Annotated in this window: 57 protein-coding genes (2 of these 57 only partly in view); 34 read left to right on the forward strand and 23 right to left on the reverse strand. The window is 57.7% G+C overall.

Going from position 1 to position 56,785, the window contains the following annotated elements; genetic code table 11:
• Both ML541_RS00600 and ML541_RS00605 read left to right on the forward strand, forming a co-directional pair.
• Positions 1-647: the 3' portion of a hypothetical protein gene (locus ML541_RS00600; RefSeq protein ID WP_243369757.1), read on the forward strand. 148 nt of this gene lie to the left of the window's left edge; the window shows 647 of its 795 coding nt (coding positions 149-795); its start codon lies off the left edge, out of view; the stop codon is at positions 645-647.
• Between the two features lie 71 nt (positions 648-718).
• Positions 719-1,654 carry an NADP-dependent oxidoreductase gene (locus tag ML541_RS00605; RefSeq protein ID WP_243369759.1) on the forward strand — a complete coding sequence of 312 codons (936 nt, stop codon included), beginning with the start codon at positions 719-721 and terminating at the stop codon, positions 1,652-1,654.
• A 3-nt stretch (positions 1,655-1,657) separates the two neighbouring features.
• Here the strand turns inward: ML541_RS00605 and ML541_RS00610 are convergent, their stop codons facing one another.
• A complete protein-coding gene (locus tag ML541_RS00610) occupies positions 1,658-2,389 on the reverse strand; it encodes a phosphatase PAP2 family protein (protein WP_243369761.1) in 732 nt (243 codons plus the stop codon).
• Positions 2,390-2,751: 362 nt separating this feature from the next.
• Here ML541_RS00610 and ubiG point away from each other — a divergent pair, with 362 nt between their 5' ends.
• From ubiG to ML541_RS00685, 15 genes are all read left to right on the forward strand, one after another.
• Positions 2,752-3,528 carry a bifunctional 2-polyprenyl-6-hydroxyphenol methylase/3-demethylubiquinol 3-O-methyltransferase UbiG gene (gene ubiG / locus ML541_RS00615; protein WP_243369763.1) on the forward strand — a complete coding sequence of 259 codons (777 nt, stop codon included), beginning with the start codon at positions 2,752-2,754 and terminating at the stop codon, positions 3,526-3,528.
• Positions 3,528-5,372 carry an FAD-binding protein gene (locus ML541_RS00620; protein WP_243369765.1) on the forward strand — a complete coding sequence of 615 codons (1,845 nt, stop codon included), beginning with the start codon at positions 3,528-3,530 and terminating at the stop codon, positions 5,370-5,372. The genes ubiG and ML541_RS00620 overlap by 1 nt, the downstream gene beginning before the upstream one ends.
• Positions 5,369-6,538 carry an SDR family oxidoreductase gene (locus ML541_RS00625; RefSeq protein ID WP_243369767.1) on the forward strand — a complete coding sequence of 390 codons (1,170 nt, stop codon included), beginning with the start codon at positions 5,369-5,371 and terminating at the stop codon, positions 6,536-6,538. Before ML541_RS00620 ends, ML541_RS00625 begins: the two co-directional genes overlap by 4 nt.
• Positions 6,539-6,557: 19 nt before the next feature.
• Positions 6,558-7,580: an RNA 3'-terminal phosphate cyclase gene (gene rtcA, locus ML541_RS00630; RefSeq protein WP_243369770.1), complete on the forward strand. Its 1,023-nt coding sequence runs from the start codon at positions 6,558-6,560 to the stop codon at positions 7,578-7,580.
• A gap of 318 nt (positions 7,581-7,898) precedes the next feature.
• Positions 7,899-8,108 (forward strand): Flp family type IVb pilin, encoded by a 210-nt coding sequence (locus ML541_RS00635; protein WP_243369774.1) that lies wholly within the window; start codon positions 7,899-7,901, stop codon positions 8,106-8,108.
• 385 nt (positions 8,109-8,493) lie between these two features.
• Positions 8,494-8,919: a TadE family protein gene (locus tag ML541_RS00640; RefSeq protein ID WP_243369776.1), complete on the forward strand. Its 426-nt coding sequence runs from the start codon at positions 8,494-8,496 to the stop codon at positions 8,917-8,919.
• A gap of 23 nt (positions 8,920-8,942) precedes the next feature.
• Positions 8,943-9,809: a Flp pilus assembly protein CpaB gene (gene cpaB / locus ML541_RS00645; protein ID WP_243369778.1), complete on the forward strand. Its 867-nt coding sequence runs from the start codon at positions 8,943-8,945 to the stop codon at positions 9,807-9,809.
• Positions 9,810-9,838: 29 nt separating this feature from the next.
• Positions 9,839-11,278 carry a pilus assembly protein N-terminal domain-containing protein gene (locus ML541_RS00650; RefSeq protein WP_243369780.1) on the forward strand — a complete coding sequence of 480 codons (1,440 nt, stop codon included), beginning with the start codon at positions 9,839-9,841 and terminating at the stop codon, positions 11,276-11,278.
• On the forward strand, positions 11,275-12,369 hold the full coding sequence (locus ML541_RS00655; protein ID WP_243369782.1) for a pilus assembly protein TadG-related protein: 1,095 nt from the start codon (positions 11,275-11,277) through the stop codon (positions 12,367-12,369). Before ML541_RS00650 ends, ML541_RS00655 begins: the two co-directional genes overlap by 4 nt.
• Before the next feature lie 27 nt (positions 12,370-12,396).
• On the forward strand, positions 12,397-13,566 hold the full coding sequence (locus tag ML541_RS00660) for an AAA family ATPase (protein WP_279342290.1): 1,170 nt from the start codon (positions 12,397-12,399) through the stop codon (positions 13,564-13,566).
• 53 nt (positions 13,567-13,619) lie between these two features.
• Complete coding sequence (locus tag ML541_RS00665) at positions 13,620-14,879, forward strand: CpaF family protein (protein ID WP_347710774.1); 1,260 nt, start codon at positions 13,620-13,622, stop codon at positions 14,877-14,879.
• A gap of 2 nt (positions 14,880-14,881) precedes the next feature.
• Complete coding sequence (locus tag ML541_RS00670; protein WP_243369786.1) at positions 14,882-15,841, forward strand: type II secretion system F family protein; 960 nt, start codon at positions 14,882-14,884, stop codon at positions 15,839-15,841.
• A gap of 11 nt (positions 15,842-15,852) precedes the next feature.
• Positions 15,853-16,770 carry a type II secretion system F family protein gene (locus tag ML541_RS00675; RefSeq protein WP_243369788.1) on the forward strand — a complete coding sequence of 306 codons (918 nt, stop codon included), beginning with the start codon at positions 15,853-15,855 and terminating at the stop codon, positions 16,768-16,770.
• Positions 16,771-16,794: 24 nt separating this feature from the next.
• Positions 16,795-17,136 (forward strand): DUF192 domain-containing protein, encoded by a 342-nt coding sequence (locus tag ML541_RS00680; RefSeq protein ID WP_243369791.1) that lies wholly within the window; start codon positions 16,795-16,797, stop codon positions 17,134-17,136.
• Positions 17,137-17,154: 18 nt separating this feature from the next.
• On the forward strand, positions 17,155-18,600 hold the full coding sequence (locus tag ML541_RS00685; protein ID WP_243369793.1) for a hypothetical protein: 1,446 nt from the start codon (positions 17,155-17,157) through the stop codon (positions 18,598-18,600).
• 28 nt (positions 18,601-18,628) lie between these two features.
• Here ML541_RS00685 and ML541_RS00690 read toward each other — a convergent pair whose 3' ends face one another.
• The 3 genes from ML541_RS00690 to ML541_RS00700 form a co-directional block, all read right to left on the reverse strand.
• Complete coding sequence (locus ML541_RS00690; RefSeq protein WP_243369794.1) at positions 18,629-19,660, reverse strand: cytochrome d ubiquinol oxidase subunit II; 1,032 nt, start codon at positions 19,658-19,660, stop codon at positions 18,629-18,631.
• Positions 19,647-20,975: a cytochrome ubiquinol oxidase subunit I gene (locus ML541_RS00695; protein WP_243369796.1), complete on the reverse strand. Its 1,329-nt coding sequence runs from the start codon at positions 20,973-20,975 to the stop codon at positions 19,647-19,649. Before ML541_RS00695 ends, ML541_RS00690 begins: the two co-directional genes overlap by 14 nt.
• A 256-nt stretch (positions 20,976-21,231) precedes the next feature.
• Positions 21,232-22,011 carry an FRG domain-containing protein gene (locus tag ML541_RS00700; protein WP_243369798.1) on the reverse strand — a complete coding sequence of 260 codons (780 nt, stop codon included), beginning with the start codon at positions 22,009-22,011 and terminating at the stop codon, positions 21,232-21,234.
• Between the two features lie 93 nt (positions 22,012-22,104).
• Here ML541_RS00700 and ML541_RS00705 point away from each other — a divergent pair, with 93 nt between their 5' ends.
• Positions 22,105-22,665, forward strand: a complete 561-nt coding sequence (locus ML541_RS00705; RefSeq protein ID WP_243369800.1) for a nitroreductase family protein — start codon at positions 22,105-22,107, stop codon at positions 22,663-22,665.
• Between the two features lie 22 nt (positions 22,666-22,687).
• Here ML541_RS00705 and ML541_RS00710 read toward each other — a convergent pair whose 3' ends face one another.
• The 9 genes from ML541_RS00710 to def form a co-directional block, all read right to left on the reverse strand.
• Positions 22,688-24,214 carry a phospholipase D-like domain-containing protein gene (locus ML541_RS00710; protein WP_243369802.1) on the reverse strand — a complete coding sequence of 509 codons (1,527 nt, stop codon included), beginning with the start codon at positions 24,212-24,214 and terminating at the stop codon, positions 22,688-22,690.
• Complete coding sequence (locus tag ML541_RS00715; protein WP_243369804.1) at positions 24,211-24,951, reverse strand: endonuclease/exonuclease/phosphatase family protein; 741 nt, start codon at positions 24,949-24,951, stop codon at positions 24,211-24,213. Before ML541_RS00715 ends, ML541_RS00710 begins: the two co-directional genes overlap by 4 nt.
• A 136-nt stretch (positions 24,952-25,087) precedes the next feature.
• Positions 25,088-25,975 (reverse strand): peptidoglycan endopeptidase, encoded by an 888-nt coding sequence (locus ML541_RS00720; protein WP_243369806.1) that lies wholly within the window; start codon positions 25,973-25,975, stop codon positions 25,088-25,090.
• 9 nt (positions 25,976-25,984) lie between these two features.
• Positions 25,985-26,317 (reverse strand): DUF3147 family protein, encoded by a 333-nt coding sequence (locus tag ML541_RS00725; RefSeq protein ID WP_243369809.1) that lies wholly within the window; start codon positions 26,315-26,317, stop codon positions 25,985-25,987.
• A gap of 19 nt (positions 26,318-26,336) precedes the next feature.
• Positions 26,337-27,260, reverse strand: coding sequence for a cysteine synthase family protein (locus ML541_RS00730; protein ID WP_243370384.1), 924 nt, complete (start codon positions 27,258-27,260; stop codon positions 26,337-26,339).
• Between the two features lie 14 nt (positions 27,261-27,274).
• Complete coding sequence (locus ML541_RS00735; RefSeq protein WP_243369811.1) at positions 27,275-28,255, reverse strand: polysaccharide deacetylase family protein; 981 nt, start codon at positions 28,253-28,255, stop codon at positions 27,275-27,277.
• A gap of 6 nt (positions 28,256-28,261) precedes the next feature.
• Complete coding sequence (locus tag ML541_RS00740) at positions 28,262-28,975, reverse strand: DUF116 domain-containing protein (RefSeq protein ID WP_243370385.1); 714 nt, start codon at positions 28,973-28,975, stop codon at positions 28,262-28,264.
• A 53-nt stretch (positions 28,976-29,028) separates the two neighbouring features.
• Entirely contained in the window at positions 29,029-29,967 is a 939-nt protein-coding gene (gene fmt, locus ML541_RS00745; protein WP_243369812.1) for a methionyl-tRNA formyltransferase, read from the reverse strand.
• Positions 29,968-30,483 (reverse strand): peptide deformylase, encoded by a 516-nt coding sequence (gene def / locus ML541_RS00750; RefSeq protein ID WP_243369813.1) that lies wholly within the window; start codon positions 30,481-30,483, stop codon positions 29,968-29,970.
• A 227-nt stretch (positions 30,484-30,710) separates the two neighbouring features.
• Here def and ML541_RS00755 point away from each other — a divergent pair, with 227 nt between their 5' ends.
• The 3 genes from ML541_RS00755 to ML541_RS00765 are packed head-to-tail and all read left to right on the forward strand — an operon-like array spanning position 30,711 to position 36,987.
• Positions 30,711-31,346, forward strand: coding sequence for a TetR/AcrR family transcriptional regulator (locus ML541_RS00755; protein ID WP_243369814.1), 636 nt, complete (start codon positions 30,711-30,713; stop codon positions 31,344-31,346).
• A complete protein-coding gene (locus ML541_RS00760) occupies positions 31,343-32,497 on the forward strand; it encodes an efflux RND transporter periplasmic adaptor subunit (protein ID WP_243369815.1) in 1,155 nt (384 codons plus the stop codon). Before ML541_RS00755 ends, ML541_RS00760 begins: the two co-directional genes overlap by 4 nt.
• A complete protein-coding gene (locus ML541_RS00765) occupies positions 32,494-36,987 on the forward strand; it encodes an efflux RND transporter permease subunit (RefSeq protein ID WP_243369816.1) in 4,494 nt (1,497 codons plus the stop codon). Before ML541_RS00760 ends, ML541_RS00765 begins: the two co-directional genes overlap by 4 nt.
• A 46-nt stretch (positions 36,988-37,033) precedes the next feature.
• Here ML541_RS00765 and ML541_RS00770 read toward each other — a convergent pair whose 3' ends face one another.
• From ML541_RS00770 to ML541_RS00785, 4 genes are all read right to left on the reverse strand, one after another.
• Entirely contained in the window at positions 37,034-38,218 is a 1,185-nt protein-coding gene (locus ML541_RS00770; RefSeq protein ID WP_243369818.1) for an SEL1-like repeat protein, read from the reverse strand.
• A 318-nt stretch (positions 38,219-38,536) separates the two neighbouring features.
• Entirely contained in the window at positions 38,537-39,103 is a 567-nt protein-coding gene (locus ML541_RS00775; protein ID WP_243369820.1) for a hemerythrin domain-containing protein, read from the reverse strand.
• Between the two features lie 2 nt (positions 39,104-39,105).
• A complete protein-coding gene (locus ML541_RS00780) occupies positions 39,106-39,561 on the reverse strand; it encodes an iron-sulfur cluster-binding oxidoreductase (protein WP_243369821.1) in 456 nt (151 codons plus the stop codon).
• A gap of 28 nt (positions 39,562-39,589) precedes the next feature.
• The gene (locus ML541_RS00785; RefSeq protein WP_243369823.1) at positions 39,590-39,811 is read right to left on the reverse strand and encodes a hypothetical protein; all 222 of its coding nucleotides are present in this window, start codon (positions 39,809-39,811) and stop codon (positions 39,590-39,592) included.
• A gap of 106 nt (positions 39,812-39,917) precedes the next feature.
• Between ML541_RS00785 and ML541_RS00790 the strand changes: the two genes are divergently transcribed.
• Entirely contained in the window at positions 39,918-40,466 is a 549-nt protein-coding gene (locus tag ML541_RS00790) for an endonuclease V (RefSeq protein WP_243369825.1), read from the forward strand.
• Between the two features lie 42 nt (positions 40,467-40,508).
• Here the strand turns inward: ML541_RS00790 and ML541_RS00795 are convergent, their stop codons facing one another.
• Complete coding sequence (locus ML541_RS00795; protein ID WP_243369827.1) at positions 40,509-41,828, reverse strand: outer membrane protein transport protein; 1,320 nt, start codon at positions 41,826-41,828, stop codon at positions 40,509-40,511.
• A 192-nt stretch (positions 41,829-42,020) separates the two neighbouring features.
• On the opposite strand from ML541_RS00795, the gene ML541_RS00800 reads away from it, so the two are divergent.
• Positions 42,021-43,505, forward strand: a complete 1,485-nt coding sequence (locus tag ML541_RS00800) for an ATP-binding protein (RefSeq protein ID WP_243369829.1) — start codon at positions 42,021-42,023, stop codon at positions 43,503-43,505.
• Positions 43,506-43,733: 228 nt separating this feature from the next.
• On the opposite strand, the gene ML541_RS00805 is transcribed toward ML541_RS00800, so the two are convergent.
• The gene (locus ML541_RS00805; RefSeq protein WP_243369831.1) at positions 43,734-44,900 is read right to left on the reverse strand and encodes a PQQ-dependent sugar dehydrogenase; all 1,167 of its coding nucleotides are present in this window, start codon (positions 44,898-44,900) and stop codon (positions 43,734-43,736) included.
• Between the two features lie 153 nt (positions 44,901-45,053).
• Here ML541_RS00805 and ML541_RS00810 point away from each other — a divergent pair, with 153 nt between their 5' ends.
• Together ML541_RS00810 and ML541_RS00815 are read left to right on the forward strand one after the other, a co-directional pair.
• Positions 45,054-45,548, forward strand: a complete 495-nt coding sequence (locus ML541_RS00810; protein ID WP_243369833.1) for a DUF1440 domain-containing protein — start codon at positions 45,054-45,056, stop codon at positions 45,546-45,548.
• 44 nt (positions 45,549-45,592) lie between these two features.
• A complete protein-coding gene (locus ML541_RS00815; protein ID WP_243369835.1) occupies positions 45,593-45,769 on the forward strand; it encodes a hypothetical protein in 177 nt (58 codons plus the stop codon).
• Between the two features lie 32 nt (positions 45,770-45,801).
• On the opposite strand, the gene ML541_RS00820 is transcribed toward ML541_RS00815, so the two are convergent.
• From ML541_RS00820 to ML541_RS00835, 4 genes are all read right to left on the reverse strand, one after another.
• Positions 45,802-47,040 carry a diguanylate cyclase gene (locus tag ML541_RS00820; RefSeq protein WP_243370386.1) on the reverse strand — a complete coding sequence of 413 codons (1,239 nt, stop codon included), beginning with the start codon at positions 47,038-47,040 and terminating at the stop codon, positions 45,802-45,804.
• Between the two features lie 77 nt (positions 47,041-47,117).
• Positions 47,118-47,408, reverse strand: a complete 291-nt coding sequence (locus ML541_RS00825) for a transcriptional regulator (protein WP_243369837.1) — start codon at positions 47,406-47,408, stop codon at positions 47,118-47,120.
• Between the two features lie 4 nt (positions 47,409-47,412).
• On the reverse strand, positions 47,413-49,077 hold the full coding sequence (locus ML541_RS00830) for a thiolase family protein (protein ID WP_243369839.1): 1,665 nt from the start codon (positions 49,075-49,077) through the stop codon (positions 47,413-47,415).
• Positions 49,078-49,275: 198 nt separating this feature from the next.
• Positions 49,276-50,217 carry an Ig-like domain-containing protein gene (locus ML541_RS00835; protein WP_243369841.1) on the reverse strand — a complete coding sequence of 314 codons (942 nt, stop codon included), beginning with the start codon at positions 50,215-50,217 and terminating at the stop codon, positions 49,276-49,278.
• Between the two features lie 301 nt (positions 50,218-50,518).
• Here ML541_RS00835 and ML541_RS00840 point away from each other — a divergent pair, with 301 nt between their 5' ends.
• The 9 genes from ML541_RS00840 to ML541_RS00880 form a co-directional block, all read left to right on the forward strand.
• Positions 50,519-50,872 (forward strand): VOC family protein, encoded by a 354-nt coding sequence (locus ML541_RS00840; protein WP_243369843.1) that lies wholly within the window; start codon positions 50,519-50,521, stop codon positions 50,870-50,872.
• Between the two features lie 6 nt (positions 50,873-50,878).
• Positions 50,879-51,349 (forward strand): WbuC family cupin fold metalloprotein, encoded by a 471-nt coding sequence (locus tag ML541_RS00845; RefSeq protein WP_243369845.1) that lies wholly within the window; start codon positions 50,879-50,881, stop codon positions 51,347-51,349.
• Positions 51,346-51,972, forward strand: coding sequence for a hypothetical protein (locus ML541_RS00850; RefSeq protein ID WP_243369847.1), 627 nt, complete (start codon positions 51,346-51,348; stop codon positions 51,970-51,972). Before ML541_RS00845 ends, ML541_RS00850 begins: the two co-directional genes overlap by 4 nt.
• Before the next feature lie 229 nt (positions 51,973-52,201).
• Positions 52,202-53,506, forward strand: coding sequence for a pyridoxal phosphate-dependent aminotransferase (locus tag ML541_RS00855; RefSeq protein WP_243369849.1), 1,305 nt, complete (start codon positions 52,202-52,204; stop codon positions 53,504-53,506).
• 252 nt (positions 53,507-53,758) lie between these two features.
• Positions 53,759-54,196: a GSU0071 family protein gene (locus ML541_RS00860; protein WP_243369851.1), complete on the forward strand. Its 438-nt coding sequence runs from the start codon at positions 53,759-53,761 to the stop codon at positions 54,194-54,196.
• Positions 54,197-54,552: 356 nt separating this feature from the next.
• A complete protein-coding gene (locus ML541_RS00865; RefSeq protein ID WP_243369853.1) occupies positions 54,553-55,272 on the forward strand; it encodes a BON domain-containing protein in 720 nt (239 codons plus the stop codon).
• 214 nt (positions 55,273-55,486) lie between these two features.
• Entirely contained in the window at positions 55,487-55,825 is a 339-nt protein-coding gene (locus ML541_RS00870) for a PilZ domain-containing protein (protein WP_243369855.1), read from the forward strand.
• A gap of 47 nt (positions 55,826-55,872) precedes the next feature.
• A complete protein-coding gene (locus ML541_RS00875; RefSeq protein WP_243369857.1) occupies positions 55,873-56,712 on the forward strand; it encodes a protein-glutamate O-methyltransferase CheR in 840 nt (279 codons plus the stop codon).
• A gap of 39 nt (positions 56,713-56,751) precedes the next feature.
• A protein-coding gene (locus ML541_RS00880; RefSeq protein ID WP_243369858.1) for a methyl-accepting chemotaxis protein crosses the window boundary here: on the forward strand, positions 56,752-56,785 show its start. The gene runs 1,247 nt beyond the window's last position; the window shows 34 of its 1,281 coding nt (coding positions 1-34); its start codon is at positions 56,752-56,754; its stop codon lies beyond the right edge, outside the window.

Below are 56,785 nucleotides of genomic sequence, written 5' to 3' on the forward strand. Positions count from 1 at the left end.
TGGATGAAGACCACCTGCTGGCCCTTTTGAAGCGTCGGGATCTGTCCGAGGACCTGCTCAAGGCCATTTACAAGCTGCCACTCACCGCCGAGAGCCATAACCTGAAGCTGGCACTGGTCAAAAACCCCAATACCCCCGGCACCATCATCACGACACTCTTGCCCCACCTCTACCTCTTCGAACTTGTTACCCTCTGCTACCTTCCCGGCGTCACCCCCGACCAGAAATTGGCTGCAGAGCGCGCCATCATCCAGCGCATCCCAACCACCCCCTTGGGCAACAAGCTGACCCTGGCCCGCCGCGGCACGACACCGGTCCTGGAGGCGCTTTTAAAGGAGGGAGAGCCCCAGATCGTAGAGATTTGCCTGGCAAATCCCCACATCAAGGAAGCAGCCATCTTCCAGTTTTTGGGGAGCGCTAAGGCCACTGCCGACAATATCTCCATCATTGCCCGCCATCCCCGCTGGAAAACCCGCCCCAACATCATCGGCGCCATCCTCAAGAACCCCAGGACGCCGCTCATCTGGTTCGACCTCTTTCTTCCCGGCCTCCACCCAGCCGAATTGAAAAAGCTGCTCGTTTCCGGCCGCCTCGACACCCCCCGTAAAAATGCTGTCCAAGAGGCGCTCCGCCGTCGCGGCCACTGAAGACTTTCAATCCTCACCCCACTTGCTACACTTTTTTAAGATGTTCATCCTCACGATCGGGAGGAACGACCATGAAAGCCATTGCCATCGAACGATACGGCGGGCCGGAGGTGCTGCGGCTCATGGAGCTGCCGAAACCGGCTGTAATGGAAAAGGATGTGCTGATCGAGATCCACGCCGCTTCCGTCAATCCGGTCGATTGGAAAGTGCGGGAAGGTTACCTCCAGGACATGCTGCACCATCGCTTTCCACTGATTCTCGGCTGGGATGCCGCGGGGGTTGTGGAGGACACCGGTCCGGGAGTGACTCGGTTCAACAGGGGGGACAAGGTCTTCAGCCGGACGGACATTGCCAGAAACGGCACCTATGCCGAATACGTGGCGGTGGACGAGAAATACGTGGCCGGGAAACCGACCAATATCTCTTTCGAAGGGGCGGCAGCCATGCCCCTGGTGGGGCTCACGGCGTGGCAGGCACTGGTGGATTACGCCGGGATGAAAAAGGGGGACAAGGTCCTGATCCATGCCGGATCGGGGGGGGTTGGATCATTTGCCATCCAGCTGGCGAAAAGCAGGGGCTGCTTTGTTGCCACAACCTGCAGCACCGCCCATGTGGATTTCGTCAAAGCCCTGGGAGCGGACCAGGTGGTCGATTACACCAAGGGGGATTTTTCCCTCCAGCTACACGACTACGACATCGTCTTCGACACCATCGGCGGCGATACCTACCGGAATAGTTTCAAAGTGTTGAGACAACAGCGGGGGGTGATCGTCTCCATCCTGGAGCAGCCGGATCACGAGCTGGCCGAGAAAAACGGCGTCAGGGCCGGCTACCTCTTCATGCACCCGGACGGCAACCAGCTTGCTAAAATCGCCGAGCTCCTGGAATCGGGGGAGATAAAGCCGGTCGTCGGCAAGATTCTTCCCCTTGAAGAAGCTCGTAACGCCCAGATGATGAGCCAGTCCCACCACGCCCGCGGGAAGATCGTCCTGCAGGTCAAGGGATAGGGGCTATTTCGCCCAGGCTACAAGTATGGCCTCCTTGATGAGATGTTTGACCATGAGCAGGGACTCGCTTCCCAGCATGCGCAACGGGTCGAACATGCAGATCATCTGATAGCTGACGACAAGAAAGCAGGCATAAAAAAGCCCTGGACAGGCGCTCTCCCATCTCAGCAGGTGGGAAGCAGCCAGCTTCCTCAGACGGCTCAGGTGCACCAGGTATCCCATGGCAATGCCGATCACTGCGCCGCCGAGGATGTCGGTGGCGTAGTGCAGCCCCAGGTAGATCCTTGGGAAGGAAATGATCAGGGCCGCATGGAGAAAGGCACAGATACCCGCCTTGCGGGAGAGCAGGTAGATTCCGGTGGCAAGAGTGAAGAAGAGGACGGCATGATCGCTGGGAAAGGCGCTCCATCCCTCCATGGAGCTTGACCTCGTGCCGAAAGGAAGGATGAAGTCAAGCTGGGGGTTGTGCAGCGGCCTCAACCGGAAGGGGAGCGCCAGCGCCAGCAGCCGTGCCACCATCAACGACAGGAATGAGACCACCAGGGTCGCCAGCAGGTATTCCCGGTCATGTCCGCTCCTGTCCCGGCGGAACCAGAGCCACCAGAACAGGGGAATGATCAGCCCCCCCTTGAAGATGATGTTGCCGGCAAAGATATTCATGGTCTTGTCGAAAAGCCACGAATGCTGGGCGAAACCATTGAGAAAGGTAACAATCTGCAAGTCCAGCCAGGTCATGATCATTCCTCCACCAGTGTCGTCAATAGCTGCAATTGCCCAGCCCTGTAAATTCCACCGACAGCAGCGTCGGGATAATTTACAAAATCATCACGGTAAAAATCTCCCCCCAAAGCCTGCCGCAACGGCACCACAGGCGGCTGCGCCCTTGGCGGCCGGCGGCGGGACCGCTCCTCCGATTGTCGAGCATGTCTTACTATTTCATATCCCATGCCATTCATCACGCTTGATTTTGCGAGTTTTTCCTCCGATCAGCGACATTTTTCCGTAAGAATAACCGACATATAATAAAAAATTTCACATGATATACTTTGATAATGGCGCACACCTATCACCGTCAGTCCAGGACAGAAGCACCCGACATGGCAATTTTCGACCGGGATCCATGGTGGCAGCCCCACTCTGCCATCTACTTGCTGCAAACCACCATCAACCCGGTGAGAATCGCCTATTTCCGTGAGCGGCTCCGTGGCTTCCCGGGAGGAACAGCCCTAGAGGTTGGCTGCGGCGGCGGCTTTCTCTGCGAAGAAATCGCTGCCATGGGCTTCGTAACGACCGGCATCGATCCTTCGGCAGCGGCCCTGCAGATTGCCGCCGATCACGCCAGGGCCGGCGGCCTCCCCATCCGTTATCTGCAGGGGGTCGGCGAGGAGCTTCCGTTCCCGGATGAATCCTTCGATGCCGCGTTCTGTTGCGACGTGCTGGAACATGTGCAAGATCAGGCGAAAACGGTCGCAGAGATAGCCAGGATTCTCAGACCGGGCGGCATCTTCTGCTACGACACCCTCAATCGAACGCTGCTCAGCCGGCTGGTGGTCATCGGCATCCTGCAGAAATGGAAGCGGTGGGCCGTCATGCCCCCCGAACTGCATGACTGGCATAAATTCATCACACCGGAGGAATTGAAAATGCTCCTGGGAAACAATCACCTGTGTTGGAGGGAACATCGGGGCGTCATGCCCGCCACGTCACCGATCAAGACCCTCAGTTACCTGCGCCGTCGTGCCAGGGGAGAGTGGAACTACAAGGACCTGGCCCTGCGCCTGCAGCTCGTGGAAGGACGAAGCACGCAGGTAATGTACATGGGCTATGCCGTGAAAGAGATGATGCCGCTGAAATCGTGCCGGAAGGGGGACTGATGGATGACACCAGAGACATAGCAAGCAATTGCCGGCAGTACGCCATGTGCAAGATCGACTTTCTCGGGACCGGGGTCTGCGCCTCCGGTCTCGAACGGCAATACGTTACCTTTTACCCCCAGGGGAGGATGCTCCTCTATGCGGCCATTGCCGATGGGAAGGTACCGGTCACGGAAAAAGCGGTGGAAGCCGCCGCAAGCTGCAACCTCTGTGGAAAATGCGATTACCAGTGCTACTTCGTCACGGAGATGCGCCCGACCAAGGTCATGAAAGCTTTGAAGGTCTGGGTGGAAGAGCATCTTGCCGCAGGGAAGCCGGTCGTAAGGGAAAAGGAGACAGTCCTACTACGAGAGATGCAGGAGATAGTCGGTCATGAATGGGCTACCGGTGACCGGGGCGTTGCCGTCACCTATGCTACCGACCCCTGTCCTTTGGCCGAGCCCACCATGCCCGATTACGTGGTGATGCCGAAAACACGGGAAGAGATTGCCCAGCTCCTGGCACTTTTCCAGAGTAACGGCATCCCTTGGGTGGCACGGGGCAACGGCACCAATATCCTCGGTCTGGCCCTCGGCAAAGGGGCGATCATTGACCTCTCCCGGATGAAGGGAATCCAGTTCGATGAGAAACGGTGGCTTGCCAGGATCGAACCGGGGGTGACCGCCTTCGAGCTGCAACGGGAGGCAGTCGCGCGCGGCTACCGGGTTCATACGGCCGAACCCGCCGCCGCCCTCTGCGGCAGTGCCAGCTGTTCCGGCCTCTTCTCGCTCTTTTCAACCACCTACGGCACTGCAGCCGACAATTATACGGATGCGGAATTCGTCGGCAACGACGGATCGATGTTTTCCCTGAACGATAAAAACGCCCCCAACCTCTTTGCCTTTGCCCGTAAGGAACAAAAGCCACCCGGCATCTGCACATCACTTTCGGTGAAACTGCACGAAAAAACCGATGACGAAAGCGGCGTGCTCGTCCCGTTTCGCTCTCTGCGGGAGGCCGTGACTTTCAGCCGTGAGTGTGCCGTGCGACGCATAGGGCTGGCCATCGGCATCCTCGACATGGAATATGTCTCCGCATTCATCTCCCCCATCCGCACGCTGGCTGCACAGGTCAAGGAAATCCTCGCCGGCAGGCTGGGTATGGCCTGCATGGTCCTGGTAATCGGCGACAAGCACGCCATGGCCGCCCTCAGGGAGATGGGGCACCCATTTTTCGACCAACGCATGGTCACGGCGTTGACCCTCGGCCTTCCCTCCCTCGCCTCTGCCCGCTGGCTCGACCTGATCAGTGAATTTACCGAGGATGAACCCTTTTCCTACCTGAAGATCAGGGGGTTCGCCGAGCTTGCCGAAGCGGCCCTGGCCCCATCCCCCCAAAAGCTGGTGCAAGACCTGGATGCGGAATTAAGGCCTCTCTTTGAACAGCTTTACGCCCGTCCGGAGCTGACCGACCTGGTCTGGCTCAACATGTTCAGGATTACCAGCTCCCGGATCGGCAGAGATCGTCACTTTTTCCCCATCGTCATCTATCTCCCCCTGGAGCCGGGGCTCATCGGGGAAGTGACGGCGGCCCTGGGGGACAATGCGGCGCGGCAGGGAATTGCCAACAGCCTCGGGTTCATCACCCCCGTGGACGACGGCAAGCGGTGCGTCATGGAATATGACTACTATGCCGACCAGACCAGTACCGATGAAGTCCGGCGGGCACGGCAGGCCATAGCGGCGGCCGGAGGAATCATCGACGACTTCGCCGCGCGGACCGGGACCATCACCCCGCTCCGCTACATCCTCTACCAGGGCTACTGCAGGAAAGAAGCCCTGCTCTATTCCCGGGAAACACCATGACCGCCAAGCCGCAGACGATTGTCCTGACCGGCGCGACCGGCTTTCTCGGCAGCCACCTCATGGCAGCTCTCCTTGAACGGGGAAACCGGCTTATCGTTCTCGGCAGGCCTGCCGGCAGCTTATCGCTGGCGGAGCGCATCGACGCCACCCTCTCCTGGTTCGGCTTGCACCCCAACGGCCTTCTCCTGGAGCCGGTGGAGGCTGACCTGCTCAAGCCCCGGTGCGGGCTGGGGTACAAGCATTATGAGGAGCTCTGCAGCAAGGCCGGACTGATCATCCACTGCGCCTCGGACACCACCTTTTCCGATCGCAACCGCAGTCGCTCTCTGGCCGCCAACGTGACGAGCCTGAACAGCATCATCCTCCTGGCCGCCGACTGCAGGGCTTCGGGCTTCCACTACATCAGCACCGCATACAGCGCCGGCATTGCAGCCGGAATCTGCCGGGAAACGCCGGTTGCCGCCCGGCACTTCTGCAACGTCTACGAAGAAACCAAGGCCATGGCGGAAAGAAGAGTCGCAGAGGGCTGCAACGCCTATGGAATACCCTTTACCATAATCCGCCCATCCATCGTCTACGGCGATTCCCGGAGCGGCCGGGCCAACCGCTTCACCGCCATCTACCACCACGTACGGGCTTTGGCCACCATCCGGGACATCTACCGCAGTGACATACTGAATAATGGGGGGAAAAAGTCCACCCCCCATGGCATCAGTCTCAATGTTAAGGGTATCCTTCACCTGCCCCTGCGACTGACGCTGGAAAAACCGGGAACTATCAACCTCGTCCCGGTGGAGTATTTCGTTGCGGCGGCACTGGCTATCATGGAAAACTGCACCGGCGACGCCATCTATCACCTGACGAACCCTGCTCCCGGCACCGTGGAGGAGCTGGCCGGGTTTTGCAGCAGGTTTCTGCAGATCGATGGTCTGCAGATCGACTACGGCAGCGAATCATCCCGGGAGTACAGCCCCGCGGAGGAGCTTTTCAACCGTTTCATCGAGCCTTACCGCCCCTATCTCTCCGATGGGAGGCTGTTCGAGCGGGAAAATACCGATCGCGCCACTGCAGGGCTGCAGCCGCCGATCTTCAGCTACGATATCTTCAGGCGGTGCATGGACTACGCCGTCGGTGTCGATTGGGGAAGAAACCTGACCGGCGCATGACGGATCGGAGGGAGGCCCCATGCTCACCATCGACGGCAGTCACGGCGAAGGGGGGGGACAGATGCTGCGCACCGCCCTCTCCCTTTCGGCCATCCTCAACCGGCCCTTCCGCATGGTCAACATCAGGGCCGCCAGGAAAAAGCCAGGTCTGCAACCCCAGCACCTCATGGCGGTGAAAGCGGCCCGAATTGTTACCGATGCAGAAGTCAGCGGCGGCACCACCGGCTCCATGGAAATTACCTTCACCCCCCGCGCCATCGGCGGCGGCAGCTTCCGTTTCGATATCGGCACGGCCGGCTCCATTTCCCTGGTGCTGCAGACGGTCATCCCCATCCTGCTCTTCGCCGGCAGGGAATCATCCATAACCGTCACCGGCGGCACCAATGTCCCCTTCAGCCCCTCAGCTGATTATCTAGCCGAGGTATTTGCACCCTCTTTGCGCAAGATCGGTGGCAACATAAGGATTTACCGTGATCGCTACGGCTTTTATCCCCGGGGAGGGGGCAAGGTCAGGGTGGATGTGGTCAGGGCAGAAAAACCGTCACCTCTTGAGGCTACGGAGCGGGGCATGATCCGCCGCGTTACGGGTCGCTCGGCTGTCGCCAACCTGCCCGACAGTATCGCCGAGCGACAGAGGAAGCGGACAGTGGAGCTTTTGAAGCCGCTCCCCTGCCCGGTGGAGGTGGAGCGAACCAGGGTGGATGCCTACGGTCCCGGCTCCTTCGTCTTCCTCCGCCTTGAAGAAGAACATGGCCTCGCAGGGTTCCAGGCCCTGGGCGCGCCGGGCAAGCCGGCGGAGGTCGTTGCTGCCGAAGCGGCAAACCAGGTGCTGGAGCATGTGGCATCGAACGCCGCCCTGGACCCTCACCTGGCGGATCAGATCGTCCTCTACCTGGCCATGTGCCACGGTCGCTCCATCTTTTCCACTTCGGCCGTTACCCGCCATCTGCTCACCAACCTGTGGGTGATGGAGCAGTTTGAAGCCTGCCGGTACGCCGTTGATGGCGACCTCGGCAAACCCGGGACAGTAACGATATACTGAAAATCATTTCTTCAGATTGGCGACCATATTTTCCAGAGGATGAGCCGAAAGTATTTGCCCCCACCACCCCTGCCATAAAAATTACATTTTAATAATATTTTTTTCATTTCACCCATTGCACTTTTGTTGTCCCGTGGTAGCCTTTCCTGCAAACCAAAGTATTAATACTGTATAATTAAATTTGGGATTTTCGGATTACATCCAAAGAGGAGAAACCGTCCTGCTCTCCTGCTTACGTTTTTCCCTAACTCAAATATTCGCATCATGGAAACAACGGTCATTATTTAGCAGCACAAACTCAAAAAAGGAGGAAGTACCATGAACAGAATGATGACGTGGCTGAAGGTAAAAGCGAAGGACAAAAAAGGACAGACGATGGTGGAGTATGCCTTGCTGGTGGTTCTGATCGGCCTGGTGGTGGCCTTGGCTATCCCGAACGTTACAAACGGAATTGCCACGGCGTACGGTCATATCGCCGACAAACTAGAAGCAACGCCCGTAGCCCCTACCCCTACTACGGGGGGCTAATCGCGCTGGGCAATGGAGGATAGACAAACTACCTCCATTGCCCGTATCACAGGGGAGAACTGCCCGATGAATAGTACAATACGCAAATAACTATGCAATGAAATAGGACAGACCCTGACGGAATATGCCCTCATCCTCCTGTTTGTCGCCTTGGTGGTGACCTTGGCAATACCGGCAGTCGGAACCGCACTGACCGAACGGTTCGCTTCCATAGCAGCTGTCTTCCCCTGAGATTCCCCGAACCCTCCCACTTGCTGCACACCATAAACACAATTACAAATTAATAAATTTTTTTTCACTTTATTGCTTGCACTTTTTCATAGGGATGGTAGTCTTTCCGGCAGACAAAAGTATTAATACTATTTAATACTACATGGAGGCTTAGGTGTTAACTCTCATAAGGCCAGGAAGTACCAAGGGACAGGCACTGGTTGAACTGGCCTTTTCTCTTTTCCTGCTCATGCTCATATTCTTCGGCATCACGGAATTCGGCAGAGCGATGTACCTCACCAACGCTCTGAACAATGCCGCCCGGGAAGGTGCTAGGCGTGCCGTAGTTAGCAATCTCTCGGATGGAAAACTCAATGAGCCCCAATTGCAAGAGCAGGTAAAGGGTTACATCCCTTTCGACACAACCGGAATAGATGTAAGCATTGAGCCAAAAACGCCAGTAAGTTCCGGTACCCCAGTATCGGTTACGGTAACCTTGCCGTTCCAGCCGATTGCACGACCATTATTTAATGCACTATCTCCGGATATATTCCCGGAAGATTTTAAGCTCACAGGCCACGCTTCAATGCGCTACGAATAATTGATATGCAGTCCGGAGGAGCTATGAAACACCCCAACAGCATTACTGTCATAACCATCGTTGCCATTCTGCTTGCTTCCTGCGCTTCACTGCTGGTCCACAATTACCTGAAAAAACAGACCGCCCAGAAGCTGCAGGGCCTGGCGGTAGCCACCGCGTCAAAGGACGTGCCCATCGGCACAAAACTCGACCTCGCCCATCTGAAGATGGTCACATGGCCGAAAGACAGTCTGCCGGCTGGCTACTATACCGACGCAAAGAACCTGGTCGGGCGTGTTGCCGTGCGCCACGTCACCACAGGGGACATCATCACCGACCCGAAGCTGATGCCCAGTAATGTGGCAGCAACCAGCGGCATCATGACTTACATGGTCCCCCAGGGACACCGCGCGGTAACCGTTGCTGTCAACGAAGTGGCCGGCGTCGCCGGCTTCATCACCCCCAACAGCCGGGTCGATGTGGTCCTTACTACCCCTTTGTCCGGCTCGGGAAATGTTAACAACATCAGCAAGATCATCCTGCAAAACATTCCAGTGCTGGCCACCGGTCAGGTCACGGAACAGCGTGAAGGCAAGCCGATCATCGTCCCGACCGTCACCTTGGATCTTCCCCCCACTGATGCGGAGAAACTCATCGTCGGCATAGGCGGCAACGCAAGGACAGGCTCCCTGCAGCTTCTGTTGAGAAACGTGATCGATACAGCAGATATTACCACTACCGGTGCGACCGTACCCCAGGTGCTCGGCCGGAGCCAGCAGGCGACCATAAAACGTTCAGCTGCTCCCCGCCCCCGTTCGCAGCCCAAACCGCCACCTACCGTAGTTGCCAAATACACCGTAGAGGTCATAAAAGGCGCAGTCAAGTCGACGCGCGATTTCCCTGCCGAATAGACCCAATTCAATGAAATGAGGTGACAAGGATGGGACTTTTCAGATCCGGCACGATTCCGTGCGTCTTCGCCCTGGTATGCGCTCTTTGCTTTGCAGCAGCAGCATACGCCGGCGTCGCAACAGAAGTAAAACTCAACAAAAGCGTCTTGCTCAACCTGCAGCAGCCCTCGGAAAGAGTATCCATTGCCGCACCAGCCATTGCGGAACTGGTGCTCATCTCGCCGACCCAGTTGCAGATCAACGGCACCAAGATCGGCTCGACATCGCTGATAGTATGGGAAAAAGGGGGCAAGACCGCCTTTTACGATATCCATGTGAAGGGGGACTGCAGTCAGCTGGAAAACCAGATCAAGGACATCGCCCCCAATGACAGCATAACGGTGGATTATGCTAACGATACCATTGTCCTTGGAGGGAAGGCCAGGAACGAACAAACTATCGCCAAGGCCATGCAGCTTGCCCAGGCCTATGCTGCGAGGGAGGCTAACGGCCTGGCCCAGCCCACAGTTTTGCAGTATGGATACGGAATCAAGGAAGGGCCGGATCAGAAAGGCAATAATGAGATCAAGGTAAAGGTGATTAACCAGATCGAAGTGGATTCACCACAGCAGGTGCTTTTGGAGGTAAAAGTAGCTCAGGTGGATAAGTCCGCTCTCAAGTCTCTTGGTGTAAGCACCCTGGTAAAAGGAAGAGATGGCGAAGGGTTTACGAACCTGATTGGCGCCCCCGTCGGAGAAAGCACAACCTCTATGACTGATGGCCTAGTCAGCACATCGACTAAGGGTAGCGGTATTGCCGGCAACATTTCCGGATTGGGTTCATTCAATCCGCTTGATGCCTTTCAGGCTGGAGTTTCATGGTTCAATCCGGGGGTAGGAGTAGTCCTCAAGGCACTAGCTACGAAAAACCTGGCAAAAGTCCTCGCCGAGCCCAATCTTCTGGTGAAAAGCGGTCAGGAAGGCAGATTTCTTGCCGGCAGCAAAATCCCGGTCTCTGTACTTTCCTCGACGGGTGGAGCATCGGTCCCGTCCATTTATTGGATTGACGTTGGCGTCAAGCTCAATTTCAAGCCGGAAGTGCTGGAAGGTGGCCTAATCTCTCTCAGAATCGAACCGGCGGAGGTGAGCAGCATTACCGGGACCCTGGCTGTCAACGGCTATCCCATCATCGATACGCGTGAGGTGCGGACAAGCGTGCAGCTGAAGGACGGCGAAAGCCTGATCCTAGCCGGGCTGCTCCAGGAAGAGGCCATTAAGACCATGTCTAAAATACCTATTCTCGGCGACATCCCCATTCTCGGCGCCTTGTTCCGCTCGACCCAGGACGACATCAAGGAAAAGGAACTGGTCTTTTTCATAACGCCGAAGCTGGTGAACCCCAATCCGCCCGGCACCAAGACCGAACTCCCCACAGACAAGCAGCTGCCGCCAGAACAAGAAAAGGACCTCCGATGGGTGCCCACGCTATGATTCCGGTGCTGTGCAACGATAAAGGGGTCACCATCATCTACATAGCCCTGTTCATCTTTCTGCTCTGCGCCTTTATCGGCCTGGCTGCGGATATAGGCTACATGTACGTGGCCAAGGGGCAGTTGCAGAATGCATCTGATGCGGCGGCGCTGGCAGGGGCGGCAAAGTTGGACGGAACAGCATTTACCATGCAAACGTCTGCCAGAAATGCGGCATATCAGTTTGCCAAATATAATCTGGCAGCAACGGACCCGGTAGAAGTCTCCAATGACAACAGCAACACCCTTTCCAGTAGCAACGATATCACAGTCGGCCACTGGAACCCTGCTGCAGCAACATATACTCCTGGCGGGACGCCGGTCAATGCCGTTCAGGTACGGGCAAGAAGGACCAGTGACCAGGACACCGGCGGCGCCTCCATCGGCGGCCGGGTGCAGCTCTTTTTCAGCAATGTTATCGGCAGACCAGAGATGGGAGCTTCGGCAACAGCCATAGCATCCCGAACCCCGAAGGCCGGTGCTTATTTTATGCTAAAACAAAGCTCGTGCACGAGTCCCATAGCTTCTGGAGGTGCAACTATTGATATTTCATCTGGCACTATGGCATGGACATCCTTGTTGGAAGTATCAACAGGACCTGGCAGCACCGTCAGCGACCTTATTTGTGGCAATACAGTACCTAATATCGAAGCTTGCTCTCACAGTTTTCGTACCAGCACCGGGGAGGAGGCAACAACTTTTAGAAACATGGAAGCTGATTTCTATGATCCCGATTACGATGCTGGAAACAAAACGTATGTTCCTGGCACCAGCACCGTTTCCACCTGGACAGTTATAATTCCGACGACTGACAATCCAACACTCAGCCCAAGTGATCCACATGAAGTGCTAGGATATGCAAAAATCAGAATGACAAAAGTCTGTGGCACACCAGGTGGAGGGAACCCTTGTGGCGGAGATAGGGATTTTCATGCTCCACCTGGAGTTTGTGCGGGTAGCACACACAATTATATCGTCGTCGATCAAATAGAATGCGCCAGCTGCGAAAACAGTAGCGACTTGCTGGGTGCCAAACCCGGCCTGGTGCAGTGATTAAACATTTACTACGGAGAAATTTTCATGATGCCTCTCATCTCAATGGCGTTGATCGGTAACGATACGGTTGCCAGAAACGATATTACGGGTGCGATCCGGTCATTCAACGGCCAGGTCGGCATACTCGCCACCGCGGCGGACCTCCAGGGGGGTCTTAGGACCATCCAGGCCAACACCCCCAACGTTGTCCTTCTTGAAATCGGAGACCTTGAGCGGGGTGTCAAGGAAACTTCATTCATCGTCTCCCGCTGGCCGGAAACAAAGGTTTTTGCCCTGGCCGCCGCAAAGGACCCTGACTGGATCCTGAAGCTGGTCCGTGCCGGAGCCACCGAATATCTGACAAAACCGATCATATCCGCAGAACTGATTGAAGCGATCAGGAAAGTGGCCCACACATCGGGGCTGAATGGGGTCAACGGCACGGCTCAAGGAAAGACGGTTACCGTTTTCAACCCCTCCGGCGGAGTCGGGACAACGACGGTTGCCGTAAACTTGGCGGCCGCCCTTGCCGCACAGGGGAAGAAAGTCGCCCTGATGGATGCCAATCTCTTCTGCGGCAATGTCACCTCCTTTCTCGACTTTACTCCCCGCTACGACCTTTCCAGCACCACCAGCAACCTGGGGCGACTGGACGGCAATTTTCTGATGAGCGTCATGGAACGGCACCGCTCCGGACTCCATGTCTTGAGCGCCCCCCTTGATCTTGAAGAAGCGGCGGAGGTAACCCCTGAGCAGCTGCGGGAGGTGATCGCCGTCATGCAGGAAGCCTTCAGCTACACGATCATCGATGCCGGAGGCCCCATTACCAGTTGCAACCAGGCGATATTCGCCAGCTCTGATCTGATCTTCTTCACCACCGTCCTCGATTTGCCGTCATTGAAGAATGCCAAACGCTATCTTCCGCTCGTGCGCAAGGTGGCCGGACCAAACGGCCGCATCGAGCTGCTCATCAACCGCCATACCCCGAAGGGGGAAATCAGGGCCGCCGACGCAGAAAAGATTCTCGGCACCAGATCCTACTGCACCATACCCAACGCTTACAGTGACGTCAGAGGCGCAATCAACAAGGGGCAACCAGTCACCAGCTGCTCCCCCCGATCACCGGTCACCAAGGCGATCAATGAACTCGCCCAGCTGTTGCAGAACGAAACCGTATCCACTTCCGCCACACTGAAAAGGACCTTTTTCCCATGATTCTTCCAGACACCGTGACTGCTAAGTATAACCATCCCACCGGCATCAATCCGATGACCTTCCAGGATCTGAAAAGTCGCATCCATCGCGGCCTGATCGAGCGTATCGACCTGTCCAAGCTCGATCTGCTTCGAAGCGGCGAGTTGGCCAGGGAAATCGGCTATGTTATAGAAGCACTCATCGTCGAGGCAGGGGTCCCCCTCAACAAGCAGGAAAAGGAGCGCCTGATCGTAGAAGTGCAGCACGAGACCTTCGGCCTCGGCCCCATTGAGCCGCTGCTGGCTGCGCCTGACGTTTCCGACATACTGGTCAACAGTTACGCCAACACCTATATCGAACGTGATGGCAAGCTCGAAAGGACCGATGTCGTCTTTCGGGACAACATGCACCTGATGCAAATCATCGAACGGATCGTTTCCCAGGTGGGACGCAGGATCGACGAATCGGTCCCCTATGTGGATGCGCGGCTGCCGGATGGATCGCGGGTCAACGCCATCATCCCACCACTGGCCATAGATGGCCCGGCGCTCTCCATCCGCAGGTTCAGCAAGGACCCCCTGAGACTGCACAACCTGATCACGCTGGGAACCGTCGATGAAAAGATCGGCAGGATCATGCAGGCAGCAGTCCGGGCCCGCCTCAATATCCTGGTCTGCGGCGGCACCGGTACCGGTAAGACGACCCTGCTCAATGTCCTCTCGGAGTTCATTCCGTCTGACGAGCGGATCCTCACCATCGAGGACTCGGCGGAGCTGCAGCTGAAGCAGGACCATGTTGTCCGGCTGGAAACGCGGCCGGCCAACATTGAAGGCAAAGGAGAGGTCAACCAGCGGGACCTGGTGAGGAATGCCCTGCGCATGCGTCCCAATCGGATTATCTTGGGCGAGGTACGCGGCGGAGAGGCATTGGATATGCTTCAGGCGATGAACACCGGCCACGACGGCTCCATATCGACCATTCACGCCAATTCGGTTCGTGATGCCATGGCACGCCTGGCGACCATGGTCATGATGGCAGGCATGGAACTGCCCGACAAGGCGATCCGCGAGCAGATCGCTTCCGCCATCAACGTTATCTTACACCTGGTACGATTCCCCGATGGAACACGGAAGGTGGTCAAGGTTTCCGAGATAACCGGCATGGAGGGAAACACTATCGTCATGCAGGACATCTTCTGCTTTGAGCAGAAGGGGGTCGATAAGGATGGCCGGGTGGTGGGGCAGTTCGTGCCGACTGGTGTCATGCCCTATTTTGCCGAACGGTTCAGATTGTGCGGCATCAAGCTACAGCCGGGCATTTTTGAAGGGAGGTAAAAATGGTTGCCGCCATCTCCATGACTTTCATTGCGGTATTCCTGGGCACGCTGGCCACGTTCTTCGGTGTCACCGCAATCCAACAGTCGCCGGAAGCGGAGCTGAAGAAACGACTACGGCGGATGGCCGAAGGGGACGACGAAAGACCGGCAAGGGTTTCGGCCACGAAGCTCATCAGGGAGGTTTCTCCGACTGAACAGTATTTGTTCAGCCTGCCGCTTCTCAGAAGCCTTAATCGCCTGATCATGCAGGCTGGATTACAAATGAAAACGGCAGAGTTTCTGCCGGTGATGGCCCTGGCCTCCCTCGGCAGTTTCCTCCTGGTGTTCCTGGCCAAGGGTAACGCACTGCTTGCACTGGCAACAGCGGCGGCGACAACAGGCATGTTCCTTCTCTATCTTCGTCATCGCCGGCAGCGGCGTCAGCAGAAGTTCACCGAGCAGTTGCCCGATGCGTTGACCATGATCGCACGATCCCTCAGGGCAGGTCATTCACTGGCTGGGGCCATGGAACTCCTGGGGCAGGAATTGGCAGATCCCGCAGGCGCATTGTTTCGGACAGTTTACGAACAACAGAAGCTGGGAATGCGCATCAACGATGCACTGGCGAAGATGCTGGAAAACATGGAGAGCCTGGATCTCCGTTTTTTCGTGACCATCATCACCATCAACAGTGAAGTGGGGGGCAACCTGGCAGAGATACTGGAAAAACTTGCCGACACAATCAGGGCAAGGCTGCAGATACGGCGTCAGGTAAGCGTCTATACCGCCCAGGGCCGCCTGTCCGGTTACATTCTTGCCGTCTTGCCTGTTGTTACCTTCATCGGCCTGTATCTGCTGCTGCCGGGCTACCTGGATGTTTTTTTCAAGGAACAAAAGCCCCAAATCATCCTGGCAGGGGCTGCCGGAATGGAAGTAATCGGCTTTTTCGTCATCCGAAAAATCATAGACATCAGAATTTAGCAGGTGATGCCATGCCCGTTTTGATCGCTATCCTGACCTTTGCCAGCCTTGCCCTCCTGATTGCGGCCGTGGTCTACCCCATGGTCGAGAGAAGAACAGTGAATCAGCGTCTGGTCGAACTGATGCCGCCGGAGGAGCAGAGGCCGCAGCTGGTGAAACAACAGGCCCGCTGGCAGGTCTGGCTCGCTAGCGTGGGACGTCGGCTACGTATCAAGCAAGACGAGATGTTCCGCTATGGCGAGCTGCTAGTGGCTGCAGGCTTCAGAAAGGAGCAACTCTACGTCTTCCTTGGCAGCAAATTGCTTGTCGCGCTATTCGTGCCGGCAGTCTTTCTCTTTCTCTTCGTTCTTCCCCAGGGCAAGCTCCATGACATCAGGTCGATCCTGATCATGGTCTGCCTGGCCATAGGCGGCTTCATCCTGCCTTCCTTCTGGCTGGGTCGCCGGGTAGAACAGCGCAAGACCGAAATTTTTCATATGCTCCCCGATGTACTCGACCTGCTGACGGTCAGTGTCGAAGCCGGCCTGAACCTGGATGCCGCCCTGATCAAGACTGCAGAGAATTTTCAACACAAGGGTAACCCGCTCATCGAGGAGATCCAGACCGTGACACTGGAGATTCGAGCCGGGAAGCCGCGTACTGAGGCACTAAAAGGCATGGCGACCAGAACCATGGTGGAAGATATCGGCTCATTTGTCGCAATGCTGGTTCAGACAGAGAAATTCGGCACCAGTCTGGGGAAAACCCTGCGCATCTACTCAGATTCCCTGCGCATGAAACGGAAACAACAAGCCGAGGAGGCTGCAGCCAAGACCTCAATCAAGATGCTCTTTCCTCTCACCATCTTCATCTTTCCGTCATTGCTGGTAGTGATGCTGGTTCCGGCCTTTTTCAAGATCATCGGTTTCTTGAGCAACCATGCCCGTTGATGCCCCCCGATCACAGGACCGACCATGAAGGCAGTAAATAACACCACACATAAGGAACTGGCCTGCAGTCTCACCATAGCCGACCGTCTGCTGTCTCGCATGAAAGGGTTGTTGGGCAGGGAATCCATGAGCTGCGGGGAAGGGCTGTGGATAAAGCCGTGTATGAGCATCCATACCTTCGGCATGCGCTTTCCGATCGATGTTATTTTCCTCAATCGTCAACATGCTGTTGTGGCGGTGAAAAAGGAGCTCCCGCCAAACCGTCTGACCGCCATTTATTCCGCGGCAACAAGCGTTCTGGAACTCCCGGCCGGTACCATTGAGCGGACAGCTACCAAACCCGGAGACCGAATAGCTCTCGAGTAAACACCCGCTGGAACAGCCATGAGTTATATTGACTATCTCCCACCCAAAAAGCCGTTAAAAAATCCAGAACCTGCCGGCAGATCGTCCTTTGTCTGGCCATCGGCATTTTCTTTCTCCCTTCATTCTCTTCTGATCCTGTTCATGCTTGCCATCGGCAACATTCAGTCCCAACCGGCTGACAACCCGGGCGCAGGGGTGATCTGGATCCGCTCTGCAGCGCTGCAGCAGCAGGAAGCGCTGGCCGCGTCAAAGCCGGAATCTCTGCAAGACACTGAAGCGCAAGATGAACCGGAGGGAGAAGAATACGTCCCCACCTCCTCCCCGACCGATCCCCCGCCGGCTGCCATGGAGCCGGCATTGACGATGCTTTATCCGGCCGACCGGCCCGTGGCGGAAAGAGAAAAAGAGACAGCGGCAAAAAAGGGGGGAGTAACCCCCACGGTCAGTGCCAGAGATTTCTTCGGCCAGATTTCTTCCGTCGCCCAGCCAGCCAAAACCCAACCGATGCTACGAACGGAGGTGAAACATCCCCCCCAGGCTGTAACCCAGGCGGAAAGCAAAAGAAGCCCAATTCCCAAACCGACGAACAACATGGCAAACAGCCGGATACTGGCACCCGAACCAGTCGTGCCCCCTCCTCCCATAAAAAAGGCAAGAAGCACGCAACCGGCCGATCTTCCTCTCCCCTCAGCAATCGCAGCACAACCGGCCAAAGAAAAAGCACAGAACAGTAAACCTGCAGCTACGGCAAAAACGAGTTCCGGTCTGACACGAACATCACTGCCAGTCGCTGCGACCGCTTCCGTAACCGAGACGGCCGATCGAGGCCGGGCAGTGACCGGCAGACAGATGGCACAGCTGTTTCCTGTACCAGCCAAACCTGCCGAACAAACCCGGGACCTTTCCAAATCTGCTTTGCACCTACCGATAAGGAAAAGCCAACCGGCGATGCAACAGCCGACTGGTGTCTTTGATGCCCCGGTAAAAGGAGATCTCCATCTGGAGATTACCGTCAGAGAATTTTCGGGCAATGATCTGAAGATGGCCGTTTTCTACCGGCAGTACCCGAAAAATAAGCATCAGCGTCCCATGAGCGCAGCGGAAGCCAAGCGGGTGAAGACACTGACCCCCAGTATGGCCAAGGTACGGGAAAAGACCTTTCAATTCGCATTGCAAACCGCGCCTGATGGCATCTACGAATTCCGCTTGGTCCAGGGGGATGGGACCGTGATGGAAGGGAGCTGCCTTGTCACCATCATGACCGGTGATAAAAGAAAAATTGTGAAAAACCTGGGCAGCAGAAAGTTGAGCAACGGGCCGGTGGTGAAAATTCTCATGCCGGAAGGGCTCATCTGGGAGGATGAAACCGCCTTCACCGGCAGTATGGAGGATTCGGAAAGCATCACCAGGTATAATTCAGACACAGGGCTGGCCTGGAAAGAGTATCGAACCAGCGGCAACTGACACCAATCCGGCCAAAACGACAACCTGGTCAGGCGTCTTTGTCCTTGTGCACGTGATGAGGCAATTGGAAATCGGGATTGCCACTGAAAGTCCGGTAGAGATAAACCAGCGAAGGGACTAGAATCAGTGCGCCGATGGGGAGCACGGCAAGGAAGGCCCGAAGTGCCGGTAACGGTGCCGCTGCCGCGGCAATGGTCAGTTGACCGATGATCAGGTCGGGGTAAAGAGCCGCGGAGAAACCGGTGATGGTAAGGAGAACGGTGCCTCCAGCCATGATCTGGGCCGCCGGAAAGCGCCGCCGCCAGAGCAGCAGCTGTGTTGTCAAGCCGGAGACGACGGCCAGGGAAACGAAAAGCAGCGGCCATGACCGCAGCAGCCTCGCGGTAAAAAGAGGGGCATCGGCCATGGCCACCGGAACCTCCAGGGTGGTCGCGATCCCCAGGGCAAGGGCAGTCGCCATTCCGCGACGCCGGAAATCCTCCTGTAATGCCCCTTCGGTGCGGACGGTCATGTAGATAGGCGCCAGATAAGCGCAGATGGCAGATCCCACCACCCCTCCCACCAGCGTAAACGGCGAGACCCACCCCCACATGGTCAGCTGGACCTGATTACCGATCAAAACGATTCTCCCCGAGGCAATGGCAGTTACCGCCATCCCCATGGTAAAGGGGGTGACGATGCTGGCGATCTCGAAGGTCCTCGCCACCAAGGGCACATCCTCGCCGATTTCCCGGCCGAAATGGCGGAAGGCAAAGGCAGCGCCGCGGAAATTGATGCCGATCAGGGCAATGACGAAGGGAACGAGCAGGGCGGTAAAGAGAACGGAAAACCCTTTGGGAAAGGCGGTGAAGAGGGTCACCACCATGAAGATCAGCCAGACGTGGTTGGTTTCCCAGACCGGTCCGATGGCGAGAAAAAGACCGTCACGCTGCTCTTTCGCCCGTGGTCCAGAGGCGAGGGCAGTCCAGATGCCGCCGCCAAAGTCAGCACCGCCGAAGAGGGCATACATGACCAGACCGAGATGGAGGGCCAGGGCGGCCAGATTCTCAAGGGTCAACATGGAAGCTCTCCTTGGGAGGCTCGGTCCCTGGGGCGCTCGCGGGGCGGAGCAGCAGCTTCAGCAGGCCGATGGTCATCAGTACATAGACGGTGACGAATGCCGCCAGCACCAGGTCGATATCCGGGTGAGACGTCACCCCTTGGGCCACGGTCATATGTCGCTGGACAATCCATGGCTGTCGTCCGAATTCAGTGACGAACCAGCCGCTCTCCAGGGCGATCATGCCGAAAGGGGAGGCAATGAGGATGGCCCGTACAAGCCGTCGTTCTCCGGGTACGTCCCTATCTAGCCAACGGTGCCACCAGAACCAGCAGGAGACGGCAGCCATAATGAAGAATGACCCGACCATCAGGTCGAAAAAGGGGTGAACCAGCCGGGGATCGGGAGCGGTATCGGCAGGAAAGGCGTCAAGACCTTCCACCACCGAGTTGGGGTCCCGGTGGGCAAGAACGCTCAATAGTTTCGGAATCTTCACCGCATATCTTACCTGACCCGATGCGGGATCGGGCCAGCCGCCGATGACCAGCGGAGCACCGGCCATGGTGGTGAAATGTGCCTCCATGGCCGCCAGCTTCGGCTTTTGATGGCGGGCGACAAAAGATGCAGCCCAATCGCCGGTAAGAAACATCAAGGGAAGAAAAAAGCTCCCCACCGCCAGTGCCAGGGTCAGCGCCTGCTTCTGATAGGGGATGTCGTCCCTTCGCAGCAGAGACCAAGCGTAGACCCCGGCCACAGCAAAGCCGGTCGCCACATAGGCGGCAAAAGTCCCGTGCACCGCCTCGTGTGCCCAGGCCGGATTGGCCAGGGCCCGCAATGGATGCAGATCGGCAGGAACACCATTTATCAGAGCAAAGCCGCTCGGGGTGTTCATCCAGCCGTTGGCGCTAATGACGAAGGCCGCCGAGGCTGCGGCGGCAATGGTAATGGGAATGGTGCAGAGAAAGAGCGCCCGGCGGGAGAGACGCTTTTCACCATAAATATAGAGGGCGAGGAAGATGGCTTCGGTGAAAAAGGCGAAACCTTCGATGGTGAAGGCTAGGCCGATGAGGGCGCCGCTGAAGGCCATGAACCGTGGCCAGAGGAAACCGAGTTCGAAAGAGAGAATGGTGCCGGAGACGGCACCGATGGCGAAGAGCAGCCCGGCGGGGCGCACCCAGCGGCGGGCCAGCTGGTGATAGAGGTCGTTTCCCGTGCGCAGGGCGATCCCTTCGGCGATCATCAGCATCAACGGCAATCCGATGCCGATGGTGGCATAGATGATGTGAAAGGCAAGGGAAACGCCCATGAGGGTGCGGGCGGCAAGGAGGTTGTCCATAACGGTCCCCGGCAAAGTTTTTGAGCTCGTCTTAAGGTGCGGGAGGGACCTCGTCCATTCCGTTCGAGCCTGAGCTGCGGACCTGGACCGCTTTCCTCATCTGTTACCGATCAGGCAATGTGAGCTCAGCCCCCCATTCCGACATAGGGCGAGTGTCCGCTCGCCGCTCAGTCTTGTCACTCCACTCCCGAGGTCTCTCCCGCACCTGATAACCAAGTTTTTCCAATTGTACCAGACCGGCATCGTTTGCAAGTTATCACCTGAGATTCCAGGGCCGTTTTGGCGGGAAGTCCAGTTCATCCTCCAGGAGCAGGTACTGATTCCTGATCCTTTCGGCAACGCCGGTAACATCGGGAAAAAGGGAACCGGCATGGACGCCGCAGCGGTAGAGGTCATGGCGGACAAAGGGAAAACGATCGGCCGGAACCTGTATCTTGATCAGCTTGCCGTTACGGAAGGGTGTCTCCTCCAGGGGAACAAAGGTGCCGGTCTTCTCGCTGAATTTATGCACCGTGAATGCCCCCTCCTGGGAACGGACCCGCCCGGAAACGTGCCGCGGCAGGTATACTTCGGTCATCTCCCCGGCAAAGGGGGAGGCCGCATGATCGGGGTGCTTCACCACGTCCTGCTCGTCGGGGATCATCAGCCAGACCACCCCATGTTCTTCCGCAGGCGATGGTGATCTGACGGTAAACCAGAGGGCGCCGAGGGCATTGGTGGACCAGTCCAGCAGCCTGGTCGGCAGCCCATGGTGCTGGGCCACGGCCAGCCACTCCCACTCGTTGGCCGGCTCAGGATGGACAAAAGGAAATGCCTCCCGGCAGAAAGTCTCGAACATCAGGCGCTCGTTTTCCAGGACCGGCAGCGAGTGATTGACGGTCGCCACCCTCGGCACCAGCGGCCAATCGTGGGACTGGCCGCGAAAAATGGCCAGCCCGTTGGAGAGGAGCGTCTCTTCCAAAAGTTCGATGTAATCCCGCAGGGATTCGATCTGCCATATGAGATACTGCACCTGCTCCACTCTGGTCAGTACCATGTCACCCTCGCGCCTTTTTCATCTGCCGTGATGCTGCGTTACCTTCAATTTGGGATACTATTATAAAAAAAGATTCGGATCGGGAGCTGTCCCATGAATACGCTCGAAGCCATAAAAACCCGCCGAAGCATCCGGAAGTTTTCCCACAAGCCCGTGGAACCTGGCATGCTGCATGCCGTTCTCGATGCAGCACGGATGGCACCTTCCTGGGCAAATATGCAGTGCTGGCGATTCATTGTCGTTACCGATGCCGCAACACGTAAAAAGTTGAGCGAACTTTCCTTCGTAGCGGCTTTTTTCGCACAGCGCGGCTACCAGACAAATCCTGCCCAGGCGGCGGTTGCCGAGGCGCCGGTAGTCATTGTCCTCTGTGCGGACCCGACCCAGTCGGGTGATATGGGAGGGCAGCCCTACTACATGACCGACGTCGGCATCGCCGCCCAGAACATCATGCTTGCCGCCCACTCCCTGGGGCTGGGGAGTATCTTCGTCGGCCTCTTCTATGCTCGAAAGCTTCATGAACTGCTCTATATCCCGGAGAACATCCGTATCGTCGGTCTGATTCCCATCGGCTATCCCCGCGAAACCGAGACCGAAGTGCCCAAGAGAAAGCCGCTGGAGGAAGTGGTCTATTACGGCAAGTGGCAAGGCTGACAAATTCCTTGCTCAGGCTGGTTTAAAGGCAGGAAAACCACTGTCCCAGAAGCAGTATGCCTCGAAGAAACCGACTCGTCTCGAACCTAGACAGGTTTTCGAAAACGAATTCTTCCACGTGTGGCCGCTCGGGATCCACAATGCGGGCCACCGGTTCCAGCGCCCCCTGCCAGCCCATTCCTTCCAGTGCCGAGTCAGGTTGATAGGGGCACAGCCTGCTTTCCCCATCTTCTGCCAGGTTGTCCAGGTAATCCACCAGCCCGTCGATCTCTGCAAACCTGTCCTCGGCTTCAGCAGCCTCCATCGCCGCATGCTCCGCCAGGAGCGAGACGCGCACCCGGCGGATCGATGCTGCCAGTTCGGTACTGGTTCCGTCCGCCTCCCAGCTCATGTTCAACTCAGTATCCAGGCCAAGACTTCTGTTGGTGGCGTTGGCCGAACCGATCGTCAGGAACCGGTCGTCAACGAGCATCAGCTTTGAGTGGATAAAGGTCATCTTTCTCTCGCCGTTACCGGTACAGACGGTGGAATAGATCCCAAGGCGGTGCCCCGTCTCCGCAGCAACTTCTCTCAGCCCATTCAGCATCCTCATCTGTGGGAGGCCGAGAAACAGCTCCTCGGTGAAGGGGAGTCTGTCGGGCAGGATCATGACGATCTGCAGTTTTGGCCGCTGCGGTTCCTTCATCCTCGACACCAGCGCCCTGTAAATAGCCTGGGAACTGAAATACTGGTTTTCCAGGTAGATGAGCCGCTCCGCAGCCATGATGCCGTCGATGAACAGGCGGCGGATCTCCTGGATCTTTTCCCGAAGGGCAAGAAAATCACGGGCCTGGGTGCGGCTTATGGCGACGGAATCCGCTGACAGTGGCAGGGCGGCACCGTTGACGGGAGGAAGATGACCATTGACGGTGGGAAAGATGATCGGTTCACCCCCCGCCTCGGTCCAGCGGGCCTGGAACACTTCCAGCAGTTCCCTGACCACCGGCCCCCTATGGTAGGACTGGATGTCGTGATAGGCGCCGTAGACGGTGCCATCCACATTTCTGCGCTCCGGGTTGTGCTCCAGATGCCGACGGTCATCCCACCGGTCCGAGCAGATGTCGATGCCCCCCACAAAGGCCAGCTGCCCGTCGACAATGACGAACTTCTGATGGTGGGTGGCGTTGACGGCATGCTTGCCGTCGAAGGTGAAATGAATGCGCTCGTTGGTGGACCAGTTGAAAATCTGGCTCTGGAACCATTCCCGCTCCAATGAAAAAAAGACGCTGAAATCCCAGGCAAGGATATATATCTCAAGTTGGGGTTTCTTTTCGCACAACGATTCGAGGAAGGGGAGAAACCGCACGTCGCCTGCTGCCGCCTGTGCCTCGCTCCCCCTGAGCAGGCGCACTTCCGAGTCGAATTGCCAGCCGGCCATGAGGATGTTGTGACGGGCATGGAGCGCCGCATGGTAAAAGGCGCGGTAATAGTCACAGGCATCGACGAGGAGCCCGGTTTCCCGGACCTTGTAAACCCCCTTGCAATTCACCCCCTCCTTGAGAATGCTCATGACAGCTCCAGGGCCGCCACCAGCGGCAGATGATCAGAAGCCACCATTGTTTGCGGCGTTCGCGGAGCGCTGATGCGTCGCACCTTGATATCCGGGCTGAGGAAGAGATAGTCGAGGCGCATGAGCGGCAGCCGGACCGGCCAGGTCCCTTTCAGTCGCTGCCCTCTCCCCGTGCGGTGGGCATCGTTGAGACGACGGATGAAGTGGCGATAGACGAAGGAGCCGGGAAGGGCGTTGAAATCGCCGCAGAGGACAAGGGGCGCACGGCAGTCGGGATGCCCGAGCCAGTCAGGCCCGGTCAGGGCGTTGGCCTGGCACATGCGCTCCCGCCTGTTCAGCCCCAGATGGGTAGCCAGCACCTGCAATTTTATCCCCTTGAACGCCACTTCCGCCCAGACCGCTCCTCTCCGCTCCAGATTCCGGTTGATCGGGTGGGTCGGCAGCGCCTCCCCCTTTACCAGGCGCATGGGAAAGCGGCTGAGGACCGCATTGCCGTACTCCCCCTCCTCCACCTGGATGGAGGAATGGAAATGATAGGACATTTCCAGACTCTTGGCTATAAGGTGGGCCTGGTCCACCAGGTCCGTACGTGAGAGCCCCGCATCCAGCTCCTGCAGGGCGACGACGTCCGGGTTGTAATGGGCGATCACCTCAGCGATCCTCAGGGGGGATACTTTGCCGTCCATGCCGATGCAGCTATGGACGTTATAGGTCATCACCGAGAAATGGATTGTCATGGCTAGGATTGTGATTGGATGCCGTAGACGCCGGTTCAGTAAAAATGTGATGTTATTAATAAACTATAGGAGAAAAGTGCCGCATGTCAACGGAGGCAAGGCTGCAGGGGCGTAGCAGTTGGAGAGGAAATGGAGGCTAATAGGGATACCAGCGCCTGATGACGAAGGCTTTCTTTCCCTCCCGGCTCGCTTCGGCATAGTCATCGACGCCCAGTCGGGTCTTCATCACCCCTGCCAGGGTCTGACGGAGCGGGCGAATAACAACACCACCGCCGGTCCCGCCGCAGTCCAGGCGGCTCTCGATGGTCCGCTCCCGGTCGAGGACGATGATGACATGGCCCGACCAGACGATCAGGTCGAGAGGTTCCACCAGGTTTACTATCTGGTCAATGTTTTTCCCGGCAATGGCGAGGGGCTTGCCGTAGCCGATCAGTTCGCTGGTGTTGCGGGGGGTGAAGCCGTCGGTCGCCTGGTAGAGGAGGCCTGAGCAATCGACTCCCTGCAGCCGCCAGAGATTGGCTGTCTGCCCATCGAGACTTCCCGCAGGCCTGAAGAAGGTGAGCATTTGGCCGATGCCTTCACGAATATTGCCACCCCAGACGTAGCGGCTTCCCCGGGCGGCAAGCATGTCGTCGATGATGGCCTGGCGGTGGGGCAGCCGGCGGGGGCGCTCCGGCGGCTTTTTATCCGAAAGGCGGACGAAGCGGCTGTCCAGGTAATAGCCGGTTTTGCTCCGGTATGGATAATCGGCGGTTCTGACCCTGAAGACCCGCAGGTTTCCCCTCTTCATCTCCTGGTCGATGGTGAATACGGTCCCCGGCAGGGCGATGAACTCCATGGCCCTGATCAGCCCGCAGTCATCCATCTTGAGGGTCCGCCCGTCACTTCCGCCGAAGACAGCAGCGAAATTGGGAGTATTGAGCACCGGTGTCGGAATCTCTGCAACGGCATAATGGCGGGCCGGTTCCCCGGCAAAACATGGAGAAAACAGGAACAGTAGACAAATGGAAAGGAAGAATTTCATATATTTACCTTACTTGAGCAGCCATTGGTGAAGCACAGCACCGACCAGCCAGAAGCCGAAACCGGCGAAGAGAACGAGCGGCAAAGGCAATTGCCGGCGGAAACAGAAGAGCGCCACGACAAAGAAAAGGACGGTCGGTATGATCCCCCAGAGCACCCCCCTGGTGTATTCCGTCATGAGCCTGAAATCGCCGGGGTTATCGTTGTAGAGCCAGAGCAGCACAAGTAGGCTCGTCAGAGGCATGGTGGCGATCAGCCCCCCCAAGGTGGGGAATTTCCTGCCGATCTGGGTGCAGACGATAATGATGACGTTGGTGAGTAGCAGCTTGAGGGCAAATTGCATGAATTACTTCTATCCCAGGTCACGGCGGACAGCAGCCGCAGACCGAGCGAAATAACGATGTGCTCAGGTACCGGTCACCCCGGTCCGGCAGCAGCGTGACGATGATGCCCTTCTCCATGGTCTTTGCCACCTCCAGGGCGCCGGCCACCGCTGCACCACTGGACATACCGATAAAAAGACCCTCTTTCACAGCCAACAGCCGCGCCGTCTCAAAGGCCAGTTCATCCTCCACCGTCAGTTTGCCGTCCAGCAGTTCCTCGTGGTAGATCTCGGGGACAATGGCTTCCTTCATGTTCTTGAGCCCCTGGACCTTGTGCCCGAGGCGCGGCTCGACCCCGATCACCCGCACCGACGGCCGGTTGTCGCGGAAGTAGCGGCACACCCCCATCAAAGTACCACCAGTTCCCATTCCGGCCACGAATACATCGATCTTACCGGCCGTCTGCCGGTCTATCTCCGGACCGGTTGTCTCATAATGGGCCAGCACGTTATTGGGATTGGCATACTGGTTCGGCATGTAATACCGGTCGGGCTCTTCGTCCAGGATTCGATGGGCCAGGCGAATGGCGCCATCGGTGGCCTCTTCGGCCGGGGAAAGGACCACTTCGGCACCGTATGCCTCAAGGATGCTACGTCGCTCCATGCTGACGCAGGCAGGCATCACCAGTTTCACCCGATAGCCCTTTGCGGCGCCGAACATGGCCAGGGCAATGCCGGTATTGCCCGAGGTCGGCTCAAGGACCACCTTGTCGCGGGTCAACTCACCCGATTCCTCTGCCTTGCTCAACATATAGAAGGCGGGCCGATCCTTGACCGACCCGCCCGGATTGCTCCCCTCAAGTTTGGCAAAAATCCGTACCTGCGGGAATGGGTTAATGGCGGAAAGCTCGACCAGCGGCGTATTGCCGACAGCATTACCGATCGTACACGAAGCATCCATCATGCTCTCCATTGCTGTTATTTTTCCTGCCTGCCACCAGCGCCGATTGCTTTGGCAAGCGGCAGTAACCGCGGCGGATTTTCGCCGCGCAAAAGCGGCAACAACCTCCTGATCCCCTGTGGTTCGTTGCCATTGCCGTGGACCAGGATGATGCTGCCGTTTATCGGTACCTCCCCTTTGGCAAGCCAGGCATCGCTCCCCAAGGGGATTAGTGACAACTGGCGCAGCTTCTTTAAAAGGGTGCCATCGGCTACCAACCCGGGAAAGCGAAAAAAGGGGGATGGCACCAACCCCTGTTCCAGAAAAGCCGTTTCAGCTGTCAAGACCTCTTTGATAAAGTCACTGCCCGGGATCAACAGGAAGTTGATATTGACCGGCTTTTTGGGATCATAGGGATGACTGTAAGAGTGATTGACCCAGGTAATAGCCAGCTTGCCGCTCGCAACTTCGTTCTTCAGCCAGAGAAGTTCCTCGGGGTGGCGTTCGAGCCATTTTCCGGTCATGGCGACGGCCAGGGGAACCGCACTCCCGGTCTTCCCGGAAAGATCGGCCACTGCCGTAAACATTTCCCGCTCAAATGGCCGCTTCGACGGGCACATGTCCACCGTCAAGAACACCCCCTGCTGGGGCGATTCCGCATGAGTCAGCCCGGCATTCTGCAGCCGGGGCTGTGCATTCGATCGTGCCAATGCCGTGACAAAGGGTGAATGTTCGACCTCTGCAGCCTCACTCAAAGAAGCGGGACTCGTCACGGCGGCAGGAAGAACGGAGGTTTCCAGGGTCTGCGGGTTTACCAGCAGGAACTCTGCCACGCCATCCCGACTGAACCGGCGAATTGCCAGCGAAACCGTTCCCGAGGCATCGCGGCAGATATGGAAGATCGGTTTATAGTCGGCTATGGTGATTGTTCCGGCGGGGGAATCGATCGGCAACAGAAGAAAGGCAGCCGCACAGGCTCCCAGGGAAAAAAAACGAGAGATAAAGCGCCTGGCATTCATGCGCGGTCAGCAGAGCACCGATTGCAGCGCCTCTTCGATCTTCTCCACGTCCACCTTGGTGTTGAAGCAGGGGCCGAAGGGGCGGTCGTTGAGGACGCCGATAACCGGCAATGGATAGCAGTCCTTGATACCGGAGGTAAGGTCCCGTTCGCAGGCAACCGCCACCACCAGCTTCGGTTTCCGCTCGATGATCACCTTGCGGGCCAGAGTGCCGCCGGTGGCGACGGAAATGTCGATGCGGTATTTCTGGGCGAGCTCGGCCAACCCTTTGATGTCGCAGCGGCCGCAGCGGATACACTTGTTGATGTCTCCGGTGACCTTGATCTCGCAATCGAAAAGCTGCAGGCAATGGGGCAGCAGGATCAGGACACGGTCCGGACGCACCTTCAGGTGCTGAGAAGCGACGAGGCTGTTGTTCATGGCAACGAAAGACTGGCGTATGGTGTCCTTGGCAATGCCGAAGACGGTGCCGATGAACTCGATGACCGGCAGGAGAAACTTGATGACGACGCCGCGCATGAAGCGGGTGAAAAAGATGTCTTTCCCCAGGGCGGTGGTCAGCACCAAAAGCAGCGTCCCGAACAGTGCTACACCCGAAAGGGCGGCAAAGATGACCCCTGCCAAACGGGGCAGATCAGGATGGATATTGGCCAGTCCTGTGGTCGGCACCCACCAGAAGAGGTAAATGATGCCGACGATCAGGAAACAGGTCACCCCCATCAGAGCAACGAAGAGACGCTTGCGGGGAGGGGTTTGCGGTAATTGTCTTCTGGTCAAGCTGCATCCTTATGCCCGAGCTTTGCACCGGGAGCGATCTTGTAACCAGCGAGAAAATCGCCGGCGGGAAGTCTTTTCTTCCCTTCCAGCTGCAGTTCTTCGATGACGATACTCCCCCCGGCACAGGCGATTTCCAAGCCCTGTTTTCCGGTAGCGAGCACCGTCCCAGGCGTTCCTTTCCCTTCGGCTGTTCTCACCCGGTAGACCTTGAGCATCTTGCCGTCGAGAAAGGTATAGGTGCCGGGCCAGGGAGTCATGCCGCGCACCAGGTTCTTTATTGCCAGAGGCTCTTTATTCCAGTTGATGAGCCCGTCTTCCTTCTTCAGCATGGAGGCATAGCAGGTCAAAGAATCGTCCTGTTTTTCCTGAACCAGCTTCCCTGCCTTCAGGAGATCAAGGGTTTCCGCAAGCGCTTCGGCACCGATAGTGGAGAGACGGTCGTGCAAAGACTGGGTATTCTCGTCCGGGTCGATGGGTGTGGTCTTCTTCAGCAGCATGTCCCCCGTATCGAGCCCCACGTCCATCATCATGGTGGTGACCCCGGTCTCGGTGTCGCCGGCGATGATGCACCAGTTAAGCGGCGCCGCTCCACGCCAGCGCGGCAGCAGCGACGCGTGGACATTGATGCAGCCATGGGTGGGGATTTCCAGCAGACTCTTGGGCAGTATCTGGCCGAAGGCAACGACGACGATTAGATCGGGAGCAAGCTCGCGGATGCTCTCCACAACTTCGGGAACCCGTACCTTGAGCGGCTGCATGACCGGAATGCCATATTTTTCGGCCAATACCTTGACCGGCGGCGGCAGGGTCTGCTGGCCACGCCCCTTGGGGCGGTCCGGCTGGGTGAAAACGGCAACGACCTCTTCCTTGCGGTCGATCAGCTTCTGCAGGGTGGGGCAGGCGAAATCCGGCGTCCCCATGAAGATGATACGCATCTAGCCCGCCTCCTGCATGTCTTCCAGGGTACGGCGGTATTTGCGCCGGAATATCTCCCGCTTCAGGGGGGAGATGTGGTCGATGAAGAGGATGCCGTCCAGGTGGTCGATCTCGTGCTGGAAAGCAATGGCCAGAAGACCGTCGGCCTTGTAAGTGATCTCCTCCCCTTCCAGGTTCAGCGCCTTCACCACGACCCGTTCATGCCTGCGCACATTGGCGGCATATTTGGGGATGGAGAGGCAGCCCTCCTCTTCGTAGGCTTCACCGTCCGCATGGACGATGACCGGATTTATGGCCACTATCAGCTGGGCAGGCTCGTCCTTGCCCGACACGTCAATGACCACCACCCGATGATGGACGCCTATCTGGGGTGCAGCCAGGCCCACGCCCGGCGCATGGTACATAGTCTCGGCCATGTCCCGCACCAGTTCCCGTACCTTATCGTTAATCACCGTCACCGGCTGGCACTTCTTTTTCAGTTCCGGATCGGGGTAGGTGAGTATCTTTCGTATCATAGGATTTCCCTTATATGGAACCCGGCGCACCGCACCGGGATCGGTCTTTTCCTGCCTGCGGCGGCATCGCGACCGCATCTGTGCACTATATAAATTTGGACTGAAAAAATCAATCCATTCCTTTTGCGGCTGGCTGCATTACGGGTACTTACCGATCGGTAAGTTCCTGTTGATTCTGTCCTCCTTTTGTGTTATTTACCGGTCGGTAAATACAAAGCGAGGTAAGGATGACGGTAAACGAAAAAGGGGACAGCGTCAGGGGAAAACTGCTGGCAGCGGCACTGGCCTTGTTCAACAACAAGGGGTATGCAGCGACCTCTGTCCGGGAGATCGTTCAGACAGCAGGGGTAACGAAACCGGTCCTCTACTACTATTTCGGCAGCAAGGAAGGGATCTACCTGGAGCTCATGCACAGCTCCCTTGCCGAGTTCGACGCCTCCCTCGCACGGATGACGACCATTTCCGGGACGGCGGCGGAGAGAATCGTCCATTTCTGCTCGGTGATCCTGGATCTGATCATCGACCGACTCGAAGTGCTCCGCCTCATATATGCCATCTACTATGGGCCGCCACAGGAAGCGCCTCCCATAAACTTCGACGAATACTACTCCCGGATCGTTTCAACAGTCGAGGCACTGGTGGAAGAAGGAATAAGCCGGGGAGAGCTTGCAGTCGACGACACCTACACTGCCGCCTGGATCATCGTCTCCATCCTCAGCACCACCATGGAGGAACAAATCTGCCATACGCCCCCCCGCATCGACGCACGACTGATGGAGCGCATGCTCGGCGTCGTTCTGCAGGGATTCCAACAAAAGGCAAATCGAAATGAACCTCTTTACGAAAAGGAGATGAAGATATGAAGAAGCTGTTGACCATATGCGCACTCTGGATGACTGCCACCAGCCTGGGCTGTTCCAAGGGGGATAAACCGACTGCCCAGGCCACGATCAAGCCGCCGGTGGCCGTTGAGGTTGCTACTGCCGCGACTGCAGATCTGGAAGAAGGGGTGGAAGTGACCGGCAACCTGGAGCCCAAGTTCTATGCCGAGGTAAAAACCCAGATTCCAGGGCTCGTCAAGCAGGTATACGTCACCGAGTGGGTACGGGTGAAAAAGGGGGCTCCCCTGGCCAGCATCGATGTGGCCGAAACGGAAGCCACCGTCAAACGGACCGAGGCGGCCATCAAATCTGCCAACGCCGGCCTGGCCCAGACTGAGGTGGCGGCGAAACGGGCGGACCGGGAACTGACTCGCGTACAGAAGCTGAAGGAGGCGGGACTCGCCACCCAGCAGGCGGTAGATGATGCCGAGACGGAAGCTGCCACTGCGGCCGCCCGCATCGAGGCAAGCCGCGCCGGCATCCGCGTGGCCGAAGAAGAGCACCGCCAGGCAAAGGTGCGCCGGGCGAAAAGTCTTGTCTTTTCACCCATCAATGGCGTTGTGGCACTGCGTGATGTGAACGTTGGGGATCTGGCCAGCGATGCTGCCGCCGCCAAGCCGATTTTCAAGATCGTCGACAACCGCCTGCTCAACCTGACTTTCACCGTGCCGTCGTCGGAAATGGCCCGACTGAAGGTCGGCCAGAAGCTGCTTTTCACCACCGACGGCATCCCAGGCAAGACCTTCGAAGGAAAGATCATGTTCGTCAATCCGGAAATTCAAACAGCGGATCGTTCTCTCAGGGTAATCGCCGAGGTGGTTAACGAACCGGAAGTCCTCAAGGGAGGGCTCTTTGCCAAGGGCAGAATCATCTGCGGCGTCAGGAAAAACGTCCTGCAGATTCCCCGCAGCGCCTTGTCCGGGTTGGATATGACTGCCAAGAAAGCGACTATTTTTGTGGTGGAAAAGGACATCGCCAGGCGCCGCCAGCTGGCAATCGGCACCATCAGCGGCGACATGGTGGAGATAACGGCAGGGCTGAAGCCGGGCGAGCTTTACGTGACCCGCGGCGGCTTCAACCTGAAGGATGCGGATAAAGTGGCCATGGCCAAGGCCGGGGAGAAGAAACCATGATCCTCTCCGAGCTATCCATAAAGCGGCCGGTCTTCGCGGCGGTGATGATGCTGGCCCTGGTTGTGCTGGGGATCTTCTCCTTCAAACGGCTGGGGGTCGAGATGTTCCCCAACGTGGAATTCCCACTGATCTCGGTGGTCACCACCTTTCCCGGCGCCTCGCCGGAAACGGTGGAGCGGGAAGTCTCCAAACGGATCGAGGAGACGGTTAACCAAATTGCCGGTGTCAAGCACGTCTTTTCCACCTCCCGGGAGGGGGTCTCCACGGTGATGGTCCAGTTCCAGCTGGAACAGCGGGTAAACGACTGCGCCCAGGAAGTGCGTGCGAAAATTTCCTCCATCCGCGGCACTCTTCCCCAGGGAATCGACGAGCCCATTATCCAGAAGCTCGACTTCAATGCCGCACCGGTAGCCTCCCTGGCGGTCCGCTCCGACACCCTCTCACCGAGGGAGTTGACCATCCTGGTGGAAAAACGGGTGAAAAAGCGCTTCGAAAGCGTGGCCGGGGTCGGCAAGGTAGACATGGTGGGGGGCCAGAAGCGGGAGATCCGGGTGGAACTGGATCCGGTGCGGCTCGATTCCCTTGGCCTCGGGGTAAACGACGTGGTGAACGGCATCAAGTCGGAGAACACCAATACCCCCCTTGGACGGCTGACGAAAGGTACAGCCGAATACCCGATGCGAATCGACGGCAAGCCGGACCGGGCCGACCAGTACCGGCAGATGACCGTTGCGAGCCGTAACGGCCGCCCTATCACCCTGGGCGAAGTGGCTCTGGTGGATGACGGCGCCGAGGAGAAAAGAAAGCTGGCCCTGGTGAACGGCCGCCCCGCCATCGGTCTCGACGTCTACAAGCAGTCAGGCGGTAATGAAGTGGCCCTGGTGGACAACGTAAAGAAAACCATGGCCAAGGTACAGAAGGAGCTCCCTCCCGGCGTGGAGCTGTCCATGGTGCGGGACGGCACCATCATGACCCGCGACTCACTGGCCGACGTGGAGGAGACCCTGATTATCGGCGGCATACTCACCATCGTCATTGTCTTCTGTTTCATCAACTCCTGGCGCTCAACGGTCATCACCGGGGTGACCCTCCCCATCGCGGTCATCTCCTCCTTCATTATCATGAATGCCATGGGGATGACCCTCAACGTCATGACCCTCATGGCCCTCTCCCTTGCCATCGGCTTGCTGATCGACGATGCCATCGTCGTGCGGGAAAATATCGTCCGCCACCTGGAGATGGGGAAGGACCACCACGAGGCATCCCGCTTCGGCACTGCCGAGATCGGCCTGGCGGTCTTCGCCACCACCATGTCCATCGTCGCCGTCTTCGTGCCGGTGGCCTTCATGCGAGGGATCGTCGGCCGCTTCTTCTTCCAGTTCGGCATCAGCGTCGCCTTTGCCGTGCTGGTCTCCCTCTTCGTCTCCTTCACCCTCGACCCCATGCTTTCCTCCCGCTGGCACGACCCCTCTATCCATCTGCAGGGACGGCGCAAGGGGCTGGCAAGGTGGCTGGAGCGGTTCAACGACTGGTTCGATTTCTCGGCGGACAAATACCGGGGCATCATCGGCTGGGCGCTGGATCATCGGAAAACCGTGATGCTGGCGGCAGCCGGCGCGTTTATAGGGGGGATCGTCGTCTTCGGCACTCTGGAATCGTCCTTCATGGTGCCGGAGGACCGGGGTGAATTCCAGGTCTCCTTTAAAACGGCACCCGACGCCTCCATCGCCGAAACGGAGGGACGCTTGCAGGCGATGGTTGCGGCCATCGCCGACATTCCCGAAATTGACCACACCTACGCCACCATCGGCGCCGGTGACAACGGTACCGTTCGCGACGGACTCCTGTACCTGAAGCTGAAGGAGCGAAACGAGCGAAAACGGAACCAGTTCGAGCTGCAGCGGATCGTGCGGGAGCGCTTCCAGAAAATTGCCGGCATCACCCTCTCCATTGAGGAGGTGGGCCAGGTGGGTGGCGCCCAGAAGCCCCTCAACGTCAACCTCAAGGGAGACGACCTGCAGGTGCTGAAAGAATTGGGGCAACGGCTGAAGGCCGAGCTGTACAAGGTGCCGGGAATTGTCGACATCGCCGTCACCCTGGAACATGACATCCCCGAATACCGGCTGCGGGTGGATCGGGAAAAGGCACTCTCCGCCGGGATCTCCACCAACGACATCGTCGCCAGCCTGGGGCGCCTGGTGGGGGGCGAGGCGATCAGCACCTTCGAAGACGAGGATGGGGATGCGGTTGACGTGCGGGTGCGGCTCCCGGAACGCCTGCGGGCAACACCCGGGCAGATTGGTGACCTGAAGGTGTCGGTGCCGGACGGCGGCGGTGGCATAAAGCTCGTCCCGCTGGCAAGCCTGGCAACGGTGCGGGTCGCCACATCCCCCACGGAAATCAACCGCCGCGACCTGGCACGCCAGGTGACTATCTCCGCCAACCTGGACAACCTCCCCATCGGCACCGCGAGCAAGCATGTGGCAGAGGCGGCAAAGCGGATCCAGATGCCCCCCGGCTATTCCGTAGACCTTTCGGGGGAGGCGGAGGACATGGCCGAGTCCTTCGGCTACATGGGAGAATCGCTCCTTCTGGCGGTGGTCTTCGTCTATCTGATCCTGGCAGCCCAGTTCGAGTCCTTCTTCGAGCCCCTGGCCATCATGCTCTCCCTCCCCCTCTCCATCGTCGGGATGGCCGGGATGCTGAAAATAACCGGCGACACGGTGAACATCATGTCCCTGATCGGCCTGATCATGCTCATGGGGCTCGTGACGAAGAACGCCATCCTCCTGGTTGACTACGCCAAGGTGCTGAGGCGACGGGACGGCCTGGCGCGCCGCGAAGCGGTGATCGAGGCGGGGCGAACGCGGCTTCGCCCCATAGTCATGACCACACTGGCAATGATCTTCGGCATGCTGCCACTCTTTTTCGGCATCGGCGCCGGCGGCGAAGGACGCGCCCCCATGGCCCGGGCCGTGGTCGGCGGGCTCCTCACCTCCACCCTTCTCACCCTGCTGGTGGTGCCGGTGATGTATACCTGCATGGACGACCTGGGGACATGGCTGAAGCGTAAGTGGAAAAGGGAGCGCGGGCCGAAAGGTTCTGCTGACGCGGAAGAGATGCCCACAGGAGAACCGCGCCGAGCTGCCGCCAATAAGGTGGTCAGGTTGCTGAACTTCAACGGGAGAAAATTCTTCAAGGGATTTTCGGGCCTATTTGTCCTTTTTCTCGCAATCTCGGTCTGTGTGCCACGTGCCCAGGCAGAAGTACGGACATTGACCCTGGAACAGGCCCTGCAGATCGCCTCGGAAAAGAACCGGGACATTGAAAAGGCGCGGGAATATTTCAACCAGGTAGAAGGAAGGTATGTGGAGGAGCGTGCCGCTGCCCTGCCCCAACTCTCCCTGAACGGCACCGTCGCCCGTGACCGGGACGACAGCCAGAGCGCCTTTTTCGGCGTTTCAGGCTCCCAGGACAGGCGCAGTGCCGAGGTGACCGCAACCCAGGTACTGCTCAGCTGGGGAAAAGTCGGAGCCGCCATCCGTGCCGCAAAAATAGGCCTCAAAACCGCCGACGACCAGTTGCGCCTTTACCGGCAAGCTGCAGCCCGCGACGTTTCCGCCGCCTTCTACAATGTCGTCCTTGCCCGCGACCTGAACGCTTTTGCAGCACAGAACCTGGAGCAGAAGAAGCGCCACCTTGACGAAGCGCAGAAGAAGTACACCGAGGGCGTTGCCACCGAATATGATGTTCTGGCCGCAGGGGTTGCCGTGGACAATGCCCGCCCCGAGGTGATCCGCACGGAAAACCAGATCCGCACCACCAGCCAGGAACTCCGCTATCTTCTTGCCCTGGACCGTGAGGTGGCGGTGGACGGCTCGCTGGATGCGGAGATAACGCCCCATGCTAGCTACGAGGAAGCCCTTGTCGTTGCCCAAAAAAAGCGGCCGGAACTGGCCGATCTGCGCCACCGCCAGGGAATGTATGAGGAGCTGATCACAGTCGCCGCAGCCGAAAACAAACCCCGCCTGGATCTGAAGGGAAGCTATGGCTGGAAACAGTTGGAAATCGGGACGAACAAGGCGGACGGCTTTGCCTGGAGTGCGGGAATCTATCTGAGTTTTCCCTTCTTCGACGGCTTACGCACCAGCGGCAAGACCGCCCAGGCCGAATCGACGGTTAGAAGCCTGAGGATCGACGAGGCAAAACAGCTGGATGCCATTGCCCTGGATGCGCGAAACGCCGTCAATGCCCTTGACGAGTCGGCAGCTATCGTCCAGTCGCTCTCGGGCACGGTCAAGCAGGCGGAAAAGCTTTTGGCCATGGCAGAAAAAGGCTATGTGCTCGGAGTGAAGATCCGCCTGGAGGTGGAGGATGCGGAAGTGAACCTGCTCCAGGCTAAGAGCAATCTGGCCCGGGCCAGGCGTGATTACCTGATGGCCCGGGTCAATATGGACTGGGTGATGGGGGTGCTGGGAGAGGGTAAATAAGAGGTCAGGAGCGGGAACTGCTTGCAAGAAATCTCGTGCATCCTCCTCAACGGGGGTGCAAGGGAAGATGTCTTCCCAACGCCTCCAAGGTTCTCGCAGCTTCTTCGGAGCCGTTTTCGGCTGCCTTGCCAAACCATCGGAAGGCTTCCCTCCTGTTCTGTTTTACTCCGCGGCCATGGAAGTACATGAGGCCTAGGCTGAACTGGGCCTGATCGAACCCCTGGTCCGCCGACTTGCGGTACCACTTGACCGCTTCCTTCCAATCCTGCTTTACCCCTTCCCCCTGTTCATACATCTGCCCCAGGTTGTTCTGGGCCTCGGCGTCCCCCTGACCAGCGGCCTTGCGAAACCATTTTGCCGCTTCTTTCCTGTTACGTTCGATCCCCTTGCCGTAGTAATACAATACCCCCAGGTTGAACTGGGCTTCAGGAATGCCGTTTTCCGCAGCCCGGCGGTACCATTTGGCTGCTTCCTTTTTCCCTTCCGCTCCGCCGTCTCCCCGGTCATAGAATAATCCCACCTTGAACTGGGCCTTGGCGTTTTTCTGCTCAGCGGCACGGCGGTACCATTTCAGGGCCTCCTTTTTGTCGGCCTCTACCCCTTCTCCCTTCTCGTACATGGAGGCAACGGCAAACTGGGCGGTAGACTTGCCCTGCTCAGCAGCCTTCAGGTACCAGCGGGCGGCCTCTTTTTTATCAAGTTCTACGCCGACCCCCTTGTCATAAAACTGGGCGACGGTCAGCTGAGCTGCGGCATGTCCCTGCTCGGCAGCCTTGCGGTACCACGTGAAAGCTTCGCTTTCGTCCTGCCTGACCCCTTCCCCGGTCCGGTACATCTGGGCCAGGTTGTACTGGGCGGTCATGTGCCCCTGCTCGGCAGCCTTGCGATACCACCGAGCAGCCTCCTTACGATTGACGGCAGTGCCTTGCCCCAGGGCATAGGCAACCCCCAGGGCGTACTGGGCCTTGAGAAAACCTTGGTCTGCAGCCTTGCGGTACCATTTGATCGCTTCGCCGGGGCTTGGTTTTCGTATCCCCTTTCCCTCGGCATACATGACGCCGATCTGATACAGCGCCTTTGGACTGCCATCGGTCCGAAATTCACGAATGGCCGAGGCAAAATCGCCATCCTTGTAGGCACGAAGTCCTGCCTCGTATTCGGCACTGGCCACCGATGCGGAGACAATGCCCATAAAGACCGACAGCATGACCATCATTTTCCAGCGTCCCATTCCTATCCCCCACTGCATGACATGAAGTTTTTGCAACTATTGCAAATCCCATCTTCAGGGTCAATAGGATTAATGTGGGATGGACGAGAAGGCAGTCGTGGCATCGGGAGTGAGCGGCGAGCGGACGCCCGCCAGATGTTGAGCGAAGGTGATCTGTCACTCTTAAAGCATCGCGCGCCATTGCACGGGCGACACCACAAGGTCCGCAGCTGTAGCGACAGAGCGAACGGACGATGTCGCGACTGCGCTTTCCTGGATGAGCTCAAAAAAAGGGCGTCTCACCTGGACGCCCCTTGCTTGTAGCCGCTATGCTTGGTTTTAAGCCGCTTTCAGGAGCACCTCCCGCTCGCAGGCCGCCACCAACTCTTGGTATTTCGCGGCAAATCCCGCCGCAGTCCGTGCCTCGGCCGCCTCATATCCGGCAATGATCCCATCGCGTGCCTCTTCAGGGATGAGCCTTTCCGCCAAAGGATAGAGGATGGTATCCTCTTTGGCGATATGATCCCTGAGGAGCGCCACATAAGCCAGGGCATTGTCGGCTATGTCCCGTTCCCGCCTGGTCTCCCCGGCCAGCGCCGCCAAGGCTGCCTCTTCCATGGCCTTCACATGCGCCCTGCCCAGGTCGTGCTCCATGAGCATGGCCGCCACCGGGCTGTTTTCCCTCGGCATGCCGTTTTGCACAAGCGCCTCGAAAAGCACGTCCTCTTCCTTGGCATGGTGGTAGCGGTCGGCATAGTTCCTGATGAAGTCCACTCCCGTCAGGAAGAAGCCATAATCGGCAAAGGTGCCGGAGACTGTGGCCTCGGCATTTTTTTCCAAAACCGCCAGCATGCGCAGAATCAGCTTGTGCTCTGTCACCAGCGCCTTCGTAATGTCCCTTTTCATGATCAGTTCCTCCTCTCGCCGTCCACACCGATGATTACCGTCTCCAGGGGAATGTCCTTCCCCGACTGCTGCAAAGCTTGCTTGACCATCATGTCGAGCCCGCGGCAGCAGGGTACCTCCATGATAGCAACGGTGATGCTTTTTACTTCGTTGGCCCTGAAGATGGTCGCCAGCTTTTCCACGTAGCTGTCCGTCTCGTCCAGCTTCGGGCAGGCAATGGCCAGGGCCTTGCCTTTCAACAGATCACTGTGAAAGCTCCCCAGGGCGAAGGCCACGCAGTCGGCCGATATGAGAATGTCGCTGTTATTGAAGTAGGGAGCGGTAGGCGGCACCAGGTGCAGCTGCACCGGCCACTGCCGAAGTTCCGACGGAGCCTTCTCCGTTGCCGTCGCTTTTGTCTCTTCCCGTTCGATCACCCTTGCCATGCTGCCGGGGCAGCCACATCCCAGATTGCTCATTGTCGTCTCCTTTGTATTTGCGATTTATTTATGCAGCGTTCTTAGCCAAGTAGGCGTTTATTTCCGCTTCGATCCGCGCCTCGTCTTCCTTTGAAAGCCCATGGATGGACACCACATCCTTCAACAGGCAGATGCCCACCTTGCAGGTGACACAACCGATCTCGTACCGGCTGAGGATCGCCCCTATCCCAGGATAGGTTGCAATCACATCCTGAACTGCTTTATTGCCCAAGTCGTTATTGAATTCCATGTGCAGCCTCCCTCTCTTGATGATTCGAGCATAGGGCATTCTTTCGGGAAAGATTATGACCTGGGTCAAAAAATAGGAACTTTGCGGGATGGGGTATACTGACGGTATGGGACCGCTTTCAGAGCCAAAGGACGTCATGCTACTGGCGGTTGATGTGCATTACGGGGAGAGGATTGCCGTGGTCGCCGGGGTGGAGTTTGCCGACTGGGGCGATGCCGCTCCCCGGCGGGAGCTGGTCCTGGCCATGGAGGTGCCTGCGGCCTATACCCCGGGCCAGTTCTACCAGCGGGAACTCCCCTGCATCCTGCGGCTATTGACTCATTACCAGCTGCAGCCCGGCTGCATGGTCATCGATGGCTATGTCTACCTGGATGGAGAGAACAGGCCCGGGCTGGGCAAGCACCTCTTTGATGCCCTGGCAGGCACAGTGCCGGTAGTAGGCGTTGCCAAGAGCCGTTTTGCCGGCATCGGAGAACAATATGCCGTCTACCGGGGCAAGAGCACCAGGCCCCTCTACGTCACCGCCGCCGGCATGGGACAGGAAACGGCAAAGGAACATATCCGGAGCATGCATGGACCACATCGTCTGCCCACCTTGCTGAAGCGTGTGGATCGGCTCTGCAGGGCATCACTCCTGCCGCGCCGATTACCATAGGCATGGTCATGGCGCTTGTCGTGATTGGCCTTTGTCGTTTACTCAAAAAGTCCAGCTGACTGCCGCACTGAAGATATTCACACTGCTTTCGTAGGACCCCGCCAGCGCGCCGCGGAGAAGGTTTTCCCCGGCTGCTTCTTTTTTAATTTCCCCTTCCGTAAAAAAAAGATGAGCATACCCGGCATCGACGGAAATGCCCTTATTGAACTTGTAGCCAAGACCTGCGGCGAGCCAGATCCGGTCGCTGTCCGGGACCCGCGGTGTTGCGTTTGCCGCATCCGGCACCGGGCTCTGGTCATAGGCCGCTCCCATGCGGAAGGTCCACAAGCCGGGCATGTAGATGCCGCCGATGGAATAGCGGAAGGTATCCCGCCAGTGGACGGTGGTCACGGCGTCCGTTTCGGCCGGGTTGTCGAACCTGATGCGGAGCTCATCGATGGTGCTCCAGTTGGTCCAGGTGATGTCGGCAACGGCCGCCATCTGGCTGGACAGGTTGTGTCGGATGCCCATGGTGACGCTGTCAGGCATGGTCACCGTGGATGTGATCCCCGTATCGACGAAACGGGGGGTGGGATTTAATGCAGGAACCCGGTCGAAATCGGCGCTGCCGGACAGGGTGTGGCGGACACGGGAGCGGTAGGCAACACCGACTCGCGTGCCGGGGGTCAATTCATAGAGGGCGCCGAGGTTGTACCCCCAGGACCAGTTGTCGGCCCTGAAGGTCACGTAACCGTCCATGCTCTGCGGTGTTACGCCCGCTACACCGGCAAAGGCGAAGATGGTGCCGAAATCGATGGCATTGCTCAAGGTAGCCTTGAGGTACTGTGCATTGAATCCCGCCGCCACGCTGAGCTTGTCATTCAAGCGGCAGGCAACGACAGGATTGAGGTTGAGGCTGGTGAGTTCGGACCTGACCGCATGGTAGCGCCCTACCCAATCGGCGTTATAGGTGGTGTTCAGGCCGAAGGGAGAGAATACCCCTAACCCGGCGACTAGGCGGTCATTGATGCGCTGGCTGTAGTAGAGGTTGGGAATGACGACGGCACTCCCCGCATCCCCTCCCTCGCCACCGGTTAAAGCCTGCCCGTTGGCAAGTGTGGAGCCATGGTTCCTGAATTTGGCAGATGGAACCGCTACATTTATGCCGCCGACGAACTGGGAATGTTCCAGGCGCGACAGACCTGCCGGATTGAAGAAGATCGTCGAAGCGTCCTCAGCCGCAGCTGCGCTCCCGGCAAATGCTGTCCCCAGACCCTTGATGCTCTGTTCCGTAATAGCCACTCCGGCGCCGGCAGCAGGATTCCCGTAAAGGATAAGGACGAGGCCGGCCAGGGCAACCAGTGCCCCATGCGCTCCTTTCATTATCACTCCTTGATCAGCATCGGAAATAGGGAGGCCCATAACATTGCAACTCACTAATTTTACCATTACCACAGCAACCACGCCAGCCGAAGTGACACTTCCGCAAGGAATGATAGTATTTCTGGTAGATGCTGCCGATCAGCAAGGCGAGAGCGTGCGCCGAGCTTTAATTCCTGCAGGCCCGGGAGAGCTATGGCTATCGGTGATGATCACTACGAAGAAAACCAACTGGTCCACAACCACAACTCCCACAAGGGACAGATCCTTGTGGAGCAAGTCAAGCAGCTTTACTCCCTGGCACCCTTGGGCTTCATCGCCACCTTCATCAATTCACTGATCGTCTTTTTCGTCATGAAAGAAGTAATGCCACACGAAAAGCTCTTCCTCTGGCTCGGCACCCTCTGGAGCCTTATTGTGCTCAGGGTGGTACTCGTACTCTGGATCCGCAAGACGCAACTGAAGGAGGAGGATGGTCCCAAGTGGGCCACGCGCTTTATCGTCAGTCTATTCATTACCGGCAGTGCCTGGGGGTGCATCGGCTTACTCAATTTCAGCGGTGTTTCCCTTGCCCATCACGTTTTTATCGCCTTTGTTCTCGGCGGCATGGCGGCAGGGGCATCATCAACCTTCTCCATGCACCGGCTCGGGTACCTTGCCTTCTCCGTGCCTGCCCTTACCCCGCTCACCTTGCATTTCTTCACCATGCACGACGCTTTCCATTACGCCATGGGTGTTATGCTTGCCTTGTTCGGCCTCCTGCTCTGGAGAATAGCCGAGCACAATTATGCGATTAACAGGACCTCGCTGCTGCTCCGCTTCGAGAACATGGAAATAATTCAGCAGCTCAGAGAAGCCAAGGAACGGTTCGAGGGGCTCTACGGGAAATTGAAAGAAGAGGTCGATGCGAAGCATCGTGCCGAGGCCGAACTGAGGGCGCAACATGAACATCTGGAAAGGATCGTCCAGGAGCGGACGGCCGACCTGCTCGCCTTGAACAAGGAACTGGAGCAGTTCGCCTACGTGGCGTCCCACGATCTGCAGGAACCTCTGCGCATGGTGACGAGCTACTTGAAGCTGCTGAAGCAGAAATACCGGGAACGGCTGGACGAAAAGGCGGATGCCTATATCGACTTTGCCGTTGATGGCGGCATCCGAATGCAGAAGCTGATCGAAGGACTCCTGGCGTATTCCCGTTTTTCACGGGGGGGTGAGTTCAGACCGGTGGAGATGAACGGGGTATTTGCTGCCGCCGTGGCAAATCTGGACACTGTCATAGGGGAAAGCAGCGCAACAGTGACCCGTGATGAATTGCCGACGGTGAATGGTGATGAGATTCAGTTGCAGCAACTGTTGCAGAATCTGATCAGCAACGCGGTCAAGTATCGTGACCGGGAAAAGAAGCCGGCGGTGCATGTGTCTGCGGAAAGGCAGCAGGATCAGTGGATGATTTCGGTGCGGGATAACGGCATCGGCATCGATCCCGATCATTTCGACAGGATATTCCAAATCTTCCAGCGGCTCCACAGCAGCGAAGAATACCCCGGCACAGGTATCGGTCTCGCTTCATGCAAGAAAATCGTCGAACGGCACGAAGGCAGGATATGGGTGCAATCCAAGCCGGGAGAAGGATCGGTGTTTTTCTTTACCCTTCCCACGGCCACACCTGAGAAAAATTAGGTGCTTTCGAAATTTGTGGAAAAGGGAAGGCAGTCGCGACGTCGCCCGCTCGCTCTGTCGCCACAGCTGCGGACCTTGCAGTGTCGACCGCATAGAGTGCCGGCCGGAGCCAAGAAAGACGACGTTTCTTCGCTCCACATGCGGCGGGGGTCCGCTCGCCGCTATGGCTCGGCGCTTACTCCCGACGTCCCGCCTGCCTCGGAAGTGTCTGCAACCAGACCCTAGGCTTCACTTCCCCTCGATCCAGTAAATATCCCCCTTGGCAAAGTCAGCCACGTAGACAGTGCCCGCTTCGTCTTCACCGAAAGTGGAGATGTTCAGGGAGGTCTTGAGGAGCAGTTTTTTCTCCCATCTCCCGCCACTGCGCCGCAGCCCCCAGATCCTGCCGCTGCAGTAATCGCCAAAGAGATAGATGCCCTGCAAGGACGGAAAGTTTTTGCCTCGATAGACAAAGCCGCCGGTGATGGAACAATCCCCCTGGGAATGGTCATATTCTGCCACCGGCATTGTCAGTCCTTTCTTGCTGCAGTTTTTCCTTTCAAAACAGTGGAAACCTTCCATGATGTTCCAGCCGTAGTTTTCACCCCCCTTGCTCCCGGCAGGCTGTACGTCCACCTCTTCATAGAGATCCTGTCCCACATCGGCAATATAGAGGTCCCGGGTGGCACGGTCGAAGGAGAAGCGCCAGGGATTGCGCAGACCGTAGGCCCAAATCTCATTCTTAAAAGGATTGCCGGGAGGGATGCGGTATGGTATCGCCCCCGACGCAACATCCAGGCGAAGCATTTTCCCCAGAAAGGTGCCGAGGTTCTGGCCGTTTTTATGTGGATCACCAGCACTGCCACCGTCGCCGAAGCCGATGTAGAGATAGCCGTCGGGGCCGAAGGCGAGCTGGCCGCCGTTATGGTTAGCGTATGGCTGGGTCACGTTCAGGATCATCCGGGCCGAAGCTGGATCAGCGCGGTTCGGGTCGCTGCCGACCCGGTAGCAGGCGACCGTTGAGTTGCCGATCCCCCGATGGTTGGTGTAGTTGACGTAAAACTCGCCGTCTTTTTTGAAGCGGGGAGAAAAAGCGATACCGAGGAGCCCCTGCTCCGAGCCGGACGACTTGACCAGGCGTTTGATATCCAGGAACGGCGTCGGCAGGATTTTTCCGCCACTGATGATCCGCACCAACCCTTTTTTTTCCAGAACGAAAAGCCTGCCGCTGCCGTCCCCAGGGCTGGCGACATCGGTCGGTTCATCAAATCCGGAAGCGATCTTATGGAGGGAGATGGAAGGAAAAGACCCTGCGGTGGGGGCTGCCTGGATAGCACCTGCAATTTTTGCCAGCCACGGCAACGAAACGAGCAGCAACAAGCAGGTCATGAGCGACGCTTTCCACGGGTATCCCATGCCGTCCTCCGGATCGAAGATTGGTGTGCTCATTGTCATTGTAGCCAGCAAAGCCGCAGATGCAACGGCAGCGGCCCACGACGGCTGTCTGGCTTTGGCTGCAATAGGCTGTACAATTTACATAAGGAATATTCCTCTCCGGGAGGTATGGATATGCAACGAGCGGAGATAATCAGGAGGATTTCTTCGGGTATGGTTGCCGGGCTGGCCGGCACAGCCCTCACTCAGGGGCTGCAGATGGCGGGACAGAAGGCCGCTCCGGAGCAGATGCCCCCCATCAGGCAACATCCGGGCGAGTACATGGTTGAAAAGGTGGAAAAACTGCTGGCGCCTGAAAAACGGGAAAAGGTGCCGAAAGTGCTGGAGAAGGGATTGGCACAGGCCTTGGGCATGGGGTACGGCCTGACCTTCGGCGTGATCTACGATCTGCTCCATCGGCGCAGGTCGAACCTGCTTTGGGAAGGGACGGCGCTGGGACTTGCAACCTGGGCGGTCGGCTACCTGGGATGGCTCCCGGCGACGAGGCTCATGCCCCGCATTACCCGTCAGAAGCCCGGCCAGGTGGCGGGAGGCATCGTCACCCACATATTGTACGGCATTGCCACGGCTGGGACGTTGCGACTGCTGCGCAACAGGCGGGCCGCATAAGCCGAGCCGGGCGAGACGAGAAACGGGAAAAGGAGGTGGCGCCCTTGCCACGAATCGAGCTTACCGCTAGTGAAGCAACCATGCTCTCGGAGATACTGCAGAGCTATCTTAAAGACCTGCGGGCGGAGATTGTCGCTACGGAAAACAGGGAATGGCGGGAAGAGATGAAGAACCGGGAAAATTTCGTCAAAGGGGTGGTGCAGCGTCTTTCCGCCGGTTAAAGCAGAAAGGGGCTGGTGGGGAAGGTCGCCGGTCATTTGCTCACCTGGTTGCGCCCTTTGCTTTTGGCCCGGTAGAGGGCCTTGTCGGCCGCTTTGATGACATCGTCGGCAAGGCGCAGACTGTCGTTTGTCTCGGCGACGCCGATACTGATGGTCACAGAGACGGTCTCGTCTCCTCCATGCCCGGCGCGGCGCCGTTTCTTCCCCTCTTCAGCCTTTTTGGGGCGGTCCTTGCTGCGGATCGACAGTTCGTACTCGGCAATGGCCCTGCGTACCTCTTCCAGAAAAGGAACGACTTCGGCCATCTTTCTGCGGGGAAAGACAATGGTGAATTCCTCCCCACCATAGCGGAAAGGACGCCCTCCCCCCCTGACGGCACCAATCTTCTTCGCCACCATCTTCAGCACCTGGTCCCCCACGTCATGGCCATGGGTATCGTTAAAGTTCTTGAAGTGGTCCACGTCGAGCATGGCGATGGTGTACTGCCTCCCCAAGGCAAGCATCAATTCATTGAGGGCGCGACGGGAGGGGAGGCCGGTCAGGTCATCGCGAAAAGCCATGTTGTGGGAATCCTGCAGAACGCTTACAGCCAGGATCAGGGCCGCAGCGGCAATAAAAATCAGGGGATAATTGTCAAGCTGAAGGGTATTGCAGGCAATGACCACCGCAACCAGGGCACCGAGAAGACCGCCGTCGATGGGAGACCTTCGGACCAGCACCCGGTATAGAATGAGGAAGAAGCCGATCACGGCAACAAGCAGAGCGGCATGGGGAACAGGAGATACGGCAATGGATGGAAAGGGCAGAAAAGGGCGGGAGAAAAAGAGCGGTACCTGAGCGTAGTCTTCCCGGTAACGGATGATCCAGGCTACCCCTGCCAGTTGCATGATCAGAAAGATCAGGCGCAAGCGTCCCGCAACCGTCAGCACCCCCCGCTCCCGCACGTGGCACAGAAGCGTTATATTGAACGGAATAAGCAGGCAAATGAACTGAAAGGCCACCCGGGGGAGAAAGTCTGAAAGCCCCTGTTGCAGGTAGGTGCGGAACAGCCAGTAAAAACCGGCCAGGAGCAGGAGAACGAAAAAGACCCTCCCTCGGCCAAAGGCGAAACTGAGGATCAGCCCTCCGGCAATTAAGAGGTAGGGGGAAAGCAGGGCAAGCTCATGCTGCGGCGGAGACAGGGCGGCGATATGAGGAATCGCCAGGTACGCCATGACAAGCAGGATAACGGAAGGCGCTAAAACGGAAAAATTTTTCACTGCGGCAGCCATCACCCCGTGTCATCTCCTGCGATGATTAACATAATCACAGATTGAATACACTGTTGTGAGGCAACCTGTCAATGGGATTAACCGTAGCCGGCAGGAGAACCCCGTTGGATGGAAAATGACGGCGGAGAAATGAATTCACCGCGGCAGACAGGGCAGCGCCCCGGTTTCCTCAGGCGCTCCCTCTTTTTGAAGATGAACCCGCATTTGCGGCAAGCGGCAGGGGTAACGGTCAGGTGCAGCTCATCCCTGTGCAGCTGGATGTGCTCCAGGTGGCTGTAGACATCCCGTTCACCAATACCCAGCTGCTCCGAGATCTCCCGGGCAGTCAGTTCCTCCCCTTCCAGCAGGGCAACGATCGCGTGGCGCAAGGTTTCATGCTGCTCCACCGGGATAAATGGCTGTTTCTCCTTCGGTTTTCTTCCGATCCTGGATCACCCGCTTTCCCTGAAAGATCCGCAGCCCCGATTCGGCCAGCTCCATGAGGCCGTCCAGGGTGCGCTGATAGAAGCGCTTAACCGGCATCTGATTGACAAGAATCAGGCCGTCCCTGCGCTCCAGTTGCAACCGGTCACCGACAACGAGCCGGGAGACATTCTCGTAATGCTCACCGCCGATGCCAAAGAGAAAGGTATACCGGCCGCCGTTCATGCGGCACGACACAAGCATCAGGGTATTGAGGGGTTCCCCCGATTTATAGTCGAACCGGGTGGTGGAGGTGACGTAACGTCCTTCCACCGGCTCTCCGCCTGACAGGAGCGCGTCCACCGAGACCTGCTTCGGCTTCAATGTTCCAAGAGAAGGCAGCCCCCACGGCTTGTATGGCTGGCAGGGGCGATGGCGGAAATGGGAAACCCGCTCAAGCAGAATGACCACGTTGTTATTGATGGGGCCGCCGATGGAGTGTGAAAGACCGGCCTGGAAACCCCGCTCCAGGATCAGGCGATGATTTTCCACCACCTGAATCATGCCGGTGGCCCCCAGGGGATGGCCACGCCCCTTGAGCCCGCCGGTAAGATTGGTGGGGAATTTGCCCCGTTCACCGGTGAGGCTGTCGTCGAAGAGGCCGTCCAGAAGCCGCGCCCGGGGGAGTATGCCCAGATCGACCATATTGATGGGGCCGAATCCGTTGAAGGGATCGTGCATGTTCACATGAAGCTTGCCGGCGAAGGTAGTGATGTCCTTGATTCCGGCCATGCCGTAAGCCGCGGCTGCCGCCCGCACCGTTGCCGGAAATGACTGGAAATAGCGGCGGTCAGCGATAGTGGGAATATCCGTGGCGCTTCCCACGCCGCTCACCATGACCTCCTGTGGGCGGGCCGTCAGCACGACCGCCGCGACACCGTCGGACATGGGGCAGAAATCGTGGTAGCGTAGCGGCCACCAGTACATGTAGTTCTTGCCGTTGACGATCTGCCGGTAATACTCGTCCACCGGGATCGGAAACTGGAGATGGGCCTCGGGATTCCTGGCGGCAAAACGGTGTGCGCGCTCGGTGAGCATGGCCGAGAAGGCAGTCCATTCGTCCTCCGACAGATTGAGGCGCTGCATGAGCGACCGGGCCACCAACGCCCCACAGGCAGGCATGGAGAGGCCGAATTCCGCCTCGTCCCGGTCGATAACCCCGGCAACGATGCGGGTCGCCTCCAGGGTTGAGACATCGCTCATTTTCTGGATGCCGATGGCCAGGACATGGTCGGAACGACCGGAGGCAATCTCCATGTAGGCGTTTTCAAAGGCCGACGCCCCCGACGATGAGGCGGTATCGATGAGCACCGACTTAGCGCCGGAGATGCCCAAGACTCCGGCCACCTTGGCGGCGGTATTGTCCACCCCGGAAAAAGCCCCCGGATTCTGGCTTCCCACCACGACCGCCTCGATGTCCCGCGGCCGGATGGAAGTCGCGGAGAAGACCGCCGCAGCCTTTTCCGCCAGCTCAAGAAAGGTGCAAGCCTCTCGCTCCTTGCCGTTGTACCGCCCCACCGGCGCCATATACGACGCAGCAATATAGACCCTGCGCGGATGAAAAGCTGTTTTCATGGTCGATCCCTTCCCTGTTGGCGTTGCGAAATGTGAATCACATTGTAGCCGATGGGAGGAGATATGCAATTTCGGCGGTGCATATCCTTCGCGGCGTATAATCGTGATGGACAGGTGGTCAGTCCAAAAAGAAAGAAGGGCCAGCGGATCCTTCTGCCAGCCCCTCTGCACATAGTGCGGCCGTTGCTCCTATAATCACTACATCATCATGCCCATATTCCCCACCTGCACCGTCACGGTGGCGGATTTGGTCGGATCGGCGATGCTGGTTGCCTTCACCAGAAACATGCCGGTAAAACTGGGCGCCATATAAAGCCCCGTAGGTGATATGGTGCCGCCGCTTGGGCCGACGACACTCCAGGTCACCGGGGCGTTTGCGGTAAATTGCTGCGTTCCGCTGACCTGCAATTTTGCCATGGATGGTGTGATCGTTATCCCGCCGCTAGGCGGGACAGTGCCGGGTGCCATGATATTTCCGGCCATCATGGTCCCTCCCGGCATGTTCCCCATCTTCCCGGTAAAGACTTGTGTGCCATTGATGTACATCATGGTCACGTTACCGTTGGCATCGATGGTCATCTTCACGTCGTCGAACATCTTGTCCAACCCTTGACCGATAGTGAACGGCCCCGCCATGGGATCGGCATTGGCTACGCCATAGGCATTCATCAGTGGGGCGAATTTCAGGCGAAGCTGCTGCCGGGTGCTGCTCATATTGCCAAACATGGTCCGCATCTTGTTCGCGTCCGGATTGCGATAGAAGGTGTTGAGGGAAGATATGTTGCCGAAAGCCCCCATATCGGCCACCATGAGGTTGGATAAGGGATTGATATTGGCGGTGCCGCTACCGCCGCTCATGGAATAGGAGGAACCGGACCTGAGAATGAACGGTGGCGTCTTGCCGGTAACATTAAAAGAAAAAGCGCCGGTGTTTGCTTGAATCGTCGTACTCATTTCCGGGCTGTTTGCCGAATCTTTGAGAAAGGCTGTCCCGGTCATCGGTGCTCCGGTTGCCGCAACCCCGGAGACGGTAGCAGCGGGTGCGCTACTGCCACCGCCACCTCCGCCACAACCAGCGAAGCCCACGGCCATGACACATGCTGCAATCAGTATTGCGATAATGCCTAATCGTCCACCCATTGGCCACCCCCACATTAATTTTTATTTAATAATACCAGTGACAACAGTTGGTGCAAGGGAAGCGGCGGAGCTCGAACACCATGCCGGTCTGGATGTCTTTGTCGAGGAGCCGCTGGCGCCGGAATCTTCCCTGTGAAATGAACCGCAGATAAGCACTCTCCATTCCAGCGCCATCAGTCGGGAATTATCGATCTCTTTATCGAAGAGCTTCTTGGAGCACTACGCGGCAAATGACCCTTGCCAGCCAAAAGCAGCTCTGCTATTTTATCCCCTTCAATCCACGGGAAAAGGACAGATAATTATGGCGATCAAGATGAAAAACGTGGTGGTCTTCGTGCTCGATCTGGAGAAGGCCAAGCATTTCTATAAGGAGCAGTTGAAGCTGCCCCTGGTGCAGGAATCGGTGACGATGATGGAATTCTTTCCCGGAGACGGGCCGACCATGGGGGTGGCGCTGGCCATGACCGACATGGCGAAGCCCCTGGCAGGGCGCCATACCGGCATCACCCTGACCGTTACCGACATCGAAAGCTTGTGCAAGGAGCTCACTGCCGCCGGCGTCAAATTCGCCGAGCCGCTAGAGCGGAGCCCCTGGGGCAAAATGGCGGTGGTGAAGGACCCGGATGGCAACCAGATAGCTCTTGTGGAAGGCTGAGAAACCGTGAAAATAATCGATAAAATCCTGCTGGATGACCTGACCGAACAAGCCAGGGCAAACCCGCGGCTGAGGAAGAATCACAACCTGCACCCCTCCGACGACTTCTGCTGTCATCGGCTGCTCAACGCCATCGAGCCCCATTCATACATCCGCCCCCACCGGCACCTGGACCCGGTCAAGGACGAGTCTTTCGTCATCGTCAGGGGCCGGCTCGGCATCCTCACCTTCGGCGACGATGGCACGGTCCTGCAGGCTACGGTGCTTAGTGCCGAAAGCGGCGCCATCATTGCCGACATTCCCCACGGCGTCTTTCACACGGCCGTGAGCCTGGAACCGGGAACGATCTTCTTCGAAGCCAAGGCCGGCCCCTATCGCCAGCTGACTGAAGCTGAAATAGCCCCCTGGGCTCCGGAGGACGGAACTCCCCGGGCGGAAAACTATCTGGCCGAGCTGATGGCCCGTGTCCAGCAATGAATATTCTTCGTACCTTCATTATAACGGCCCTGGGCCTCGCGCTCTACCCCCAAGGCACTCTTGCTGCCCCCAGTAAGTCCCGCCCCCACAGCGGCGACGGAATCCTGATGATCCGCACCCTTCCCTCCCTGGGTAATGACCCCTCCGGAACCCTGCCCCTCTATCGGGAACCGGGGGTCGAGCGGGTCGCAGAGCTGAAAAGCCATGAGCTTCCCTCCCTCGCCCCAGTCCTCCAGGGCCGTGGAGGAGAATTTCCCGCTGCCGTGACGGGCAAGAAGGGAAACTGGCTGCACATCATCTACGACGATGCGGGGCGCGAGGGGTGGCTGGAAAGTTCCCGGGGATGGGAGTACGCCACCTGGAATACCTTTCTTAAGGGGCGTGGCGTAAAGGTTCTGCCCGGTCTGAAAAAGGAATTTTACCGGCTCCGCCGCGATCCGTCCCCTGCCGCACCACAGCTGGAGGCGCTTTCCCGGCAGAAGAACCTGCGCATTATCGAGATTCGGGAAGACTGGGCGCTGGTACTGGTAGATTTCACCGCCTACGGCTGGCTGCGCTGGCGCGACGGCGACGGCCGCTTTACCATTTCACTGGATGATCGGTTCGATCCACAAAAACATTGACTGGATAGCTACTCTGTGTTATTTGGTTCTGTCATGAAGAATGAGGGATTTTTCGATACTTACGGGGATGCACGAGCTATCAGCGCAGCGGCGCTCAACGCCGCAGGTCTGCCCGCTGCCCCATAAGTATGCGCTGAAACATAACGTATCTATGAAGGCCGTGGGACCCCCCCCACGGCCTTTTATCATTTTGAGCCGGATCAAAAAATCTGAGGAGCGAGGTAAGCGGATGAGAAACGATATTGTCACCCCCGGTGCAGGAGAACTCACCTACGAGATCAGGAACATCGTCAATGTGGCGGAAAAACTGCAGAAGCACGGCGTCAAGATCAACTGGGAGAATATCGGCGACCCGATCGTCAAGGGTGAGGTTATCCCCATGTGGATGAAGGAGATCGTTGCCAGGGAAGCCATGAACGACGATACCTACGGCTATTGCCACACCAGGGGCGTTCTCGAAACCCGCGAGTTCATCTGCAACCTCACCAACAAACGGGGGGGCGCTCAGATCACCCCAGACGACATCATCTTCTTCAACGGCCTGGGCGACGCCATTGCCAAGGTTTATGGCAATCTCCGCCATGAAACCCGGGTGCTCATGCCTTCCCCCACCTACACCACCCACACCCTGGGCGAAGCGGCCCATGCCTTGGCTGCCCCGGTCTGCTACCGGCTCAAGGCCGAGAACAACTGGTATCCCGACCTGGAAGACCTGCGCAACCACGTGAAATACAATCCGCAGATTTCCGGGATCATGCTCATCAACCCTGACAACCCCACCGGGATGGTCTATCCGGAAGAAACCCTGCGGCAGATCGTGGCCATCGCCCGGGAGTACGACCTCTTCATCATCGCCGACGAGGTGTACAACAATATCGTCTATAACAACGAAAAAACGGTCCCCATTTCCGACGTTATCGGCGACGTACCGGCCATCGCCATGAAAGGGATCTCCAAGGAACTCCCCTGGCCCGGCTCCCGCTGCGGCTGGATCGAGGTTTACAACAGCCAGAAGGACGAGCGCTTCAGGAAATACATAAACTCCATCCTCAGCACCAAGATGAATGAAGTCTGCTCCACGACCCTTCCCCAGAAGACTATTCCGGCCATCATGTCTCACCCTGAGTATGCAACATATCTGGCCGAACGGATCACCCGCTATGAGCGCATGAGCAACATCACTTACAATTTTCTCAAGGACGTGCCGGGACTGGTGGTTAACCGCACCAACGGCGCCTTTTATATGGCCGTCGCCTTTGAAAAGGGGCTCCTCACCGACCGGCAGAGCCTCCCCATTGAAAACACCGAGGTTCGGGAACTGGTGGAAGGACTGGTCAATGCCCCCGGCGTCTCCCCCGACAAGCGTTTTGTCTACTACATCCTTGCCCACACCGGCATCTGCATCGTCCCCCTCTCTTCTTTCAACACGGAGCTGCAGGGGTTCCGGGTCACCCTGCTGGAAAAGGACGAGAAGGAATGCGAGCGGATTTACAAGACCCTCGCCGAAAAGATCGCCCAATACCTGAAATCGTAACCGATGGGGGAGCAGGCCGCCCCGCCTGCTCCCGCCCCCTCCCCCCTGCCCCCTTTTTCCAAGCTTTGCAAATCTGCAACACTCCTTTGCACCATTGCAAAAACGACACGTTTTTTCCCCGGACTCGCGATAGCTGAAATTCCCTTCTTCCTTGATATAATAGGCTGATGGGGCAGCAGCTTTCCCTGCGGGGGCTCGGCATGAATTGTGTAACAAGCATTGCCGGAACCCACAGACCATGAGGTGAGCGCTATGAACACGGAAATAATCGACGAGGCAATCGACAAGTACGTCCATGAACGGATGACCACCGGAAGAAAACAGGCCACAGAGCGGTTTCTTTCCTATGCCTACCTGAAACAGGGGAAAGAAGGGATTGGAGAATTCCTGCGAAAGGTCCGGGGACTGAGCAATTACTACATCGACTTCCTCAGGGTCATGGCCAATCCCTTAAAAGGGCCGGAGGTGGCGTGGCTTGCTTCCATGCTGACCATCGCCATCTATGCCGTGATTCTCATGGGTATGGATGAGGATCGGACGCTCGGCATCTTTCTTTTTGCAGGAACCCTGGTGAACGGCTGGTCCCTGATCCGCACCATAGCCAGGAAATGGTGCGACATCGGCGTCATGATCGCCATCTATTTGGAGATAGCCCAGCTTGCAGAACACGAACTGGAGGAGATGAGCTGACCTCCAGCACACACCGGCACCAATTGAGGCGGCCTCCCAAAAGGCCGCTTTTTTGTTCTTCAGAAATTTCCCGGGGAAGGCAGTCGTGGCATCGGGAGAGAGCGGCGAGCGGACACCCGCCGCATGTGGAACGAAGGCAACCCGCCGAATTCAAGAAGCGGGCACCATTACGCGAGCGGCACCGCAAGGTCCGCAGCTGTGGCGACAGAGCGAACGGACGATGTCGCGACTGCCGCTTATTTCAAAGAATTCCCGGATGGACTTTTTTTGCTTCTCCACACCTTTTTTACCGGGGATGATGACCCTGGCAATTTTTGCGTTAGAATTTATTTACCGACACTAACCAGGGGGGAATCATGGACAGCAGGATTGATATTGCCCGGGACGTACTGGCAGCATTCGAGCGGGAACCACTCATAAACCTCCACGCAAACCCCATCAAAATCGAGTACGCCAACGGCGCGGTGACCCTGACCGGAGAAACTGAATCCCTGGCGGCCAAAAAGATCGCCCTTGAAGTGGCAGGAAAGGTTCCCGGAGTCACAGGCATCATCGACCGCCTCCACGTCAAACCCGCCGAACCTATGGAGGACGGCGAGATCAGGACCCATGTCTGCAATGCAATTATGGCCGAAACCATGCTGGAACCCTATGCCCTTCGGGCCCTGGTAAAAGGGGAAATGGAATCCATAAGGGAATCGCTCAATCCATCGGGTGTGATCGAAGTTGAGGTTGCCGACGGCGTGGTAACTCTCAACGGACAAGTGGCGAGCCTTTCCCAGAAAAGGATGGCCGGCGTGCTGGCATGGTGGGTTCCGGGCAGCAGGGATGTGATCAACGGGCTGGAAATTGCCCCACCCGAAGAAGATACCGACGATGAAGTCGTCGATGCGGTCCGTCTTGCCCTGGAAAAAGATCCCTTCGTTAATGCCACCCAGATCCGTGTCCGCTGCCGCAATTATCTGGTGACCCTGGAAGGACTGGTGACTACCGAAACGGAGCGGCGCATGGCGGAAGCAGACGCATGGTACGTATTCCGGGTTGATGGCGTGAAAAACCTGCTTCAGCATCAGTGATGCCTCCGCTCTTTCACCCGCCAACTCAATTCAGCTGCACCATAACCACGGCTGCTTAACCCGCCCATCTCCCGACTTGGCCCTTTCCTCTATTTCGCCATCTGTCCTCAGCCTGATCCCCCCTGAACGACACATCTGCAGCAGTTTTAGCTGTGAGTTATGGAGAATTTATGCTACCCTGACGTCACTTTCGACACATGCAAGGATACCACCAATGGCCGATAAACGGACAATCAAGAGGCTGCGCAAAAGGCTGACCGTGAAATTCGGGCTGCTGCAAGCGGATCGGATTGCCTTTACCGAAGACATCTCCCATAACGGCCTATTCATCAAAACGGCAAACGTTGCCTCTCCCGGGAATGATATCAAAATTGAGCTGTCCGTTGACGGGAATACGCTGGTCCGGATGGAAGCTCGTGTTATGTGGGCGAAGAAGGTACCGGCAAACATGCTGAGACTGGTGAAGAAAAGCGGCATGGGAGTCAGGATACTCAGGATAGTGGACGGTGGAGAGGCATTCAGTGAACTGTGCCGGGAACTGGATAGACATTGACGCTCCCTGTCCCGGCCCCATCACTACTGATGAAACCGGAAACGACCATGAATCTGGCGGAAGACATTCCCTTCGACATCTCACCCGAATCCTTCGGCACCATCAGCAGGGTCCTCAAGAGCCTCAAGGGATTCAATCTCTCCTGTTACAAGGACAAGTGCATAAAGCGGCGCATCGGCATCAGAGTCAGGGCAACCCACTGCGCTTCGGTGGAGGAGTACTGCGACCTGCTTCTGGACAGCGAGACGGAATTGGAGCTTCTCTACAAGGTTCTTACCATCCATGTCAGCCAGTTCTTCAGAAATCCGCTCATTTTCCGTAAATTGCGTGAGGAAATCATCCCCCAGCTCATCCGGCAGTGCAGGGAGCGGGATGACCGGGAACTCAGGCTGTGGAGTGTCGGCTGCGCCAGCGGCGAAGAACCGTACAGTCTGGCGCTGATCCTCAGGGAATTTTTCAGCGACGAACTGCATGACCTGAAGGTTTCCATTCTTGCGACGGATGTGGATACCGGCACACTCCAGGCAGCTCGGACCGGTATCTACGGAGAGGACAGAATGGCCGAAGTCTCCGATTTCCTGAGAATGCGCTATTTCACCGCCGCAGGGTCGCGCTATCAGTTGCGGCCGGAAGTCAAGGAAATGGTCACCTTCAGACAGAGCGACCTGTTCGATACCGTTGCCTATCCGGCGAGCGACCTGATCCTCTGCCGTAATGTGCTTATCTATTTCGAACGGGCACAGCAGCAGAAGATCATGAAAGGCTTTGCCGACGTGCTAGAGCAGGGAGGCTTTCTCGTGCTCGGCAAATCGGAGACCCTTTCGGGGCCTTCACGGGAGCTTTTCAAGACAGTGTGCGCCACCGAACGCATATACAGGGCCATTTGACGCCCGGAAATTGTCGGAAACATCGCCAAGGAGATTATCGTGCATATTCCCATGGGCTACAAATTCATCCTGG

The sequence above is a fragment of the Geotalea sp. SG265 genome, assembly GCF_022808985.1.
Classification (GTDB): domain Bacteria; phylum Desulfobacterota; class Desulfuromonadia; order Geobacterales; family Geobacteraceae; genus Geotalea.

Bases quoted from the DNA above. Each gene is read 5' to 3' on its own strand.
- ML541_RS00870 (WP_243369855.1), top strand. From the start codon at position 55,487: ATGGCCGATAAACGGACAATCAAGAGGCTGCGCAAAAGGCTGACCGTG.
- ML541_RS00795 (WP_243369827.1), bottom strand. From the start codon at position 41,828: ATGAAAGGAGCGCATGGGGCACTGGTTGCCCTGGCCGGCCTCGTCCTT.
- ML541_RS00680 (WP_243369791.1), top strand. From the start codon at position 16,795: ATGAAGGCAGTAAATAACACCACACATAAGGAACTGGCCTGCAGTCTC.
- ML541_RS00805 (WP_243369831.1), bottom strand. From the start codon at position 44,900: ATGGGATACCCGTGGAAAGCGTCGCTCATGACCTGCTTGTTGCTGCTC.
- ML541_RS00735 (WP_243369811.1), bottom strand. From the start codon at position 28,255: ATGAATGCCAGGCGCTTTATCTCTCGTTTTTTTTCCCTGGGAGCCTGT.
- ML541_RS00660 (WP_279342290.1), top strand. From the start codon at position 12,397: ATGATGCCTCTCATCTCAATGGCGTTGATCGGTAACGATACGGTTGCC.
- ML541_RS00835 (WP_243369841.1), bottom strand. From the start codon at position 50,217: ATGGGTGGACGATTAGGCATTATCGCAATACTGATTGCAGCATGTGTC.
- ubiG (WP_243369763.1), top strand. From the start codon at position 2,752: ATGGCAATTTTCGACCGGGATCCATGGTGGCAGCCCCACTCTGCCATC.
- ML541_RS00810 (WP_243369833.1), top strand. From the start codon at position 45,054: ATGCAACGAGCGGAGATAATCAGGAGGATTTCTTCGGGTATGGTTGCC.
- ML541_RS00740 (WP_243370385.1), bottom strand. From the start codon at position 28,975: ATGGGGGTGACCTGTTTCCTGATCGTCGGCATCATTTACCTCTTCTGG.
- def (WP_243369813.1), bottom strand. From the start codon at position 30,483: ATGATACGAAAGATACTCACCTACCCCGATCCGGAACTGAAAAAGAAG.
- ML541_RS00720 (WP_243369806.1), bottom strand. From the start codon at position 25,975: ATGAAATTCTTCCTTTCCATTTGTCTACTGTTCCTGTTTTCTCCATGT.
- ML541_RS00830 (WP_243369839.1), bottom strand. From the start codon at position 49,077: ATGAAAACAGCTTTTCATCCGCGCAGGGTCTATATTGCTGCGTCGTAT.
- ML541_RS00850 (WP_243369847.1), top strand. From the start codon at position 51,346: ATGAATATTCTTCGTACCTTCATTATAACGGCCCTGGGCCTCGCGCTC.
- ML541_RS00855 (WP_243369849.1), top strand. From the start codon at position 52,202: ATGAGAAACGATATTGTCACCCCCGGTGCAGGAGAACTCACCTACGAG.
- ML541_RS00860 (WP_243369851.1), top strand. From the start codon at position 53,759: ATGAACACGGAAATAATCGACGAGGCAATCGACAAGTACGTCCATGAA.
- ML541_RS00605 (WP_243369759.1), top strand. From the start codon at position 719: ATGAAAGCCATTGCCATCGAACGATACGGCGGGCCGGAGGTGCTGCGG.
- ML541_RS00670 (WP_243369786.1), top strand. From the start codon at position 14,882: ATGGTTGCCGCCATCTCCATGACTTTCATTGCGGTATTCCTGGGCACG.
- rtcA (WP_243369770.1), top strand. From the start codon at position 6,558: ATGCTCACCATCGACGGCAGTCACGGCGAAGGGGGGGGACAGATGCTG.
- ML541_RS00755 (WP_243369814.1), top strand. From the start codon at position 30,711: ATGACGGTAAACGAAAAAGGGGACAGCGTCAGGGGAAAACTGCTGGCA.
- ML541_RS00760 (WP_243369815.1), top strand. From the start codon at position 31,343: ATGAAGAAGCTGTTGACCATATGCGCACTCTGGATGACTGCCACCAGC.
- ML541_RS00710 (WP_243369802.1), bottom strand. From the start codon at position 24,214: ATGAGCATTCTCAAGGAGGGGGTGAATTGCAAGGGGGTTTACAAGGTC.
- ML541_RS00675 (WP_243369788.1), top strand. From the start codon at position 15,853: ATGCCCGTTTTGATCGCTATCCTGACCTTTGCCAGCCTTGCCCTCCTG.
- ML541_RS00775 (WP_243369820.1), bottom strand. From the start codon at position 39,103: ATGAAAAGGGACATTACGAAGGCGCTGGTGACAGAGCACAAGCTGATT.
- ML541_RS00840 (WP_243369843.1), top strand. From the start codon at position 50,519: ATGGCGATCAAGATGAAAAACGTGGTGGTCTTCGTGCTCGATCTGGAG.
- ML541_RS00610 (WP_243369761.1), bottom strand. From the start codon at position 2,389: ATGACCTGGCTGGACTTGCAGATTGTTACCTTTCTCAATGGTTTCGCC.
- ML541_RS00665 (WP_347710774.1), top strand. From the start codon at position 13,620: ATGACCTTCCAGGATCTGAAAAGTCGCATCCATCGCGGCCTGATCGAG.
- ML541_RS00765 (WP_243369816.1), top strand. From the start codon at position 32,494: ATGATCCTCTCCGAGCTATCCATAAAGCGGCCGGTCTTCGCGGCGGTG.
- ML541_RS00780 (WP_243369821.1), bottom strand. From the start codon at position 39,561: ATGAGCAATCTGGGATGTGGCTGCCCCGGCAGCATGGCAAGGGTGATC.
- ML541_RS00730 (WP_243370384.1), bottom strand. From the start codon at position 27,260: ATGATGGATGCTTCGTGTACGATCGGTAATGCTGTCGGCAATACGCCG.
- ML541_RS00625 (WP_243369767.1), top strand. From the start codon at position 5,369: ATGACCGCCAAGCCGCAGACGATTGTCCTGACCGGCGCGACCGGCTTT.
- ML541_RS00635 (WP_243369774.1), top strand. From the start codon at position 7,899: ATGAACAGAATGATGACGTGGCTGAAGGTAAAAGCGAAGGACAAAAAA.
- cpaB (WP_243369778.1), top strand. From the start codon at position 8,943: ATGAAACACCCCAACAGCATTACTGTCATAACCATCGTTGCCATTCTG.
- ML541_RS00865 (WP_243369853.1), top strand. From the start codon at position 54,553: ATGGACAGCAGGATTGATATTGCCCGGGACGTACTGGCAGCATTCGAG.
- ML541_RS00655 (WP_243369782.1), top strand. From the start codon at position 11,275: ATGATTCCGGTGCTGTGCAACGATAAAGGGGTCACCATCATCTACATA.
- ML541_RS00700 (WP_243369798.1), bottom strand. From the start codon at position 22,011: ATGGTACTGACCAGAGTGGAGCAGGTGCAGTATCTCATATGGCAGATC.
- ML541_RS00785 (WP_243369823.1), bottom strand. From the start codon at position 39,811: ATGGAATTCAATAACGACTTGGGCAATAAAGCAGTTCAGGATGTGATT.
- ML541_RS00690 (WP_243369794.1), bottom strand. From the start codon at position 19,660: ATGTTGACCCTTGAGAATCTGGCCGCCCTGGCCCTCCATCTCGGTCTG.
- ML541_RS00790 (WP_243369825.1), top strand. From the start codon at position 39,918: ATGGGACCGCTTTCAGAGCCAAAGGACGTCATGCTACTGGCGGTTGAT.
- ML541_RS00820 (WP_243370386.1), bottom strand. From the start codon at position 47,040: ATGGCTGCCGCAGTGAAAAATTTTTCCGTTTTAGCGCCTTCCGTTATC.
- ML541_RS00875 (WP_243369857.1), top strand. From the start codon at position 55,873: ATGAATCTGGCGGAAGACATTCCCTTCGACATCTCACCCGAATCCTTC.
- ML541_RS00725 (WP_243369809.1), bottom strand. From the start codon at position 26,317: ATGCAATTTGCCCTCAAGCTGCTACTCACCAACGTCATCATTATCGTC.
- ML541_RS00715 (WP_243369804.1), bottom strand. From the start codon at position 24,951: ATGACAATCCATTTCTCGGTGATGACCTATAACGTCCATAGCTGCATC.
- ML541_RS00695 (WP_243369796.1), bottom strand. From the start codon at position 20,975: ATGGACAACCTCCTTGCCGCCCGCACCCTCATGGGCGTTTCCCTTGCC.
- ML541_RS00705 (WP_243369800.1), top strand. From the start codon at position 22,105: ATGAATACGCTCGAAGCCATAAAAACCCGCCGAAGCATCCGGAAGTTT.
- ML541_RS00620 (WP_243369765.1), top strand. From the start codon at position 3,528: ATGGATGACACCAGAGACATAGCAAGCAATTGCCGGCAGTACGCCATG.
- ML541_RS00800 (WP_243369829.1), top strand. From the start codon at position 42,021: ATGGCTATCGGTGATGATCACTACGAAGAAAACCAACTGGTCCACAAC.
- fmt (WP_243369812.1), bottom strand. From the start codon at position 29,967: ATGCGTATCATCTTCATGGGGACGCCGGATTTCGCCTGCCCCACCCTG.
- ML541_RS00770 (WP_243369818.1), bottom strand. From the start codon at position 38,218: ATGGGACGCTGGAAAATGATGGTCATGCTGTCGGTCTTTATGGGCATT.
- ML541_RS00685 (WP_243369793.1), top strand. From the start codon at position 17,155: ATGAGTTATATTGACTATCTCCCACCCAAAAAGCCGTTAAAAAATCCA.
- ML541_RS00650 (WP_243369780.1), top strand. From the start codon at position 9,839: ATGGGACTTTTCAGATCCGGCACGATTCCGTGCGTCTTCGCCCTGGTA.